Origin of the sequence: Jeotgalibacillus sp. R-1-5s-1, assembly GCF_004405105.1 — a bacterium.
Lineage (GTDB): Bacteria > Bacillota > Bacilli > Bacillales > Jeotgalibacillaceae > Jeotgalibacillus.
The window spans coordinates 113207-170877 of record NZ_SORW01000044.1 but is presented as its reverse complement, the minus strand read 5'-3'; the positions used below and the strand labels follow the sequence as shown (position 1 = coordinate 170877).

Below are 57671 nucleotides of genomic sequence, written 5' to 3'. Positions count from 1 at the left end.
TGTATCGGATGAAATTGCTTCTGGCGGAGATCCTTACTTAATGATCCTGTCTTTTTTCGTCATGTTATTCATTCCAGTGAACCTTGCATTGTTTATTACACTGAAGAAGCGCAGCCATACAGCTTCACGCATAGACGTTTAACGAGATTGGGCCGGGTCCTTATGGAGCCGGTTCGATCAGTAAGCTAAGTTGCGGATTCCTGAACCGCTCCCTCTAGATTTCCTGACAAAAGTGGCACTCATCCGGATTCAATCACTCGTGACACTTATTCAATCGTTTGAAAATTTTTATCCATCGTTTCAACAATTATTTCTCTCGTTCCAGAAATTTTTTCCATCACAACCTGTTCAACCTCGATTTTTCCCTTCATTAACTTTCCCGATTCAATCACTCCAGCTCCGGATTCAATCGTTTCAAAAATTAATTCCATCACTCCAAAAACTTCACATACCTTTCAAAACTTCAGCCAATCCCTCGGGATACAGCACCTTATCCCCCGAAACGCATTCATCAATCCGCACCCACACCGCTCTGCCACCAGGTTTATCTATAATGCCATACTCAGATTTCCCAGCCGCTTCATCATCCTGAAATGACACAAGGTAAACCTGAATAATCTCATGCCCCATCTCCTCCTCAACCCAAAATATATTCTCCAGACAAGTCACATATTCATCGATCAAAACCTCATATCCAAGCTCTTCCCGAAACTCCCTCACAAGCGCTTCATCAGACCTCTCACCGAACTCAATTGAACCGCCCAGAGGCCGATAAAAATAACCACTGCCTTTTGCAGGCTCTTCCCCGTATTCTTCAAGTAGCAGCTTCCCATCCTGAATGATCAGTCCAAACACCTTTGCTCTCGGATACAAATAAACCCCTCCTTCAAAAAGAAAAAATGACTCCTAAAAGAGCCATTTTCTCCATGTTATCATCTATCAAACAAACGTTTATTTGCCTCCTGTTAATGACAGTCCTTTAATAAAATACTTATTGAAGAACGCGTAAATCACAAGCACTGGAAGCGTAAAGACCATTGATGCTGCCATGATGTAGTTCCAGTAGCTGACGAACTGACCCTTGAACGTGTTAAGGCCAAGCGGCAGGGTGTACATGCTTGAATCAGTCATGATAATCAGCGGACGCATAAAGTCATTCCAGAATCCCATGAAAACGAAGATTGCCTGAGCAGCAAGCGCCGGCTTTGCGAGTGGGAGCACGACTTTGAAGAAGGTCCCGATCCGGCTCAGTCCGTCAATTGCAGCTGCCTCCTCAAGCTCCTTCGGGAAATTCACGAAGAACTGACGCATCATAAAGATGAAGGTTGCGTTGATCATAGACGGTACAATCATTCCCTGATAACTGTTCAGCCAGCCAAATTCACGGAGAATCAGATAGTTTGGAATCATCGTCACCTGTGCCGGAATCATCAGGACAGCAAGAATAATGATGAAGAGCCCTTTTTTCCCCGGGAAAGACAGTCTCGCCAGTGCATAACCCGCCATCGAATTAAAAATCAGATTTAATCCTGTTCCGACAGTAGCAATAAACACACTGTTAAACATCCAGCGCGGAAACAGCTCCTCCTCTATAAAAATCTGGCGATAATTATCGAGCGTGAAATTTTCGGGAATAAAGGTAATCGCACCACTGACAATTTCAGATAAAGGCTTAAAGGAAGATGACAGCGCCCATAGAAATGGAATCAGTGTAATAAGCGCATAAAGGCTAAGGATTCCGTACAAAATGATTCGTCCAATGCTCGTTTTTTTCTTCACATCAATCCCGCCCTTCTAATAAAGATTTTCCTCTTTTGAAAATTTGCGCTGAAGAAGTGTCGCTACTAAAATGACAATCGCCAGCATAAAGGCAATCGCTGTTGCGTATCCCATCGTATCCATCGTTTTAAAAGCATACTGATAAATTAATAGCACCACAGTAAGCGTCGAGTTATCCGGTCCACCTGAACCGCCTGAGAAAATATAAGACTGGTCAAATAGCTGGAACGTGCCAATGATCCCCATAATCACAACAAACGAGGTAATCGGCTTTAAGTGAGGAACGGTAATGGACCAGAATTTGCGAATCGGTCCAGCTCCGTCCAGTTCTGCTGCTTCATACAGAGAATCCGGTATATCCTGAAGGGCTGCCAGATAGATAACCATAAAGAATGGTGCTGTAGCCCAAATGTTCATAATCATAATAGCTGTTAAAGCGACATTCGGATCACCTATAAAATCATATGTAGGTAGACCGAGTGATTCTAATCCAAAGTTTACTAACCCTTCACGGTTATACATCCACATAAAAATCAGTGTTAAAACGGCTGAGGATGTTAACGTCGGCAGGAAGTAGACAATCCTGAAAAACTTTTCACCCTTCATTCCTGCATTTAACGTTGCCGCCAGGACAATCGCAAGGACGGTCTGACACGGTACAACGATAATCACATACTTAAACGTATTCCATAGCGCAATCAGTGCTCTGCGGTCATCAAATACCCGCTCGTAATTGGCAAATCCCACAAAATTAAAGGCTGTTTCTCCGAGTAAACGGACGTTGTGAAACGACAGGAAAACAGCGTAAAAGATCGGTCCAAGAATAAAACAGGCTAATACGAAAAGGGTTGGAGACATAAAGAAATATCCCTGTCCCGCTTCCTGCAATTTCTTTCGGCTGTATTTACGGCTCATCTTATGTCACTCCCATTTCAAGTAAGAAGCTGACGATTGCTTCGCCAGCTTCCTCCCTTTAAAGTTACGGCTGATTAATTATTGGCCTCAATTTCGCTGTTTGCCTGCTCCTCTGCTTCTTTTAACGCTTCATCCAGTGGACGCTCACCAAGGAACGCACTGACAAACTGGTTATTGAAGTTGTTTGTGATTGTTGGCAGGTTTGTTCCGTTTGCCCAGACAGTTGCATACTCTGCACCTGCTACAAGCGGACCGCGCAGCTCATCATTGGCATAACCAAGCTTTTCAGCAACTGATTTACGTGTCGGAAGAGCGAACCCTTTACTTGTCCATGTTTCCATTCCTTCTTTACCAGTCAGGTACTCAATCAGCTTCCATGATGCTTCTTTCTTTTCAGAGGCAGCATTCATAACGTAAGACACCGTAAACGCCATCGTTCCTTTTTCACCGTTAATCGTTGGCACCTCAGCTGTTCCGTATTCTAATTCAGGGAAAGTCTCTTCTAAGTAAGGAATGTTCCAGTTTCCTTCAAGTACCATTGCTGCACGCTGCTGTCCGAACATATCTCCACCTGATGAGGCACCTACTTCTGAAGGCTGTGCAGATGTTTTATCGACATTGTGCTGATCAATAATTGGCTGCAGTGCTTCGATCACCTCATCACTGCCGAAGTTCGCCATGTTATCCTCTACTACACTGCCTCCCAGTGATTCAGCTACAAAGTACTGACGTGCAAGCTCAGGTGCTACACCATATCCGTAAACGCCATCCTTCGTAAGTGCTTTAGACACTTCCATCATTTCTTCCCAAGTTGTCGGCACTTCTACGCCAGCCTCTTCAAACAGGGTTTTGTTATAGAAAAGAGCCAGTGTGGAATAATCCTTCGGGAATCCGTATGTGACGCCATCCTGCTGGAAGGCTTCAAGTAACGGTGCTTCAAAATCCTCTACATCGAATTCTTCTGTCACGTAATCATCAAGTGGTTCAAGAACGCCTGTCTCAATTAGAGCCGGTGCTTCAAAGGCATCCAGATAAAAAACATCAGGACCCTCCCCGCCGATCAGCCGCGTTTTCATTACGTCCATGTACTGATCTGCAATGACCTCAAGCTTGACATCGATATCCGGATTTTGCGCTTCAAAATCATCCAATGTCTGTTGCAGCAGATCCTGCTCAGTCGGATTTCCTCCCCATCCTGCAAGCGTGATTGTTGTTTTACCACCTTCATCAGAAGAGCCTTCCCCACCATTATCAGAACTGCATCCAGCTAAGACGCCACCTGCTAATAGTGCTGTTACACTCATTGAAACCATCCATTTCTTTTTCATGCTTATTCGCTCCTTTTCCCCTTTTAATGAGTTCGTGCCGTTAAACGATTTTCGATGTCAAAGCCCGTTGTATTTTTCACAATGTCAACATTTACTTTGTCTCCAATTCTTTTCACATTAAGCGAAAGAACCCCTTCACCCACCTTCAGTTCATCGATTTGTAATTCATCCATGGAATCAAGTAATACAGGGTTAATTAAAATCCTATTATTTAAGCTGTCAGGGAAAATCCCTAACAAGGATTGAATAAAGGTCAGAGGTGTTCCAGCAGCCCACGCCTGTGGCGAGCACGCAACCGGATATGGAACCACTTTATTCAGCGATGCATCATAGCCGCAGAAAAGCTCCGGCAGACGATCATACTCGAAATGTCCGGAGGCCTCGATCAGCCCATCAATCACCTGGTTCATTTGTCTTTGATGACCAAGCTTGCCCATGCCGAGCAGAATCATGCTGTTATCATGCGGCCACACACTGCCGTCGTGATAACTCATTGGATTATAACCGGCTTCTCCCACAGCCATTGTCCGGATGCCATATCCTGAAAACATATTGTCATTTGTCAGCTGTTCAGAGACTTTCTTCGCTCTTTCTTCCGTCAGAATGCCCGACTGTAAAAGGTGACCGGGATTCGATGTGATCGTTCCCACCTGTTTTTTATGTTCATCTAATGCGATGGCGTAAAATTGTACATCTTCCATCCAAAAATCCTGATTGAACTTTTCTTTCAACTGTTCAGACTGAACTCTCAATGCTTCCGCACGCCCGGATTCACCCAGCCTGTCAAGAAGTCTGGCAATACCCGTTTTCGCCTGATACACATATCCCTGAACTTCACTTAATGCAATTGGAGATTTCGCATAGTCACCATTTCGATGAACAACCGAGTCACCGGAATCCTTCCATCCCTGATTGGCAATCCCTTTTGATGCTTCCTGATGATATTCAACAAACAAATCACCATCACGGTCTCCATATTGATCAATCCATTCAAGGGCACGATCAATATTGGAACGCAGCTCCTCAGCCAGCTTCAAATCCCCTGTCCAGTTCACCGTTTCCACGAGAAGCATCAGAAACAGCGGTGTGGAATCAACACTTCCATAGTAAGGAGCAAAAGGAATTTGATTTGTGTTCGCAAGCTCTCCGTAACGAATTTCATGCATGATTTTCCCGGGTTGCTCATCTCTCCATGCATCCACCTTCGTTCCCTGATAATGCGCCATCGTGCGCAGCGTTCCTTTTGCCACCTCTGCATTGAAAGGCAAAAGCTGAAGGGCAGCGATCAGGCTGTCACGTCCAAATGGAACGCCAAACCATGGAAGACCTGCGACTGGAAATGAGCCATGTCCAACATCCGTCAGCAGCACTCTCAGATCGTCTGTACCACGTTGAATCAGCTTCTCCAGCTGATGGTGATCCGTTCTGATTCGCGGTAATGAATCATTCCACTGCTGATAGGAATGCTGCAGTGCCTTCAACGCGCTTTCCTGATCCGTCACTTTACTTGCCTCATCCTGTTGAAGCGCTTCCACAGTGAACGTCAGCTCCTTCGATTCCCCGTGATTTAGCGTCCAGGTGAAATCGACCGTTCCGCCGTGCGCATTGCGTTCCGGCTCGTCCCAGCTGATCACAGTTCTCCGGTTGATCTGATCAGCACCGTTGTAGGTAAAAGTAATACTTCCAGGCTCTGAAATTGTCGCGCCTTTTTTACCTACCTCTCCATTTTGAAAACCCCGGACAATGAACATATCCGCAAAATCGGCATCCGCCTGCAGGCCGAGATTAAAGGATACTTCTTTTGGGAAAAAGCTTGTTGCCTTTACCGTTTCGTATAGAACATCATCATGGATAAACCTGGTCCGCTCAATCTGAATCGACTCTCTCCACAGAATCAGCTCCCCGTCTTTTTCCTGATGCGGGTTCGTCAAAAGAATGCTGGAACGGAAGTTTTCACCACCATCTGAATGCAGCGGGATCGGTGACTCCCCGTTGATTAACAGCTTGAATTTACTTAGGAATCGCGTGTCCTTTGTGTAGAGCCCAAGCTCATATGTATGATTAGAAACAATATCTCCCTTTTCATCAGTCAGTAAAAACAAATCGTTTTCTTTGATCACTCTATAGTTCATAAAAGCCTCTCCTATCAGCATCCGAAACGTTTCGGATTTAGTCAAAAAAAGAACCCAAGCTTTATCTTGCGCCGATAAATTATAGACACTGTTGGCTTGAGTCCCGAATCATTAATTCATGTTTTACTATCGTCTTTCCAGGCTGCTTACCCTCCAGCATACCGATCAGCATTTTAGCTGCTTCATAACCGAGTCCGTGTGTATCCTGAGAAACCGTGGTCAGAGCAGGTGTTACATATTTAGCAAGTAAAATATCGTCATATCCGACAATCGACAAGTCTTCAGGTGCACTTTTGCCGAGTTCCTTTAATGCTGACAAAGCTCCGATGGCCATTAAATCACTCGCACAAAAGATCGCAGTTACATCAGGATGCTGGCTCATTATATTCAGCAAGCTTGCTCTCCCGCCTTCTTCAGAAAATCCTCCGTTCTCTACCTGAAGCAGAGATAATCCAGCTTCATTAAGCGCTTTTTGGAAACCATCAAGTCGCTCCTGACTGACGAAAGCCTGGTCATGACCGTTAATCATCGCTATTTTTGTATGTCCAAGTCCAAGTAAATGCTTACCCGCTTCATAGGCTCCGATTACATTGTCTGTTGAAACATAGCCAGTTTTCGGACCCATTTTAGGAATGTCGACAAGTACACAAGGTATATCTCCATCAATAATCTCCTCAAGATAAGGATCATCGGTTTTGATTCCCTGGATAACAACACCGTCCACCTGACGTTCGCGGCACAGCTGATGATACGTTTTTTCTCTCTGCTTAGATGAATTCGTATTGAACAATACAATATCGTAATCCGTGCCAGAGGCGAAGTCATTGACCCCTGCCAGTACATTCAGCATAAAATTATCCTTCAGGCTTTCTCTGATAAATCCTGATACAAGTAATCCGATTGTTTTTGACTTCTTCATCACGAGGCTGCGGGCAATCGTGTTAGGCGTGTAATTCAGCTGTCTTGCTGTTTCTACAATCTTTTTACGGGTCGCTTCGTTTACATCCGAATACCCATTTAGGGCACGCGAAACAGTTGTTACGGAAACGCCGGCTGTCTTTGCAATATCTTTTATAGTCGTCATTTCATCACGCTCCCGAAACGTTTCGGATTAATTGATTTGAATTATAGAATATCCTGAAAGCGATTGCAACAAGTTTTTTATAAGGAATATTTTATATCCTTCAAAAGGGATATTCTCTTCCCATGAAAAAGCGACCCCAGCTATGAGAAGGATCGCTCTCCGTTATGGATTTATTTCCACTATTCTCTTCTCGTCAGCAGTCACCATCACAGAAACATTTTTCCCATCTTCATTCACTCCTGAAAAATAATAGGCAGTATGAGGATGAAAAGGATTAATCCGATCTTCCCAACGTTCTATCATTAATGGCAGGTTCCCTCTATCTGTGATGTCAACCAATCCATATTCCTCCACAACTGTTGACTCCGCCTCGACATATGTAACCTGTGGAATGGAGAATGAGATGACTACGATCAACATCAGGAAAAATAATAGATGGGTTTTCCATTTTTTCTTCTCAATGAGATAAGGAAATAAGATACTGTAGCTGCTCAGCACCATCACAATCGCATTTAACGGCCCTGTATTGGCATAATACCAGTCATTAATGACAACAAGCACGAGAAATATGATAATCGAGATTAAAACACCTGGCCCGTATCTATGCATTTCACTCCCTCCTATCAATCAGAAATAGTTAAATATACCGACAAAAAAAGCTGAGAACACAAAACAGAATAAGAACATGGTCAGCCAGTCACGTCTTTTGGTCGTTTTGAACATAATATTCAAAAACGACCCAATCGCAAACATCATCACAAAGATGATCAGCACAGTGAGTGAAGCTTCATCCCAAAACAAATAGCATCCCCCTTTTGGAAATAATCCTTAAACCAAGGATACCATTTATTCTAAAATATGTATGGAAACTTTGATAGTGTTTCTAAAAGAGAAAACCCCCTGCTAATAGCAAGAGGTTCCAACTATCAACTAAGTCTCTACAAAACCGAAAACTCTTCATTCTTCAAATCAGTTATAAACATATGACCTGGAGAATGCGTAATCATCAGCTCGGGCTTAACATGCATGGCGATCGCCTGCGGTGTGACCCCACATGCCCAAAATACAGGAACTTCGCCTTCTTTGATCGTGACGGAATCTCCAAAATCCGGATTATGGATGTCCTGTATTCCGATTTTTTCAGGACTGCCGATATGCACCGGCGCCCCGTGCACAGAAGGGAATCGGCTCGTCACCTGAACAGCACGAATCACTTCCTGCTCGCTCATCGGGCGCATGCTGACCACCATCGGCCCTTCAAATCGCCCTGCTTTTGTACATGCAATATTCGTTTTATACATCGGTACATTACACTGCTCTTCATGATGACGAATCGGAATCCCGTTTTGCAGAAGAGCCTCCTCAAACGTAAAGCTGCATCCAATTAAAAAACCAACCATATTCTCATCCCAAATGTCAGAAACGTTCTCGCACTCTTCGGTCATCTCACCATTTCGATAAATGCGGTATTTCGGAATATCTGTTTTCATATTGGCATCGGGGGCTGCGAACCGTGCCGAGATTTCCCCGGCTTCTACTACATCAATAATCGGACACGGCTTCGGATTACGCTGACAAAACAATAGAAACTCAAACGCCAGATCCTTTGGCAGCACGGCAAGGTTCGTCTGTATATAGCCGTTTGCCAGTCCGGCAGTCGGCTTTGTCCATTCATTTGCGCGTATCATTTCTCTGATTTCTGACGGTGATAATTGATTCATGGTACTCCCTCCATTTAAATGACAGATAAAAAGGCCAGGAGCATAAAGAACCCCAAAACAAAGGCGCTGATCAATCTGCCTCTTTTACGCTTCTTCAACTTTTTCTCATGTAATTCATTCAATTCATCAATCGATAAATCATCATTGACCTTTCTAGTCCATTCTCTGTGAAGGATCTCACTCGCCTCAACGATATTATTGTATGCTGACGGCTTAAATGGCACTACGTTCTCATCATTCAGGAGATGCTGGTGCCTTTGTGTACGACTATACCATTGTTTATTTGCATAATAGTATAACAGTTTTGATGAATAAGAGATTGGAACTCCCTGCTCTTCGAAATACTTCACCCACTGGTCGATTGTCGTCATATCATTCTCAGCCATCAGCATTTCAACCAGATCATTGTCCGTTACCACAGCAATCATTGGAGCAGTCACTTTGATCGTTCTTGGAGCATTGCCATAGTCATAAAACTCCCTGCTCGGCCTCGTCACGATCCTGATAATGTAAGGCAACATCACAACTCTATTAATATCCGAGAGTGGAAAAGAATGTTCTCTTTTCCGCTGCTTTTCTTCAATTCGATAGGTGGTTCCGTAAAAGTGACCATCTCTTACTTCATAATGAGCGTGATGCTTCTCTTTCCAAAACACCTTTTCAGCATGTCGGATCGTCACCCAGTTCAGCCAGCCAAACAACGGTGTCATCCACGCGATAAACCAGATCCAGGAAGCCTGGTAGATAAAAAACAACACAATAGGTAATAGAGTGACCGCACCTAAAAATAAAATGGCAACGCCAAACATAATTACATATGCAACAGAATAGAATGTCTCCGTCTTCGGTTCCTGATAATACATAATAATTCACCTCGGTTATTGATTACGACCCTTATTTGGAAATGTTTCACTCATTCCACAAATGAGTGCTTTGGTCGCATCGCATTACATAATGAACTAATACCCAATTTCAGGATGAATAGTCCTGAGGTTGAACGGTATTGTATTAGTTTTCGGTCAAACTTGTACGATATAGACCTTAGGTTTTGCAAAGTTCTTGTCGCTAAATGCAGTTGGGTAACTGAGAGGGTGATTGTGGCTGGAGCTGGTTTTCGGAATTCCATCACTTGTGGGAGTTATTCAGGCTTTCCAGATTTTTATCTCTTCTTTTAAAAAATTAATTCGGTCGTTTGAAAAATGTATTCCTTCACTAAGGTCTCGGGCTCCCATTATTCCTTCATTACAGTGCCCGGATCCCCTCCCTAACGGTCTTAATACCTTCACTTCAGCACTTGATTCCATCACTCTTACAAACGCTGATTCAACTTCAATACGTCTATTCTCCCTGCTCACCCCAAAGCGACACTGACCACCTGCCATTTCCATTCATCTTTTAATTCCTGCTTGCATAAACTTTTCCTAGCGTTTATGATGTAAATCGTAACCGTTATTATTTACATAAAAGGAGTGCTAATACGAATGAATCGTTTTTTAATCATGCTGTGGTCTGTCCTGGGCACACTCGTTCTTGCTGCCTGTAACACGAGTGACACTGCGCAGGAAGAAAGTCCGGAGACAAGCGCCTCACAAGCAGAGGAAGCAACGGAGTCAAACAAAGAAGAACATGAGGAAGACGAGCACCACGATCATGAGCACGCCGCAAGTCATGCACGGCTTGCTGTCTCTCACGAAAATGGTGTGTGGATCATTGACAGCGAGGGATATGAAGCTACAGAATCCTTTGATACAAAAACATCTGCGATTCGTCTCGCAGCGGACGATCGCCACCTTTTTGTGAGTGATCGCGAAAGTGGAAGCGTAAAGCTTTTAGATTCTGGTGTCTGGTCTGAGGCACACGGTGATCATGCCCATGATTACGTGGAGGCTCCATCCCTTTCTACTTTTGAATTAATCGGAGATGAACCTACTCATTTCGTTAATCACGGAGGCAATTCTGCTATTTTTTATGATGGCAGTGGTGAGGTTCAAGTATTCGGTGAGACTGCCTTTACAACTGAAAACGAACTGACACCGGTCACGACAATTCAGGTTGCACCCCATCATGGTGTGGCAGTGCCGCTGTCGGATGGACATGTTTTAGCGTCTTACACACCTGAAGATAACCCTCAGCCACTTCCGGAAGGCGTAGCACTATTTAATGCAGCGGGCGAAGAATTGAATCGTTTTGCAGGATGTCCAGGCCTTCACGGTGAAGCATCGGGTGGTTCAGGAGACACAGAAACGATTGCCTTCGGCTGCGAGGGACAGCTGCTGATTTACAGCGTAACTGAACAGAAAGCAATTGAAATTCCTTTACCTGATCAAAACGCACGCGTTGGATCATTGAAAGGGTTAGATAACGCTGACTATATCATCGGTAATTACAGTAGCGAGGACAATCCTGAATTAAATACACATATCTCCATTCTTGATTTAAAAGAACGTTCCGTAAGTACGGTTGACTTAGGTACGGAATACGTTGGCAGCATGGCGATGGACGAAGAACATGCTTATGTCCTTGGAAAGGATGGTAAGGTTTATACCGTTCATTTATCAGCCGGAGAAATCGAAGGAAGCATTTCTGCCATTGAACCAATCGCACCATCTGAAGGGCATGGACACGGCGCACCAAGTCCATCTATGTCACTCATTGAAGGAAACCTTTATATTACAGACCCGGCTGAGATGAACCTGACACTGGTTGACCTTGCTCATCAGGAAGCTGAGGTAGTAAAAACATTTGAAACTCCGCCAACTGCAGTCATCGCACTGAAAAAAGGCGAAGCGCACGACCATTAATCCTGTCCCCCCTAAATTTAAATAAAAAACGGATCCTGAAAAAGGGTCCGTTTTTGTATGGAAAATTGCGCGATGGTGATGAGCTGATAAATAGTAGCTGGTTTGTTGAATTCCTTCACTCGTGGAAGTGATTCAGTCTTTCCAGATTTTTATCCCTTCTTCTGAAAATTTTATTCGATCGTTTGAAAAATTTATTCCTTCACTAAGGCCCCGAGACCCTATAATCCCTTCATTCCAATGTCCGGATCCCTTCATTACCGGACTTAATCCCTTCACTTCAATAATCAATTCCATCACCAGTCACCTTCACAGCCTATTTATTTCGCTAAACTAAATTTTCCTGTTCTTACATAAAAAAAGTGACCATCACACCAACTTACTCTTTCACTTTAAACGGTTAAAAAGAATCATTCTCAATTTAAGGTTGATTTCACAGCAAAACCATGATTATAATTTCAATTATTAGAATTTTCGTAACACTAAATAAATTTCAGATCAGGAGGAGTGCTACATGAAAAAAGCGTGGATTTTTACAGCAATGATCTTATTAACTCTTGTCTTATCAGCATGTGCAGGTGGAAGTGAATCGTCCTCTTCTGAAGGATCATCCTCAGATGGTAGTGGCGAGCTTGTGATTGCCACACTATCAGATGCAGTGTCTATGGATGTTCATTTAACAAACGATATCCCGTCTGCCAATATGCAGATTCAGGTGTATGAACGCCTCGTGACCCAGGATGAAAATGCTGAAATTCAGCCGGCTCTTGCAGAATCCTGGGAAACAATTGATGATGTAACGTGGGAATTTAAGCTTCGTGAAGGTGTAGAGTTTCATGACGAAACCCCTTTTAACGCGGAGGCTGTAAAAGCGAACTTTGATCGTATTTTAGATGAGGAAATCGGTTCTCCACGGGCGGTTCAGTTTGAAATGGTCGAAAGCGTCGAGGTTGTGGATGATTATACGGTTCGCTTTAACTTGAGCTACCCATTTGCTCCACTTTTAGCGAACCTGTCAAACGTTGGCGGCTCAATTGTGAGTCCGGCGTCTATCGAGGCAGACTATGAAGCGGTGGCAAACGGCGAACAGCCTGGCACGTATGTGAATAATAACCCTGCCGGAACCGGCTTCTTAAAATTTGATAGCTGGACGCCGGGTGAGGAAATGATTTTAGTAAAAAATGAAGACTACTGGGATGGTGCGGTTGACTACGATTCTGTGAAATTTCAGATTGTGCCTGAAGGTTCAACGCGTGTCGCCAATCTTGAAACAGGGTATGCCCATATCATTGATCCACTCGCGCCAAATGAAGCAGCACGTGTCGAACAGCTTGAAAATGCTTCTTTGACAACACAGGACAGCGTTGGATTGAACTATATCGGATTCAATTTAGAAAAAGAGCCGTTTAACGATGTCCGCGTAAGACAGGCGATCTCAATGGCGATCAATAAAGAGGAAATCATCAACGGCATTTATGACGGTTACGGAACGGTCGCGACAGGTCCACTTGCGCCGCCGGTACCAAACGCTGCTAATGACCTGCCGGGTCTCGAATATGATGTGGAGCAGGCAAAGGCATTGCTTGCAGAAGCCGGCTATGAAAATGGTTTTGACACAACAATCTGGACCAATGACAACCCGGAGCGCGAAAATATCGCGGTTGCCGTACAGGACGCCCTTTCACAAATCGGCGTAAATGTGGAGGTTGAAGTGTTGGAGTGGGGTGCTTACCTCGACCAGACAGCACAGGGTAATCACGACATGTTCATTCTCGGATGGTCCAACCAGAATGCGAACGCAGATAACGGACTGTATTCACTATTCCACTCATCTCAAATTGGTTCAGCAGGAAACCGTTTTATGCTGCGCGATGAAGAGATCGATGCCAACCTTGAAGAAGCCAGACAAACGAATGATGAAGCTGTGCAGGCTCAACTATACCGGGATGCACAAGAACGTTTGATTGAGCTCGCACCGATGATTTACCTGCAGCACCAGACTTATCTGGCTGGCCACGCTGACGATGTGGAAGGCTTCTGGATGAACCCAAGCGGCCTTTACCAGCTGAAGGATGTAGTGATTAACGAGTCATAAGGATGAGAGAGCAGGCTCCCTATTGAGGGGGTCTGTTTTTTGAGTGATTGGCCTGGAGGCGGTATGGTCGGGGAGGCGGTCGGGATTCCTTCACTTGCGCGACTTATTCACTCTTTCTGGATTTTTATCCCTTCTTTTCAAAATTTAATTCCCTCGTTTGAAAAATTAATTCCTTCATTAGGGTCCAGGGCCACCATAATCCCTTCATTCAGGTAGCCGAATCCCTTCACTAGATTACTTTATTCCTTCACTCCTAAGCCCGATTCCATCAAAACGTCTCTTCCAGGTTTACTTCACAAAATAGGACAGCCTCATGATCTACTCAAGATCCAGCACGCCCTCATCCATATCAATATACTCAATCAGGTCAACGCCAAATTTTTCGTATGTCACGGCAAGTTCTGTCACATCAAATTCCTCCCGCACATCCGCTCCCTTCACACGAAGGATAATTTGAAAAGGACCTTCCACCTGAAAGCCGTCGACTTCAAGTAACGACTGATCCATGCCAAGTTCGTAAAACAAATCCGCGTCAAGCAAACCCATTGTCATGCTTGGATTGATCAATACTTCAACATGGAAATCCGCTGCTTCCTTTTCCATCGTCAGACCTTTTTGCCGTACTTCAATCCCTTTCAATTCAGGTGACCCGATCCCTTCCCATATAACGTCGTACGCCAGATACATTTCCTTACCCTGATCAAAAACAGTCGGATCATGCATGGAGGAATGACTCGTTTTGGTGAAGCTCCCTGCCTGACTCACATAGTCAAACGTAAACCATCCACTGAAGGACAGCAAAACAATTAAGATCATCACTACTGAAAGCTTCTTCATCCACCGAACCCCCATACCCATTTTCTTGATTTTACCATCATCATCTATACATTCATACAAAAAAACACCCATCCTGTTAGCTTTCAGGATGGGTGTTAGGATGTTCAGTTATAAAGCTTTCACAGCATCGTCAACAGTGGTTTCCCCGCCGACTACCTGAAATTCTTTTCCGATCGTCGAGTCGTTTTGCAGCGTTGCGAGCAACACGCTTGCAACATCCTCACGCGGGATTTCACCGCGTCCAACATTTTCAGCCGCCTGTACTTTACCGGTTGCTGCGTCATTTGTCAGTCCGCCCGGGTGAACAATCGTGTAATCGAGATCTGTTGCACGTAACCAGACGTCCGCGTAATGCTTCGCAACAACATATGGTGCAAATGAGGACGGCACAGACTGAATTTCCTCACGCGTTGTGTCAAACGAGCTGACCATAATATAACGCTTTACGCCTGCTTTTTTAGCCGCTTCAATCGTTTTCACCGCAGCGTCCAAATCAATCAGCATCGTTTTATCATCACCTGTTTTAGGACCTGATCCTGCTGTAAAAACGATGGCATCCGTTCCTTCAGCTGCTTTTGCAATCTCATCAATGTCCGCTTTTTCAAGATCCGTTAATACCGTTTCAGCGCCAAGATCCTCAAAATAAGGAACCTGCTCCTCTTTTCGGATCATCGCCTTTGCCTTGATGTCACTTGTATCCTGAATTTTCGCCACCAGATGTTTCCCTACCTGACCGTTTGCTCCAATCACCAATACTTTCATGTTCGTCACCCTTTCTGTTTTTAAATCAGTGTTAGGTGTATGATAACGCCCAATAAAAGCTGTGTCTAAAGATTCGGGTTGAGGATGTGTTTTGGTGACTTTACTGGTAAAATAAGCATATTACTCCCCAGGCGGTGTTATATGAGAATATCCTTTGGTTTTTTCATCTTATTTATTGGTTGTTTTCTACTTGCTTTAACAATAGACCAGTTTGGCACAACCGGTAATTTATTGCTCAACGTTTTTGCTGTTCTGATCATATGCTTAGGTGGTTACATTTTTCAAAGTCGAGAAAAAAAGGGTTAGAAGGAAAATAAATTGATCCTATTTCGAAAATCAGGTACGTAAGGATCGCCACAACTCATTTTCCCATCACATACACCGATCCGTCCGCACCTTCTCCGTTGAACATAAAATCTCCCCCAACGGTTAACCTTGGCCTGATTAATCTTTCTTCTAAATCAGCCAGTTCTTCAGTCGCGATCGCATTTTTTTCTTCTATTTTAAATAATTGAGCTGAGTCAGTTTCTCGTTTAGCATCCCAAACGGTAAGGAGCAAATACTCGCCAGATATCGCATAGCTCTCAAAAGGAGGCGTATCTATTTCTACGAATGAGTTTGTATTCATATCAACATATCCAAACACCTGACGATTTTTATCATCCAACAACTTCGCGTATATTTTCCCGTCATTTAATTGTACTTCTTGAGCTGTATCAAGCGGTACCTCGTGAAGCAAAATCAAATCCAGCGTATTAATGTCATGGGCTGTAAAACGTGTTTCATTCACATGACCTTTTAATTCTTCGGCAATGACAATAACCTCATTTTCTATAGATACTTTGCTATGGCTGCTTCCTGTCATTTCATGAAATTCTTGCGCTTCGTGTGTATTCAAATCCATTCTGAAGTAAGCCATGTGTTTCCTTTCTGAATCAGGAGCCATATAAATTAAATAATCGTGGCTAATTGCTAATGAGTGATAAGTATCTCCTTCTTGCATCGAAAACACCTTGCCTGTGCTCCGATTTAATACATGAAGCTGTGATTCGAGATCAGTCCACGCAAGCCAGCGATCGTTAATAACCCAATCATAAGACTGATGATCCATATTTGTCAGTATTTTTTTCTCTTCATTCACCACATCGTAAGCAACAATGCCAGTACCATCCGAGAAAACCAATTCATTCATGTTATCTAAGTAAATGGAATTGATTAATTTCCCGTCCTGAACATCAGGAACGGTGATTTTTTGGATACTCAATTCACTTGCTTGCTGAATGGATTGGAAGGCAGGGATCAGAATGACAAGAAGCAACATGGTCATAGCACCAGCTAATAAAGGTTTTACGTTAAAGTTTCGCGAGGGCTGCTGATGAATACGGTGGAGGATTGTTCTCCTTTCATCTTCAGTAAGCCGCACAGAAGACGGAATCGATTGATCCAATTCATGTTTAATACTCATACTCACCCTCCTCTATTGATATTTTCGCGAGCTTCCTTCCCCTTACTAAACGGGTTTTCACTGTGTTAGGCGAGCAGTCCAACACCTCTGCAATATCCTGAATTGATAACTCAATATAATAGAAAAGCCAGAGCACTTCACGGTATTTCACAGGAAGCATATTAATTAGCGACGCGACTGATTCTGCTTGTTCTTTATTTATGTATGATTCCTCAACAGGATCTCCTTTTGTCCATTTTCTAATTTTCTCTACCACATCAATCTTGCGGTAAGACCAGCTTCTTAAATAGTTTTGAGCCTCATTCACAGCAATCCGGTATAAAAATGTTTTAACTGAGGAACGCTTTTCAAACGAATCAAAATGAATATAGAATTTAACAAAAACATCCTGAACAATGTCCTCTGTTTTTTGTAGATCTTTCACATAAGAATAAACGAGACGTTTTAAGTAATCGCCATGCATCTCCATGGCTGCTTTTAAACAGCGCTCTTTTTCACCCAGATCCAATTGATCTCCCCCTTCCTACCCTTTAGACAAAACAGAACGAATCCCGGTTTCAAAAAAAGATAAAATCATCGCGATTTTATCTTTTCATTTCATAAAGTCAAAACTCCTCCGTCACTACATCTTTCAATTCTTCTATAAAATCCTCCGGTGCTTCTGTCAAAATCAGCTGATGAAAGTCCTGTGGAGGCATAGCTTTTTGCAGATAGGGAAGACATTCTTCGAGATGGTTGTCTCTCGTTCCGAAACGTTTATCTGTCAGCAGCTGAAAACCAAAATCAGAATACAGTTTTATCGCACGGAAGCTTTCAGGCTGCGTGTGCAGATAAACAGGATAATCACTGTCACTTAAACTGTCCATGATGATTGTTAACAAAGCTCTGCCTATTCCTTGACCCTCAAGTTCTTTGACTACCTTAAACCAGTGGATGGCAGTGAATTTCCCGTACGCTTTCCAGGTCGCACAGGTTGCGACTGGCTGGTTTTGCTCATTAAAAACAAATAAAGTTTTGTTATAAAACTGTTCTTCATCCTGTAGATACACGCGGTTGAAATAATCCACCATAAATGACCGGTATTCTTTCACCGTAGCCTTATCATCAAAAGGCATTGCCAGCCATGCCTCCATATCCTTTTTTTCCATCGTCCTTACAGTAAAGTTTTCAGGCATTGAGCTGAACGCAGTCCGTTTAACCTCTCTGCAGATCATAAACAGATTTTTTTCCGGCATGCTTTCCATGACGTTTCCCCTCCGATTACACTTTTTCAATCAACTTTACCACATTCAATCCAGCTTGATTGATCTTCTAATTTCAAAGGTGCATAAGCAAATCATGTTTTTACAATCATAAATTGAAATGGAATATTTTCCTCTTTTTAGCATCTGTATCCTCGCGGAATGTTAAAATAGAATAGATATTTACATTTAACAAATTAAGGGGGGGATGATGTTGAAAAAGATGAGGTTCTTGCCGATGATGATTGCCGGGGTATTAACGATTGCAGGTTGTCAGCCTGTTGCCGGCGAACAAATCGATATCGTCTTTAAAACTCCGGAAGAACAACACCAAATGTTAGAGACCTTTACTTATGAAGACTATAAAAATGTATACGATCAAGCCATTGCTGAAGCGAAAACCTATGACACAAATGACTCTCTGAAGAAATTCATCATTTACACGCTCACAGAGGAAGCTCTGTATTATGAAACAGATCTCAATCAGGATCAGGTGATTCAACTGGCCGAACAGCAGAAGGATGAACTGGCAACCTGGATTCGCTTAGCCAGTGAGAAGTATGGTGTGACAGTATCCGATGAGGAGCTGGATGAATTTATTTCACAGGGACCCGATAAGAGCGATCTTCCGGAACACCAGGCATTTGCAGATGCATTGGGGCTGACGCTTGAGGAGCTGAATCATGACTATGAACGGGATTTATACGAAAAAAATCTGATGTGGCTTGAGCTTGAGCAGATTTTAAAGGAGGAATACAAGACGAGCGATCCCCAGCAAATCATTGAGCTGTTCGAAGAAGAGGTACAGAAGGAGTTAGGTAATTAGCACGACCTAAGACTATTAGCTTATTAATGTCGTCCATAGAGCAAATCTTTTTGTCGACCGCACAACCTTTTCTGTTGTAAGCCCACCGATTATTGTCGATATACCTTCAAACTAGATGCGAAACGTCGTTAGCCGGACTTTTTCTGTCACTTGCTGCCTTATTAACGTTGTAAGCAACCTCTTTTTTGTTCTTAGTGCCCACCAAATTGTCGGTACCCTATCATGCAGTGATCTTTTGCAGAACCTTTCTAATTGAAGGCGGCGTATGTTGCCGTGGGCGATCTCACCATTCTTTTTGTCCTAAGCAGCCCAATTTCTGTCGATAGCAAGCTGCTTAATTGTTAATAGCCACCCGATAACCGTCGATCACACATCTAATTTTGTTGACAGCACCCCAGAAACTGTTGATTGAACGAACTCCATCTGCGACAGAATTCAAAACAAGCCGGCAACCACTCACAAATGGTTGCCGGCTTGTTTTGTTTTACTTTATTTCATTCGCATCAAAGCTTCTCACTGTAACAGGGCCTGCCAAAAATTCTGCGGCTTTAGCTGAAAAAGCTTTAAAATGTTCGGCTTCATTGTGCTGTTGAATCGCCTCAACACTTTCCCACATTTCAACCATGGTAAAGTGCGCAGGGTTTTCAACGTCCTGCTTCAAAGAATAAGAGATATTGCCTTCCTCTTTTTGAGATGCTGCAACGAGCGGCTTGACTGCTTCGCGAAAAGCCTGTTCCTTTTCGGGGTTAATCGTTAAATCAGCTAATATGATGATCATGTTTCCGCCTGCTTTCTTTAAATTATTTCCACGTGGCAATTTCTTCGATTGGCAGACGGACAGATGGATAGCCCTTGTCAGCTGCTTTACCGATCGAAATAAGCATGACAGGATAGTAACGGTCTTTATCCATGCCGTATGCTTCTGCAATCTTGTCTTTCTCATAACCGCCAATCGGATTTGTATCATATCCGAATGCACGGGCAGAAAGCATGAGCTGCATTGATACAAGACCTGCGTCGATCAGGTTCATTTCACGCATCGTTTCTTCAGGTACTGCACCAAGCATTTCCTTGATCGCCGGAACCTGTCTGTCTCTCACCTCAGCAGGCATATATCCTTTTTCAACTGCTTCATTGTAAATGTCGTCTGTATAATCAAGGCTGTTCATATCAACAAACACAGCAATGACAGCAGAAGACGTTTCGACCTGTGACTGGTTAAATTTAGCCAGTGGCTTTAACGTTTCCTTCCCTTCCTCACTATCGATCACGACGAATCGCCATGGCTGCAGATTCACAGAAGATGGAGCCAGTGTTGCCTCCTTCAAGATCTCTGTCATCTCTTCTTTGCTGATTTTGACGTTCGGATCGTAATGACGGATCGAACGGCGTCCTGTGATAATTTCCTGGTAGTCGTTAATTTTTGTTTTATTCATGGTTTAAAACTCCTTTTTTTACAGTAATATTCTTTACGTTTTGCTGGATCTTTGTTAACTGGACAGACAGTTGCTGAATGTCCTGTTCAGTAAAGTCTTGAAATACTTTTTCAACAAATTGATGCTTTTCCTGTTTAAATGACTGAATCCTATCGCGCCCGTCTTTTGTTAGACGCACAAGCGTTACCCGATAGTCATCAGGGTTTTTTCTGCGTGAGACCATCCCCTTTAATTCGAGCTGTTTGAGATGTCTCGTAATCGCCGAGTGATCGATACCAGCTTCCCTTTGCAATGCACGCTGGTTAATCTCATCAACTTCGAACAGTACATGCAAAAGGTCAAGCCTTGCCTGACTGATACCGGTACATTGTTCAAACTTTGGGCTCATCCATTTATAAACGTCATTCAACTGATATATGATTTGCGCTTTTTCAGAACAGTCTCTTGCCATCGCATGCGCCTCCACCTAATTCATTGAGGGGTCAATGTTTTCTATACTAATACCCCTTCAATGATTAAAATTCTAATATCGAATAGTTTAAACACATTTAATTGATAGGTCAATGAATTTGCATATTAGACTTTCTTTTCTTTACATCCTTCCCTCAGGTAAACTAAATCAGAGAAAGGATGATCTTATGACACAGCAGTTTATTCACTTATCAGATTCAATCGCCTACCTGACGCCTGTCAGCGAAACAGACCGGCCGATTTTAATGGCTGTCAGAGGGGACCGTCATACACTTTTGATTGATGGGGGAAATTCCGAAGCACATGCGGAGCTGTTTTTACAACATTTAAAAGAAGCGGGGTTTCCTGAACCGACCTTGACCGTTGTGACACACTGGCACTGGGACCACATTTTTGGACTCGCTGCCCTTTCCACCCCGATCATTTCCTCCCGTGATACGAAAAAAGCGATGGAAGAGCTCGTTGACTTCACTTGGGATGATCAGGCGATCGACGAACGGGTCGCTTCAGGTGTTGAAATTGAATTTTGCGCTAAGGCGATCAAGGAGGAATTTCAAAAAGAGCGGGATATCCGTATTGTGCTGCCTGATGTTCTTTTTGCAGATGAACTGACACTCGATTTAGGTGGCATGACCTGTGTACTCAAACAGGTTGGCGGTGATCACGCAGAGGATAGTGTGGTCGTGTATGTAAAAGAAGAAAAGCTTCTCTTTCTGGCGGACTGCACGGCACAGAAAATGTACGCACCGAAATGGTACTATGATGCTGTAAATACAGTGAAGCTTCTGGATACGCTTGATCAATTCGATGCCGAAACGTACGTTTACTCTCATTGGAAGCCGGCTACAAAAGAGGAGTTTCAGAAAGAGGCAACACTTTTACGGACGCTGGCTGAACTCGTTACGAAGTACGAGGGAAATCGTGAGGAAATGGTCAGAGCTCTTGAGGTGCGTCTTGAGAGATCACCTGAGGAAGAAGAGCTTGAAGTACTCGATTATTTCGTCAATGGATGGCATAAATAAAGGCACAGATCCGCTCTGTGCTTTTATTCTCCCTGTAAAGTAAGCTTTAAATTTTTCTTTTGTAACAAGTATTGAAGTCCTGCTTTAAATGAAGAAAAAACCTGCGTTTCTTTGAAGGCCGTGGGGTTCAGCTGAATCAGATACTGAGCCAGTTTCGGAGAAAAACCGACAAAGATCGTCTCCGCTCCCATCATTTTCAGTACATTTACCAGATCATTCATCCGATTACTCAACAGCTGATACTCTCCGCTGCTGTCAAAATCCAGCTCGTCTATTCCTGTAAAATCGATCAATACAGCAGACGTATCCTCCTGATGAATCTTTTCAGCTACCTTCTGCTGAATCTGCAGAAAACGCTCCCCATTCAGTGTGCCATTCAACGGAACCAGAATCGTATTCGGCACAATGGATGGAATAATCGGCGCAGACAGCTCCTTCACCATCCTTTTGTAATCTTCAATTTCACTTTTTAATGCCTCATTTTCAATTCTTAATCTCTCAAACTCGTCCATGATCACCAACCGCCTTAGCATTTAAACTGAAAGTTACGTTTACTATACCCTATTTATTTCGGGGACAATCCTTGTGCTTTTTACGCTATTTATTTTTATAAAAATAGCATTAATGAGTTATTTAGTCTAATATAGAACATAATGATCATAATATTTGCTTTAAAGGAAGGTGATTATATGAAGAAGTCTTATGCGCTTCCTCTACTGCCAATCCATTTCGACCCTGCCACTGAGCTCGGCTTTTATAAACTGGTTGTAGAGGCCTCTTCAAAGCTGGAGAGATTGAAGCAAAAGCTGCGATATTCTCTTGTAAATGATTCGTTCATTCAGCTTCTGACCCTTCATGAATCCGTACAGTCCACCCGAATAGAAGGCACACAGGTCACATTCAGCGAAATGCTTGAGGATACAATTGACGAATCTACTGATTGGGAAAGAACAGAAGTAAGAAATTATCAACGCGCTCTCCATTTGGGCGTGACAACGATCCAGACAGGTTACCCGATTACAGAGCGTCTCATCAGAAATATGCACAAAAAGCTGATGGATAACGCCAGAGGATCTGCCGGTGCAACAGGTGAATACCGCAAAATACAAAATTTTATCGGACCGACTAAACATATAAAAGATGCATCCTATATTCCTCCTGAACCGCATTTAATGGGCGAATACATGGCGAATCTTGAACGCTTTATTAACGGGCATCCCTACACAGAGGAAAAAGATGATGATTTTCATCCTTTAATTAAAACGGCTATTTTGCACGCCCAATTCGAGTCTATTCATCCCTTCCTTGATGGCAACGGACGTCTTGGAAGAATCTTAATCGTTCTTTATATGCTTCAATCGAAATTAATTGATTCTCCATTCTTCTTTCTGAGCGAAGAACTTGAAAAAGAAAAATTCAAGTATTACGCCATGTTAAACGGGGTGAGAGGAATCGGATCAAAAGAGCCTGATTGGAAAAACTGGATTGAATTTTTCCTAAAAGCCGTGATTAAAATGGCTGAACATCAATATGAAAAGCTGGATCAGGCAGAGTTGCTATATGAAGAAGGCTTAAAAAAGATTGACCAGCCCTCTACACGAAAAGTATGGGGTGCACTGTTTACACAGCCGATCGCCACAACTGAGCAACTGCAAAAGCTTACTGGTCTTGCTCCATCGACCATCCGAAAATCAATCAGCCAGCTAGTGCAGCTTTCTATGGTTTTTGGAGACGACAGACAGCGCAACAGACGTTATTATCAATATGATTTAATTCGGATTATGTCTGAATAATTTAGCGGTTAAAGGAGGTCACTTATGTTCTATCGCAGAAAATACTATCTCGTAAAAAATGAATTTGTTGATGATTTCAACGAGCATTTTAATGAAACAAACCTGCCCAATCAGCTTAAAAATGGCTCACGCCTGGTTGGACGCTGGATGAGAAAACAGGATGAGAACCTGACCGAGATCTTTGCTATTTGGGAATACGATCATTATGACCAGTATGTTGAAATTGAAACGCGGATTAAGCAGGATGAGGCACATGTCCAGCGCATTCGCGATTGGTATCAAAAGCACGGCGGGAGAGAATATATTTACAAAGAACTTATTGTCGATGTGAAAAATGAGGCTTTAGAGAGCACGGTCTCACTGTAAAAAAGATCAGGCGCAAACCTGATCTTTTTTATTTATGACTCCGGGAAATATTCCATCGGCTCCGTGGCGCGGTTATAGTCATTCCGCTCGTAATAGTCGACACTGTCTTCACTCGGCCAGACAATCACAAACTCATATCGATGTTCCTTAACCCACTCATGAATGGCCTTAAGCAGCTGACTGCCAATCCCTTTACCTCTGTAGTCAGGCAGCGTATAAACGTTTGTCATAAATACAAACGGATACGTCACCCTGCCAGGACGCGGCACCTTCTCAACCAGCTCCGTGTAAATGTGTGAAAGCACCTTACCTTCCTCTTCTGCCACCCAGATCCACCACTTCTGACCTTCAATCGCGCTCTCTAAAAAAGCCCTGCATTCCTTTTCAAAAACCTGATAGGAAGTATCCTTCACCTTCCCTGTCTCATCATGCTCAATCGTAAAATCCCACCTCATTTTAATGAGTTGCGGGATGTCTTGAGGTTGTGCGGGTCTGATGTTCATGTAAACACTCCTTTTTATGTATCCAGTTATTTTACATAAATAAATGCGAAAAAGATTCATCTGCTCATCAATAAATATATTTATCCGTTATTACATCAAATCTTATTTGTCTTATACCACACCTGCATTTACACTGGATGTAACATTCTTTTGTAAAGGACGGGAACAATGATTGATTTTGAATGGTACAGGAGTTTTATACATGTTTATCAGCAGCGCTCGGTTTCCGCAGCAGCCCGCGTACGCTTTTTGACGCAGCCGGCCATCAGTCAGCATATTGCGGCACTAGAGGCGGAAGTTGGGGAATCTCTTTTCATTCGTGCGCCAAGGGAAATGATTCCCACTGACAAGGGAAAGGAGATTTATACGCAGGTGATTGGGCTGATTGACCGCTTGGAGGAAATTTCATTAGAGGCGAAGCATCAGGCTGGCGCCGATCTGAAACGACCTCTTTTAAAATTTGGCGGTCCGGTTGAATATGTATCAAAGCGCGTGATCCCCAATTTACCTTTGGAGGCTGCACAATTCATCGCGACATTCGGGCTGTCCGATTCTCTGACAGAACGACTCATCAAACGGGAACTGGACTTTATTATTTCTACAAAACGGAGTACGGAATCAGGCGTTCAATATATTCCGATTGAAACAGAACATTTTGTGATTGTGGCACCTGCATCCGTAGATGAACCAGTTGGTGATCTGAATGAATGGCTGGATCAGCAGAGCTGGCTGAGTTTCGGTCTTGAGCTGCCCATTATCCGCCGCTATTATCAGACTCATTTCGGTCAGCGGCCCACGTTCCGCCCAGATCTGATCCTGCCAAATATGGAAGCCATTTTGTCTGGTATTAAAGCAGGCCATGGGATTAGTGTACTGCCATCCTATTTTATAGAAGAGGCTGTATCACACGGACAGGTAAGGGTCATTGCGCCTGAGCGCAGTGCAACTAATGTCATTTATCTGGCCTATCGCACCGAGAGCCGGCATGATCCGATGATCCAGCAGCTGGTTCGTTCTTTGAAAAGTGAGTGATGGAATCCGTTTATGAAAAGAAGGAATCCGCGGGTTGTTGTGAAGGAATCCGACGGGATTTTGAAGGGAAAATGAGTGCTTCAACACGTTGTGAGGGAATTAATTTTTGAAACGAGCGAATCATTTTCCAGAAAGAAGGAATCGAAATTTCAAAAGCCTGAATAACCAGAGTTTATGAGGGAATTCCGTGAACGCGGCCGGGCCTGTATGTTCCAAGCGCACGACTCTCTTCCGCGTCAAACTCAAAACATTCACACAAAAAGAGCAGGAAACCCTGCTCTTTTCATAATTCCTTTAATCGGTGAACCACCCTCGACAATGTATGTGCCGCGCTCTTCTCACGATAGGCGAGATAATGCTCCGAATTCACATGCGCCTCAAAAGCCTCCTGATCCACCCACTTTTCATAAAATACAAAAGTACCTTCGTTTTCTGTTGACTCGTGAAGTGCATAGAGGATACAGCCTGACTCCTGGCGTGAAGGGGCTACCACATCTTGTACAACCTCACGCAGTGCTGCTTCATGGCCTTCTTTCACGGTTAAAACCGCCTGAATAATGATCATCTTAATTCCCCCTCTATTTAACATAAAGCCGGCTCCAATAAGAACCGGCTTTCATGTTGTTTACCCGTTTAACGAATCAATAACAGCTTTCGCTACGCCAACCGTTGATTGTGGATTCTGGCCCGTGATCAGCTTACCGTCCACCTGCACGTTTGCCGTGAAGTTATCGGCTAGCACAACGTTAGCGCCAAGCTCGCGAAGACGTGTTTCAAGCATAAATGGCATATAAATATCCAGCCCTGTCGCACGCTCTTCTTCGTCTGTAAATGTGGCAATCGTTTTGCCTTTTACAAGAGGTGTACCATCTGATAGCGTCGCGCCGACTAATCCAGCAGGACCGTGGCACACAGCGGCAACTGTTTTATCCGCTTCATACAACTCACGAAGGGCACGGCCTAAAGCTTCACTGTCCGGCAAATCAAACATCGTACCGTGTCCACCAGGAAGGAAGATCGCATCATAAGCGCTGAAATTTTCAATTGTTCTTAAATCTACCGTGTCCTCAAGATGTCGCTTTGTATCAAGAATTTCCTCCGGCACATCTCCATCAAGGCTGCGTGCATCAACCGGCGTCTGACCGCCTATCGGACTCGCCACTGTAATGTCATAGCCCTCTCGATTAAATTCCACATACGCTTCACCAAATTCAGAAAGCCAAAGACCTGTCTTATGTCCATCCTTCATTTCAGATGCGTTCGTTAACACCATTAATACTTTTTTCGTCATGATTAATTCCTCCCTGTGATTGAATACAGCTTTATCTTAAGGCGGAATAATCGATAATACAAATTAGAAAAAATGATCTTATCCATAAATATATTTATGGACTTGCAAGATGGAGGGCCGTTCATAGATTAGGTCAAATGACATGATTTTGCGAACAAACGGCAAAATCCTGCGAAACTGCCCCATCATTCTGCGAACCTCACTCATCATGTTACGAAACAAGACCAAAATCCCGTGAACCTCACCCAAAACCTCGCGAACCTCAACCAACTGGCATCACTTCAGCTCGCCAACATACTCGGCCTGAGGTCTGAAAATCACATTATCCTCTGCCTGCTCCAGCACATGTGCGGTCCAGCCAACGATGCGGCTGGCAGTGAAAGTCGGGGTGAATAGCTCTGCCGGAAGATCAATGGATTTCATAATGGCAGCGGCATAAAACTCCACGTTTGTATAAAGCGCGCGTCCAGGCTTCAGATCTGCCAGTACATCGATCGCCGTTTTTTCTGTGTGCAATGCTAAATCCAGCCACTCATCCGCGCCATTGGATTCAGTCAGCTTATCACGCAGTGCGATGGATCTCGGATCATGTGTTTTGTAAACGCGGTGTCCGAATCCCATAAGCTTTTCTCCAGCTGTTATCTTTTGACGGATGACGGTTTCCGCACGATCCGGAGTCCTGATTTCATTTAAAAGATCAATGACTCCTGACGGCGCTCCCCCATGAAGCGGCCCCTTCATTGTCCCGATAGCAGCCGTTACCGCCGACACAAGATCTGATTCCGTGGATGCCGTCACTCTCGCTGAAAAAGTGGAAGCATTCATGCTATGTTCCATCGTGAGAATCATATATGTTTCAAGCGCTGCTTTTACTGCTGCTGAAGGATGTTTGCCCGTGAGCATATATAAGTAATTTTCAACATGATCAAGTGTGCTGTCAGGTTCCATCAGAGACTTTCCATTTAAAAGCCGCATCCGGTTTGAAATAATGGTTGGCACGAGTGCTGTCAGTCTGATCGCCTGGCTGATTGTTGGTTTCCACTTGTAATCAGAAGTTCCTTCAGCAGAAAGCACCGTTCTGATTACGCTCATCAAATCCATTTGGTCAGGAAGCGCGGTTAAAACGCTCATTGATGACTCAGACAAAGTCCGTTGCTGAACAAGGGCTTTCTTTAAATCATTCAGCTCTTTCTCATCAGGTAACCTTCCATGCCAAATTAAATAAGCAATTTCCTCAAACGAATATTGACTGGCAACTTCCCGGATTTCATAACCTCTGTAAAACAATTGTCCTGCCTCGCCATCTATATGACTGATGGCTGTTCGGGCAGCCGTTACACCTTTTAAACCTGGAGAAAACATTAAACCCATCCCCTTTTTATGTTAATAACTTTATTGTAAAGGTACATAATATTTAATAAAATTAAATATAATTAATGATATCAATTAAATTTATTAATCAGAGGTGAGATCAATGGAATTAGCCTGGCTACGCACATTTGTAACAGCGGCTCACTATCACAATTTCAGACGGACGGCCGATCAGCTTTATATTTCGCAACCAACTGTGACCGTTCATATTAAACTGCTCGAAAAGGAACTCGGTGCGACGCTTTTTGACCGTTCCGCTAAAAAAGTGAAGTTAACAGAGGCTGGGCATAAATATCTCAGACATGCCAGGGAATTACTCGATCGTTATGAAGCAGGGGTGGCGGAGCTTCAGTCTTTTACACAAGGATATTCTTCGAAAATGAGCCTGGCGATTTCACCCCTCATCGCTGATCACCTGATGCCATATGTACTGAAACAATTTTTAAAGGTTCATCCTGAGCTTGAAATCTCAGTAAAAATCATTGAATCTGAAGAAATCGAAGCGTCTGTTTTAAACGGCGAAGTGGATCTCGGCTTGTCCTGCCTGCCAAGTCATCAGTCCGATTTGAAGAGCGAGCTGCTGTTTACAGATCAGGTCATCATGGTGGCACCACATGACGGACGCGATGCGGAATCGGCTTATCCTTTAGAGGAAGAGGAACTTTTGTCCTCTCATTATCTCCTCACGCATAACCATCCCGGATACTGGGATGAGCTGGCGCAAACGGTTAAAGTGTTTTATCCATCCACGAAAATGATGAAGGTCTCTCAAACCCACATCACGAAAAGGTTTATCGAGGAAGGGCTTGGTGTCTCATACCTCCCTTCTTCCTCTGTCCGGCGGGAGCTGCTGGAGGGAAGACTGCTTGAAGTACACACGACTGCATTCAAGCTTCCACAGGCTCACATTTATGCCATTACGAAGGATCAATTTACAATCCAAAAGGAATTCATCACATTTCTATCCCGGTTCAGACTGTAAACCAGGAAAAGAATTCATGGAAAGTTCAGGTTTTCCTCTTTACGAACAAGCCTGAAATGGAGTAAAGTAATAGACGGTTCAAACCCATCAGGTTATTCCTGCAAAATAAAATGATAGGTGGAAAAAAACGTGGATTATCGAGTTTTATTGTATTATCACTACACGCCGATTGAAGATCCGGCTGCTTTTTCGGAAGAGCACCTTGCTTTCTGTAAAGAGCTTGGACTTAAAGGCCGTATTTTAGTTGCAAATGAAGGTATCAATGGTACTTGCTCAGGAACAATTGAGCAGACAGATGCTTACATGGAAGCCATGAGAAACAACCCTATGTTCGAAGGGATCGTCTTTAAAATTGATGAGGCTGAAGGACACACGTTCAAAAAGATGCATGTCCGCCCTCGTCCGGAGCTTGTTAACTTAAGTCTTGAGGATGATGTCAATCCGAATGAATTAACAGGCCGCTATTTGTCACCAAAGGAATTTTACGAGGAAATGCAGCGCGAGGATACAATTGTTCTCGATGCGCGTAACACATATGAATATGATGTTGGTCACTTCCGCGGCGCGATTCGCCCGGATGTGGAAACATTCCGCGACCTGCCAAACTGGGTACGTGAAAACCGCCACATGCTTGAAGGCAAACGCGTGCTGACGTATTGCACAGGCGGAATCCGCTGTGAGAAATTCTCCGGCTGGCTTGTGCGCGAAGGCTTTGAAGACGCAGCACAGCTTCACGGCGGAATTGCGACTTACGGTAAGGATCCGGAAGTAAAAGGTCAGCTATGGGATGGCCAGATGTACGTGTTTGACGAGCGTCTGACGGTTCCGATTAACCAGGTGGAGCACGTTGTAGTCGGAAAAGACCACTTCGACGGCACACCTTGTGAACGCTACATTAATTGTGCGAACCCGGAGTGCAACAAGCAGATTCTCGCATCAGAAGAGAACGAAGCGAAGCACTTAGGCGGATGCACGATCGAGTGTACGAAGCACGAACGCAACCGCTACAGCGTCCGTCACGAATTAAGTGAAGAAGTTGTTGCAGAGCGCATCGAAGCCCTTGAAAAAGAGCTTGCGGTGAAATAATGTAATGTAAAAACCGTCACTGCTCACTTGAGCGGTGACGGTTTTTTGTGTGGAAGGCTGGTTGGACGCGGATGTGGTCGACATTTTAGACGGGTGGTTTCGCGGGCGCGGGTTGCGTAAGTTGGATCTGTTGAAGAATTCCTTCACTCCATCCAATAATTCCATCTTTCCGGAAATGGATTCAGGCTTTTGAAAAACGGATTCCCTCGTTCCGGAAATTAATTCCTTCACTACACCCGCCTGCCTTCTTTTTCCCTTCATATCACCATGCAGATTCCTTCACTAGCCACAGTAATAACATCACGCCAACGCTCGCCTATTTCCCCGCGAAACACACCCATTCAACCTACACTCAACTCCGCGGCAAACAATTACTCAACCCTGTCCTACAACATCCCGCCTTGCAAACATCAAAATCAGCACGGTCACCAGCATTTCAGCAATCGGCACGGATAGCCAGATGCCTGTTGCGCCGAAAAACATTGGCAGAACAAACAGGAGAATCGGCAGAAATACATAACTGCGCAACACAATAATCAGCGTGGATGTCCTGATTTTTCCGATCGACTGGAAATAAGTCATATAAACAAAATTGAATCCGAGGAACATATATCCGATAAAAAATAATCGCACACCCGTTTCAGCAAGGTCACGAACCTCCTCTGACTGAAGACCAAACAGCGAAACGAGTAACGGTGCCGCAATAAGGCCGATCGTCAGAAGCAGTGCTCCAAGAATAAACGCAGCCTTTTCACCAAGTTTCACACTGTCAATAATCCGGAGTTTTTGTTTCGCTCCGTGATAGAAGCTGATCATCGGCTGCAGAGCGGATTCAATACCAAAAAACGCAAGGAACATAAATCCATGTAAATAGTTTACGACTGAAAATGCAGCCACGCCCGCATTCCCAAGTAAATCCACGATGGCAAGATTATAACCTGTTACAAAAACAAGCACGCCTGCTTCTGCTAAAAAACTCGGAAACCCAATCGCAAAAATCAGACCGAGTGCACCCCAGGACCATTTAAACGAAAATTTTCTGAGATTGGAACCCTTACGAAAGAAATGGATGAGTAAGACAAGCAATCCAATAACACTTGCGAGCACTGTCGCAAGGGCAGCCCCAAACACGCCAAGCCCCAGAACGAAAATCATATAGTAATTCAATGCAATATTAACAAGTGCTGTTACACCAAGCGCTACCATTGATAAGGTGGGTCCCCCATCATTTCGCACGAAAATACTGATCAGCTGCTGGAGGGCAATTAACCAGCCCAAGCTGAATAACACGCTTAAATAATCTACCGTTGGTGCAAGTGTTTCTGCATTGGCACCAAGGAGGCCTGCAATGGTTTCAACATTGAAATAACCAATGAGGCCAATCGCAGTCAAAATCAAAATCGTACTGGCAAGCGCCTGAGAAAAGACCCCTCTTGCCTTTTCAACATTTCCTTCTCCCATATTGATGGAGTAGACGGTCCCACCGCCAATTCCGATCCAAAGAGAAATAGAAAAAATCAATGAGAAAACAGGCATCGCCAGATTCACCCCGGCAAGACCAATCTCCCCTACCCCATTACCAACAAAAATGCCGTCAATGAGAATATTGACAGACATGAGCATCATGCCGAGCAGTGACGGGAAAAAATATTGATAGAAAACTTTATGAACCGGCTGTTGTAACAAACGATTGTGTGTACTGCTCATTTGCCTGCCTCCTGCTATGTATCTTTCACAGAAAGTATATCGCGTAATAGCCGTGACGGGAAATGATTCCCTAATTCGATACGTCATCTGGATAACATCACCAGCAAATTCGGGTCGCTTAAAATTTGTTTTAAGTCCTCTATTCTATTATTCTTAAATTGTGTGTCACAGATTATTTTCCATCTTAAATAATAATCATTTTAAGTGATGCATTTTTCTTTCAATTCGAAAGCTAGTTTATTATAATTATAATCTGAGAACGATTATAATCCTTTCTCTTGCTGCAAAATGCAGTCAGATCAAGGATCCATTAATATTTTTACTTTAGAAGGGAGAATAAAACATGGATCACGAAAACAATGGCGGCACTTGCCCAATCACTGGACAGTCTTCTGAGGACAGTGCAATCACAACGCAAAAGGTTGGTACAACGAACAAAGACTGGTGGCCAAACCAGTTAGACCTGAGCATTCTTCGTCAGCATGATAAGAAATCTAACCCTATGGGAGAAGATTTCAATTATGCGGAGGAATTCAAAAAGCTTGATTATGATGCATTAAAGAAAGATCTTCATGATTTAATGACAGATAGCCAGGACTGGTGGCCAGCCGATTATGGTCATTACGGTCCATTATTTATACGTATGTCATGGCACGCAGCCGGTACTTACCGTACAGGTGACGGGCGCGGAGGAAGCAGCACTGGACAGCAGCGTTTCGCTCCACTGAATAGCTGGCCGGATAACGCAAACCTTGATAAAGCACGCCGTCTGCTATGGCCAATTAAACAAAAATACGGAAATAAAATTTCATGGGCTGACTTACTTGTATTAACGGGTAACGTGGCACTTGAATCGATGGGATTAAAAACATTCGGTTTTGGAGCAGGACGTGCAGACGTTTGGCATCCGGAAGAAGATGTATATTGGGGTAATGAAAAAGAGTGGCTTGATGATAACCGTTACTCAGGAGACCGCGAGCTTGAACATCCATTAGCGGCTGTTCAGATGGGTCTGATTTACGTTAACCCGGAAGGTCCTAACGGAAAGCCGGATCCACTAGCAAGTGCACGTGACATCCGCGAAACATTTGCCCGCATGGGAATGAATGATGAAGAAACCGTAGCACTGACTGCCGGTGGACACACATTTGGTAAATCACACGGTGCAGGCGATGCGGATGAGCACGTTGGTGCACTGCCTGAAGCAGCAGAAATTGAAGACCAGGGCTTTGGCTGGAAGAGCACGTATAAGAGCGGAAAAGGCCGCGATACGATCTCAAGTGGTATCGAAGGTGCATGGACTGCTAACCCGACGAAATGGGATAACGGCTACTATGACCTGTTATTCGGTTACGAGTGGGAGCTGACAAAGAGTCCTTCAGGCGCTTACCAATGGAAAGCTGTTGGTCAAACAGAAGAGCACATGGCACCTGACGCAGAAGATCCATCTGTAAAGGTACCAACGATGATGACAACTGCTGATATGGCACTTCGTATGGACCCTGAGTACGAAAAGATTTCACGCCGCTTCCACCAGAATCCGGATGAATTTGCTGATGCATTTGCACGCGCATGGTTCAAGCTTCTTCACCGTGATATGGGACCAAAAGACCGCTACCTCGGACCAGAAGTACCTGAGGAAGAATTAGTATGGATGGATCCGGTACCGAAAGTGGATTACACACTTTCTGATGCTGAGATTGCTGACTTAAAGGCGAAAATCCTTGATTCAGGTTTAACAGTAAGCGAGCTTGTGAAAACGGCATGGGCTTCTGCAAGCACATACCGCGGAACAGATATGCGTGGCGGTGCAAATGGTGCCCGCATCCGTCTTGCTCCACAAAAAGACTGGGAAGCAAACGAGCCTGAACAGCTTCAAAAAGTGCTTGCTGTTTACGAAAAGATCCAGGGTGAGCTTGAAAAGAAAGTCAGCCTTGCTGATCTGATCGTACTTGGCGGAACAGCTGCTGTTGAAAAAGCTGCGAAAGATGCAGGTGTGGACGTAACGGTTCCATTTACACCTGGCCGTGGCGATGCAACGCAGGAGCAAACAGACGTTGACAGCTTTGACGTTCTTGAGCCGGTATCTGACGGATTCCGCAACTATCAGAAGAAGGAATACAGCCTAAGCCCTGAAGAAATGCTTGTTGATAAAGCACACCTTCTAGGCCTGACTGCACCTGAACTGACAGTACTTGTCGGCGGACTTCGCGTTCTTGGAAACAACCATGGCGATACAAAGCACGGTGTCTTTACAGACCGCGTCGGTACACTGACAAATGACTTCTTCGTCAATCTGCTTGACATGGGTGTTGAGTGGAAGCCAAACGGCTTTAACCAGTATGAAGGCCGCGATCGCAAGACAGGAGAAGTTGTTCGCACGGCAACCCGCTTCGATCTTGTATTCGGTTCTAACTCAATTCTTCGCGCCCTTGCTGAAGTCTACGCACAAGACGACAACAAAGAAAAGTTCGTAAAAGACTTTGTTGCTGCATGGGTGAAGATCATGGATGCAGACCGCTTTGACGTAGAGAAGTAATATCGATGACTTCGAACCCCTTCCCTTTTGTGGAAGGGGTTTTTTGTATGGTGTTAGTGAGGATCCGGCTTGCCGCGGGACGTGACTAACTGCGAATTAACAGTCCTGTTCCGCGTCAAACAGTGGTTGCGGATGAAATGATGGAATTATTGACTGGAGTGAAGGAATGCGGTCTGGGTAATGAAGGAATCCAGAATTTAAATGAAGGAAAAAAGGCAGGCCACAGTGCTAACGAAGGAATCAAATCCCAGAAAGAAGGAATTAAAACCTGAAACGAGCGAATACATTTTTCAAAAAGACCGAATAACTTCAACGAATGAAGGAATCTTTCTAAGCGTCATCTCCGTAATCTCTCCGTCTAAAGTTACACCCACATCAATTCCACCCCCCTCGACATTTAATCACCCTTTAAATATCCATTGAGCCAAGACATCACGATAAATATTAAAAATTTTTTAAAACACATACTTTTATACTACAAAAAGAAGGGTATATATTGAAGGATGACGAATTTGTATAAAAATTTGAATTTCATGTCGAAATATTTACGGTCAACTACGCGAAACGGTAATGTCTCAACATATAAAGATTGAGAGAGGTGAAACAAATGCACCATGATCGTTACTCAAGGTTAGCCGAAATTACAAAGATGATTCATTTGAAGCTGGATAAGAAGTCAGTGCTTGAACAGGTCGTCATGGCTATTTCCGAAGAAATTGTCAGGTGTGATGCAGTGGGCATTTATTTGCCGATTGCAAAGGATCAGTTTCAGGGTTTTGTCGGGAAACCGGATAATTTTAATGGTATTACACTTGATAAAATGGTGATTGATTTGAAAAATGACCAGTTTGCAGCCGAGATTGTTCAGACGAAAAAGAGCATTTATATACCGGATACAAGTAAAGATTCCCGGCCGGACCCTATTCCGATTGAATTATTTAAAATTAAATCGGTTTTTGGGATGCCTATTTATTTCGAGAACTCTTTTTATGGCCTTGTTTTTCTGTTTGATTACAGCTCGCCGCTTCATTTAAACAAAGAGGAACTTGAGGCAATAGAATCCTACGTAATGATGGCAGCGGTGGCGATTCGAAACACTGAATTATTTACTGCCTCAAAAAAACTGCTGAAAGATAAGCAGATGCTGCTTGATGCAACGAATGACCTGTCGCGCTGTTTGACCGTACAGGAAGCACTTGAAACGAGCTTCCGATATGTCGGTCAGGCGCTGAACAATCCGAACGTCGGCGCGCACCTGAAGGATATTGAAACGCAGACCCCCTCCCCTCACCGGTTGTCAGCTGACAGCGAGTGGAAGGAAGAAGACTGGATTCAGGTTCATCGCGAGGTTAAAGTGAATTTCCAGGATGACCCTGTCTTCAAAGAAGTCATTGCAACAAAACGTCCCTTATTAATTGAGGATGCCATTAATGATCCAAGACCCAACAAAACAGCGATTGAGCGTTTTGGAATCAGGTCCATGTATACACTGCCACTTATTTCACGTGGCGAGGTGCTTGGAACACTTGGTGTCGTCAGCTTCGATGGCCCCCGCTGTTACACAGACGCCGAACAAAAGCTCGCCATCTCGATTGCCGGGGCAACCGCGGGGGTACTCGATAATCTGATTCACCTTGAGCAACTAGAGCAGATTATCAAACATCGCACACGTGAGCTTCAGGAAAAAAATGAGATTCTTGAGACTATGAACGACGATCTCCGACTACTCAGCAAAAAGAACGAATCCATTTTAAATTCTGCCGGAGAAGGCATTTACGGACTTAACAAAGATGGCGTTATTACATTTTGTAACCCGACCGCTGCTTCCATGCTCGCCTATGATCTTGAAGAGCTTGTCGGCAAGACACAGGATGACGTAATTGCTCATTATAAAAACGAGCAGGAGCTTTACGAAAATATGAGCTCTCCGATTCACCAGTCCTTACTAACAGGTCAAAAAGCGTACTCTGTAAATGAAAAGTTCGCCAAAAAAGACGGCGCGGTTTTTGATGTTGAATACGTCTCTACGCCGATTCAAAATGGGGATCAGCATAATGGTGTCGTTGTCACTTTTCGTGATGTGACAGAACGCAAACAAATGGAAAAACGCATTCATAATCAGGCCTACTATGACCTGATTACAAGGTTGCCAAATCGGACTTATCTGGTTCAGAAAATCAAAAATGCATTAAAATACATTGATCCTGTAAAGCATCGACTAGCCGTGATGTTTCTGGATCTTGACCGTTTCAAGCTGATCAATGATTCCTATGGTCATACGATTGGTGACCGGGTTCTTTGCGAAGTGGCAGAGCGTTTCCAAACGCTTGTCAGTGACCGGATTACGGTCGGAAGACTTGGTGGCGATGAATTTATTGTTTTAGTGGAGGAAGTAGAACATCCGGAAGAACTGGATGAAATCGCGGCACAGTTTCTTCATGTTCTGAAAGACCCTATACACATTGGTAAACATGAGTTATTTACCGGTGCAAGCCTTGGCATCAGTATGTATCCGGATGATGCTCAAAATGAAGATGATCTGATTCGCAATGCAGACACCGCCATGTATGTGGCTAAAGAACAAGGCGGCACCTATCACTACTTCACCAGAATGCTCATGGAGAAAAATATTGAACGGTCTAATTTACTGAATGCTCTCTATCAGGCCGTTGAGCGAAATGAGATGGAAGTTTATTATCAGCCGAAAGTCGACTATGAGAATAAGCAGATTACCGGCGTAGAAGCGCTTCTTCGCTGGACGCATCCCGAGCTTGGTAAAGTCCCACCTGATAAATTTATTCCACTAGCTGAGGAAACCGGCATGATTTTAAAAATTGGTGAATGGGTACTTCGCGAGGCACTGGGGCAGCTGAGAAAATGGCATGATCAGGGCAATGACATCACCATGGCAGTGAATTTCTCCATCCGCCAGATTCAGCACCCGCGCGTTGTTCAAATGGTGAAATCCATGTTGGAAGAGGAACACCTGGAGCCAAAGTATCTGGAGATTGAACTGACAGAGCATACTTTGATCCAGGCCCATGATATTGAGAAGTTGCACGAACTCAAAGCTTTAGGCATCAGCCTGTCACTTGATGACTTCGGGACCGGTTACTCATCACTGCGCTACATCAAGGATTTCCCGATTGACTGCATTAAAATCGACCGGTCGTTTGTTGAGAACATGACTCAGGTTCCGCACATCGCCGCCTTAAACTCAACCATAATTCACCTAGCCAAAAGGCTGGATTACAGGGTCATTGCTGAAGGCGTTGAAACGAAGGAGCAGATCGACCGCCTGATGCAGGAAGGCTGTCATTGTATGCAAGGCTTCTATTTCAGTCGCCCTATACCCGCTGGTGATATGCAGGAAATGTTTGCAAAAGAGCTGAGTTAACAAAGAGCAGGGCGTCGTCCCTGCTCTTTTTCATATAAAGATGATGCAGTTAACTGCAAGCGAAAAAGACCATTTCACCCTCCACCAGTTTTCAAGTAGACGTTAGTAAAATGACCTGTTCATTTCGTGTTGGACTGACAATTTAAATCAATTGCACAAATTGCTTCGATTTTGAATCCAGCTGTTGAGCCGACGAACCGATCATTTCAAAGTCTTCCACTGTCGTTTTGATCTGATCCTGGCTTTCTGTCACGCTGGTCATGACCGTGTGAGTACCTGTTGTGATCTTCTCCACTTCACTCGTAATGGAATTCACCGTTTCCCTTACCTCACCAATTGACTGCTCTACTCTCGCTGACAGCTTCCGGACTTCCTTTGCCACAATATCAAAACCGCGGCCATGCTCACCTGCTCGTGCCGCTTCAATTGCAGCGTTTAAGGCCAGCAGATTTGTCTGACTGGCGATTTCACTGATGGTTTTGACAATCCCGCTGATTTCATCGGTCTTTTCGTTTAACGAAGTGAGGGTCTTAGAATTGTCTGATGAAACCGTCGTGATATGATCAATTTTCTGCAAAAGCTCGCGACTTCGGATGACACCATGTGCTGATCGCTGATTCAATTGATCAGACATATCACGCAGATCGTCTGCCATCTCTTTAGCATTACGGTATCTCTCGGTAATATCGGTGGCAATCTTCGTCACGCCCACTACTTTACGTTTATTCTCATCGAACACCGGCATATACGTCGCATCCAGCCAAATAGACTCTCCTGCAGCGTTTTTTCGTTCAATTTTATCCTGAAATGTTTTACCCTTAAACAAATCACGCCAGAACTGCTCGTACTCACGACTGTCAGCAAATTCACTAAAACACAGATCACGATGATACATACCCTCCAGCTGGCTGATCTCATAGCCAACCGTTTTCGCGAAGATTTTATTCACATAGGCTACCCTGCGATCTTCATCAAACCTGATAATCGCTAAATTATCCTCTATGGCATTCACAACTAAATCGTCTGTTACCTTCTGCTGCACATCCATGATTAACCCTCCCAGGCATAAATTGGATAGTTACAACAGACTAATTAGACAAAAAAGGACTTTTATCCTTCTTTTTTGCGAAAAAATGTGATTTATCTGAAAAATATTTCTATTCATTCTCATTTGTATACGTTTAATTCCTCTTTCAATATCCCGAGGTTTTGTTCATAAAAGTCTCTATTCTGATCAATCCCGCGTCTTTGACACCAGCCAATACTGTTAAACGCATCTGTAAAGCGGTAAAAAATCAGCACCTGATCCAAATCAATCAACGGCCGAATACTCCGATAACCATCCTGATACGCCTGATAAAGAGATGGATCCAGACTTAAAAAATCGCGATGAATTTTGGAAAAGTCCATCTCAGTTGCCCCGAACCGGACACTTTCAAAATCAATGGCACCCATCACCCGTTCATCCTTCACTAAAATATTTGCAGGTCGAAAATCCATATGAATAAAGCTTGGCCCATCCGGAGCTGGAAGATCGTTTTTCATCTCAACGTACTTCTGAATAGCCGCTTCATATAAAAACGGATCAATCACTTTTTTCGTATCCTCTGCAAAACCGTAGAACATCCGATCCAAAAATGCAGTCCAGTTCGGAAACTCATTATCTATATTCGTCAGATCCATTCCCTGCGGCGGCTGAATCGCATGCATTGAAGCATGATAAACACCCGTTTCATATGCCAGTAAAGTTGACAGTTTCGGCTTAAGAGGCTGCCCTTCAAGCTCCGACAGCAGCAGCGCTCCGATTGTCTCATCGTCGCCCTCCCACACATCAAGCAGACGCGGAACCGCAATCCGCCCTTCAAGAATGCTGTAAGCCTTAATCTCACGGTGAAACTTCAATATATTGAACGGAATCTTTATGTATACCGTTTCTCCATTGGTAAGGAGCACTTTATAAACAGTTGAACTGTGCGAGTCGGCCACATCACTGATTGATTGCGTCTGCAGGCCGAAGTGTTTAATGATCTTGTTTAATATCATGTCTGGTGAGTCCTTTCTAGTTGAGATTTTGCGGGTGAAAAGCTTGTTTGACGCGGAATTCGATCGTTGGTTTCAGGTGATTGGTCCGCGTCACATGGGTAATGATAGGGGCGGTCAGGAAGCACCGGTGCTTTTGTATCGTTATCGGGAGTTATTTAATCGTTCCGGGTTTTTATTGTACTGTTTGAACTTTTTATTTCATCGTTTCAACATTTTATTGTATCGCTAGCCTTCCAACCGCTTTATTTTGTCCTGTTACGATCGATTATTGTAACGTTTCAGAATAGATATGTACTGATTCAGAAGTGGATTGTATCGCTGCGACTGCACTCTCGACGCGTTAAAATACAAGTTTATAGCTGTCCCATGAAGGCTCACCTTTAAAATGAGCGAAGCTAAATAACTCATAAGCCAGCAAATCTGTAGAATCGACCTCTGCTTCCACTGTCTGAATTCCTTTATCCCGCAGTCTGATCAACTGTTCCTTAAAAATGCCTCTGAGTACTTCCATCGGTATATCCTTTTCGAATGACCCAATCCAGCCAATTTCATAATGCCTGTCACTTACAGGGTGCAGCAATATGTAGCCTCTTATCACATCATTCTCTATGTAAACCAAACTATTATGTAAATCCGGTTCCCCATCCAGCAAGAGCGCTTCCCACTCTTCAAGCGATCTTTCAGCCACCGGACTAACTAAATGACTTTGCGTGTAGTCAGATTTCAGCATCTTAATAAAAGATAATTTGTGTTGCTCGTCCTTCAAAATTTTATTGAGAGAATACACACCGTGGGTGACCGTGTTTAATGCTTCGAGCTTCTCTAATAGAACGCTCACTTCCCAGTTGGGCATGTATGTTTTTCGCATCAACTGGAATTGATTTTCTTTCAATGTGTCTATGATCATGGATTCATCACTCAGCACTGAACAAACAAAGTGGTCTGCCGTTGTATCCGGAGTGTGATGAATCAGCTTTCCAATCAATTCTTTGATGGTTTCAGGCCCAATGGTTTCATCTGCAAACATACTTATTTTCTCTGCCTGTGGATGGAATTCGTTTTGCCAAGTGAAGGCAATGGCGTTGATTTCATTCTCTTTTATCACACCATAAATTTGATGAAATCTTTTTCGCTTTAATAACCATAAGAAGCCCTCTACTTTTTTCTTCAAGTTCGAACTAAAATGACTGATACAAATCGCTTCTATACGTTCAATTAACTTTGTCATCGTCACGTTTATACACCTTTCTTTTTGATATTGTTCAAAGATCGATAATAAGCATACGAATTAAAAGCATTTTTTGGTAAAGTCATCATAACACAATAACTTTCAGGAAAATGAACTTTCCCGGTAATTGTATCCTTAGATTTGAGATTTACTCAAGAGAGCAAAACAGCTTTCGAGCCTTTCAAACAGTCATGTCTTCCTTCCAACAAGTATGTTACCCTTTAATTATAAATTGTTAAGATATAGGGGCTAACATGTTTAGAAGATCAAAAAAGCTTTGTAATGTTTTATTTATTTTCGGGATATTTATGATCATTTTCGGATGGATGCAGGGCTGGTGGCAATCTGAGAATGTAGAGCCTGTCACTTATGAAATTAGAAAATACGTATTCATGACGGCTGGAGGACTTATTTTACTTTTTACGTACGTGATTAGTGAAGTATTAGGAGAATATGAGAAAAGAGAAGACATGTGAACATGATGACAGTAGGAATTGTGAAAGACTTATATAGAAGGTCCATTGCTGCTTTTTTTACTGCGATACTCATGACACTCGGATTGAATGCATTTTCCAATTACAGTTATGATAATTCAACGTTCCTGTTTTTTCTCACCCTGACACTTCTAATGGTGATTGGATTCCCTGTCTCACTTTTAATAGACAGGATTGTTAATACTCATTTTTCACTTTCAAGTATAATGAGATCTTTGTTTTTGTATTTTGTTGCAGGGATACTATCAGGAGTGTTCATTATCATTTTACTTGAAGCTCCGTATGCGTCACTTTTTCTTTTGATCACTTCGACAGCCTGCTCAGTTATTTTTTATCTCATTTTAAATGTGGTGAGGCAATTAAATAAATAAATAATCGTCAGCCCTTTCCCTACGATGAAGAAGATGCGTGAAGATAAAATTCAAGCCGGATCACTCCGGCTTCTCTACAACCACTTCTCCGTTTTCATCCAGCAGCGGCGTTAAGCCTCCGCTCTGGCCCATCCACGTATGTATGTAATGCACCCCAGTCTCTGTATCGACAAATACGGTTATTCTTCCGTAATCAGGTATTCTTTGAAATGATTTAACGACGAAACGATTTTCTTCCTCGTGATGATTGCCTTTAAAGAACATCATTTATCTTCTCCCTATAAAAATATTTGATATATTCTAATGTTACTGATCTAGTCACTTCAACACAAATAATACCAAGACTTTTGGATGAGTTCACATTCATCAATCAGGCTGAATACACATCTTCCCTCTTCCTCTATAGTTAATATTATAATAAAGAGAGGAAGTTTTTAACATGAAGAATTTATTTGGAGATAGTAGATTTCGGCTGATTTTACTGGCAAATCTCGCCTCATCGATCGGCTCCGGCATTACCATGATCGCCATCCCCTGGCTGCTTGTGACGAGCGAAAATGGCAGTGAGGTTTTTGGTTATATTACGCTCACGATGACGGCGATTAGTTTCATTATCACGCCACTCATCGGGCAACTTATTGACCGGATGTCACGTAAAAATCTACTTTTAATCAGTAAGATTGTGAGTTTGATTGTCATCGGCATTTTTTCATTCAGCGGCTTTTTGGGACTATCATTTGAAACGTGGCATTATATCATTATTTATTTCACCGGAAGTCTGTATTACACCATTTTCTATCCGACGATGTTTGCGCTGAACCAGGAGCTGTTTACGAGCAGTCAGTACAAGTCACTCAATGGCACCATGGAGGTTCAGGGTCAGCTGTCGAGCGTCATCGCTGGTGGAGTCGCCAGTTTGTTGCTGGTCAATTGGGGCATCCACCAGATTCTCCTGCTAAATGTGGCAGCTTATATGGCAGCCATCCTATTATTTATCAGAATCCCTTACATAAAGCGTTCTAAAAAGAATCAGAGTGAAGCAACTCGTTCAACTGAAAACGCCTATACGTATATCAAAAACCAGCCGGCTCTGTTTTACGTTCTGTTGCTGACAACCATGCCATTTATCGGCGTCATGGTCACCAATTACATGTTCCCGGTTTACCTGGCTGAGGTGCTCAAGGCCTCAGGTAGCATTTATGGTATTAAGGAGATGATGTATGCGATAGGTGCTGTCACAGCAGGGTTGATCATGCCTCTTGTAATGGTGAAGTTAGGACCGGGCCGAGCGATGATTTACGGTATGATCATTTACACCTTAGCGATTTCACTCGTCTTATTGGTCAATATCCCGGTATTTCTCGCACTCATGTTTTTTATCGCCATAGGAAACAGCGGCACCCGTGTCGCACGAAATTCGTTTATGATGGATCAGATTCCAAACCACATGATTGGACGGATCGACGGCCTATTTAGAACGATCGGGCTCATGCTTAGAATGGTTCTGCTCGGATTGTTTACAGGATTAGTTTCTGCGGAGTTGATTATGGTCTGCTTTAATGTGCTGAGTTTGGTGATGGTGATAAGTGTTGCTGGGATTGTGGTTGCTTGGCGGAGAGTTGGGGTCGAGAGTAGGCTTGAGAAAAGAGTAAACACACAAGCATTATAGCTTGAGTGTTTACTCTTGAAACTCTGTCACCACATCTATTTCAATTGTATTTCTGAACTTATCTGCTGTTCCTACAATGATGCGATTAGGAGTGCGTACTTGATAATTCCATGTCACTGCATTTTCAGGATATGTAATGAGCAGTTCAACCTCTTCATCATTGTACTCTTTAGACAATTGCTTCTCTAACTGCAGCTTGGAAACGGCAGACAACCCACTAAAAATAACTAGTAATAACAACCCCACAAAGAGTATTTGTCTGTTCAGGTTAAATTTTATCACTACTGTTGTGAGGATCAGCAGATAAACGATTAATGTGAGATCAAATTTATCAATGATACTGAAATTTAAATCCTCTTCACTGAAAGGATAAAACAAATGTGCACCATTGCCAAAGAAATCGAGCATAATATGGCCAATGATCAGTATAAAACTAAACATAACCATCACTGACTTGCTCTCCATCTGACCTATAGCTATCTGATAACATATTGAATATAAACCTACAATAACAGGGAAGAAAAATAAAGAATGGCCAGCTAATAAGCCGAAAAATTTCAATATATCAGGCGTCAAAACAACTGCACATGACAGAGCAAAAGTCATAATGATTTTTATTAATGTACCTTTTTTGTTTTTAATAAAAGGTATTGTAATTAAAATGGCCATTAATAAATGTGGTATTGTACCTAAAATGTGTTGCAAGAAAAATACCTCCTAATTTATTTTGATTAAGAATGGTTTTTTTGCCTATATGTCCGCACCTTCGCAATCGTCCCGCAAGCGCGTCCACTCTCACTTTGTTTCGTCATACTACACCACTTTTTCGTCCCGCTTTTCGACTCATCAAAAAAGACATATTGGCAGTCAGGGCACATTTTCAATCTGTGGAGCTGCTGTTCTTGTGCAAGCTGAACTATAATGATTAGCAGGTTTGCAGTCATGCTATTTTTAAGAGCAACGGGTTTTAGTGCATACTTGTTTTCTATGGCATGAACCTCGAACTTTATCTGCTCATCGATCAAAGTATTTAACACAGTAAAATCATGTTCTTTCAGCATTTCCCTTACTAGATTCCTAAAAGAGAGGGCATCATGTAAGGATTCCCCTGAATCAGATTGAAAATGCTCCATTGCAAAATTGACTAATGCTGACTCATCATGAAGCACTTCTTGCGCTTGCCTTGTAGAATTTGATACGGACCAGGTATTCAAAAAAGATACTAACTTCTCTGTTTCTGTACTCATCGTAACCACCTATTCCTTTTAGAGGTTGCCTTATGGAAGAGTATACCATACAATCAATGTAACCACTTAAAATAATAGATGGTTACAATTTGTACAGGAGGTATAAAACATGCAGGCAACTGGACAGAGGGTCGTTATCTTTTCAGCTTTCCTATTAAATCTGGCAGGTTTTGCGGTCTTCTCTTTTTTAGCGGTCTATTTGACTTTCAAAATAGGACTTAACGGCTTCGAAACTGGAATCATACTCTCAATTTTGACTTTATCATCACGTGCTTTCCCATTCTTCACAGGACTGTTAGGAGACCGTATAGGCTACAAAACAATGATGACGTCAGGCTTACTTCTTCGCTCTGCAGGTTTTTTAGGATTAGCTCTGTCCGGAAATTTTGAATTCATTGCCCTTTCTTCTTTTCTCATTGGCTTTGGTGCAGCGTGTTACGAACCCTCCGCTCTCGCTTTCTTTTCTGCTCAACAGCATGCAGAAAATAAAAGACGTTCTTTTTTCTATCTAAATATGGGATTGAATGCAGGCGCTGCGGTTGGGCCATTGTTAGGAGGAATGTTGTTTTCAATCAGCCCCACAATCCCATTTGTCATCAGCAGTATCATTTTTTTACTACTTGCCTTTGTTCAAATCAAATTAGTACCCCCGTCAAAACGAACGTTATATTCAGGTTCAATAGCGATTAATTTTAAAAAGATCTTACATAACAAACCATACCTCCTCTTTTGTTTTACGATGATCTTTTACTGGTTTTTATTTGTCCAGCTGACTGTTGTATTTCCTGTGCATATGTACAACATGACGCAAAGTGAGCAATGGGTCAGCTATGTCATTACAGTGAATGCAATAACAGGTATTTCACTAATGCTTTTCGCTAAGAAAGCGTTCGAGTACTTGTCTCCACTTATATTAATTAGGTTTGGCTTTCTCCTTACCTCACTCTCATTTTTTCTGATTATGGCAAACGGAACCCCTTATTGGCTGTTATTCTGCGTAATTATTTTCACAATCGGTGAAACGATGATACTTCCTTCATCAGATTTCGTGATTTCGTTGTTCTCAAAGGGTGAAAATGAGGCAGCCTATTATGGATTTAGCGATTTTTCTTTTGCGATCGGTGCGTCTTTAGGAAGTTTCATTGGAACGTTATTACTTCAGCAGCATGCGGATTCAATCATTCCCTGGCTTCTATTAATGAGTATTGGATTGATCGGATTTGTTTTTAGTTTAAAATACACGAATGAATCTGAGAATCTAAGTGAGAGCGAATTGAGGTATGATTAGAAGAAAAGGGGCATCTCATGAAATCCAAACTCATAGTGGGCTTGGGCAGTCTGATCTTCTCTATTCTTTTTGTTATATGGACAGGTATGACTGGACAAATGATTGAGACTGAGGAAGAGCTGGCAACAGCATTCCCAATGAAGACAGGCCTTCCATTTCATTTTGCAGAGCTCCGTAATCCGTTGATTGACCCCCCTTTACCTCATCGGTATGGAGGAGATTGTTGCTCCATTTTTATCACATCTTGGTCAAACTTTGTTGGATCTATTTTAGTTACATTTATTGTATTAATTGTACTGATCGTTGTTTTAAAACGTTTTCTAAAAGCGAGGTGAATATCAATGCAGACAATCGAATTACGTCCTATTAAACTTACAGATTTCGACGAAGTCCTGCGCTGGAGCAGGGATGAGGCGTTTTGCTCAGCGAATGAATGGCCGGCTTACCGTGACCGGGATGAGTTGTTAAAGTGGTGGGAAACCTGTGTAACGAATGAATCAGAGGATTTTATGCGGTTAGGCATTACCCTTGATGACAGGCTGATTGGCTACGCTGATCTGGCTTGTATTACAGAGCGATCCGCGGAAATAGGGATTGCGATTGGCGACAGCACGCTTTGGGGTCAGGGAATCGGATTTCGTGCTGCTAAGCGATTGATGGATCATGCTTCTGTGACACTTGGAGTGGAGATGTTAAATGCTGAAACCCATGAGCATAATGTGCGCTCGAGAAAGATGTTTGAGCGGCTGGGCTTTGAAGAAGTTGGCCGGCAAGGAGCTGAGGAGTGGGCTGGTAAACGCGGGTCGATGATTGAGTACAGGGTGAATTTGCAGTGAGGTGCTGGCTTGGTATAGTTTGCGTGGCGGAGGCGGTAAGACGAGATTCCTTCACTCACGAAGGTCATTCCATCTTTTGAGATTTTATTTCCTTCGTTTGAAAATTTTATTCCTTCTTTCTGGAAATTAATTCAATCACAAGGGCTACGCTGCCCTTTTTTCCCTTCATTTCACGAACGGATTCCATCTTTCCAGCTGCGTGATTCCTTCATTTCAAAACATGATTCCATCACTTCAGCACCTACCTAAAAAAGCACGAGAACAAGAAGTTCCCGTGCTTTCATCAAACCTTCAACACACCACGAAATCCTCTCGCTGCATAATACGAATCCGCGCCATTATGATAAACGAATACCGTATCGTAGCGGCGATCACAAAAGAGTGCACCGCCAAGATTACGAATCGAATCAGGTGTCTGAACCCAGCTTGATGTTTTCAGATCAAAGCTTCCTAGCTCCTGTAAATGACGGTATTGTTCCTCCGTCAGCATCTCAATCCCGATTTCAGCTGCGAGATCCATCGCATTCGTCTCAGGCTTATTCTTCTTGCGCGCATCCAGTGCTTTCCGATCAAAACACACGCTTCTGCGGCCAGCCGGACTTTCAGGAGAGCAATCAAAAAAGATGAACTCTCCAGTCGACTCATCAACGCCAACCACATCAGGCTCCCCACCCGTCCGTTCCATCTCACCTAGTGACCAGAGCTTGTCCTCATCAGCTTCAATTCTTTTCAGTACATCCGACCAATTCAGATCAGGGTGACGATTCATATGATCTTCAAATCGGACTTTAAGTATATCCAATAATTCCAGACGCTGTTCTGCGGAAACTGATTTATTCTTCATCATGATCCCCTCCTCATTTTAGAGAGTGTAGACTTGGGTTCTGTCCCTTACTCTACACGCCTGCGATACGTTCTTTTGTCCAGATGTTCCCACTCTTTGCACAATTGCTCTTCCTTACAAATCGTCCAAGGATTAAAATACGTTTGACCGTTTTTATTAAAGTAAAGAGAATTTCCGAGGTAAAATGCTGCATGCTGGATAACTTCATTTTCATTTACCCAGACTGATATATCTTCCAGGTCTGGCTTTTCATTAATTACCTGATAGCCTTCAGATTTAATTATCTCTACAAAGTCCTCCTGAGAAAGCCACTGTTGAATAATATCTTCATCAGACGTCATAGCAAAAATAGTTGCAGCCAAACAGTTTCCATGATGCGTGGCGTTAAAGGTATTTGCATATTTAGCTAAATGTAAAGGGCTCTGCTCAGGTAGTGGCTCCGCAGTCCAGCCATCCCAGAGTTGAGCATAATTTGATAGAATTTCAACTTGATTTTCAAAGGAAAAGGATTCCCACAAGCCTCGCTGAACAACCACATAACCAGCATGCAAATGGTGATCCGGTATTGCAGCGGATGACGGGAAAATGTTAGATGGAAAAATCATGCCTTGACGCATTTTTGTTTGAGACGTTAAAAGAATCACCTGCTTTTCCAGCGATAATTGACTCAGCCACTCTGCAGGAGCGATCACCACATAACTGACTTCTTTTGACAAAGCCCAGTACATCAAGCTGTTGTTTAAATCCAACGTGTCGTATTCTCTAGTTTCAAAAAACGCCGTCCGCGTGAAAATCTCTGCACCTGAAAGTTCCTCTTCCAAACCAGCAACCATGTTTTCATCTACAAAGAAAAAATCTTTCTCTGGGATATACCCTTCAACCCACATTTTTAATTGTTCACCAGTTGGTTTTATTTGAATCTCCATTATGCTCTCCTTGCATTGTGCTAACCTTACATTCAACAAACATACAAAAAAATCTTTTAATAACGACCCAATTCCTCTGATTGAAAAGGCAAAAAATGCTCATAAGACGCATCAAACGCTGTAAAGGAAACCGGCTCATCCAAGCCCGGCTGGTTATCGATCAGGTAGGCAATGGCTGTGCCGTAAGCAGCTGAGGCACCTGCTTTCAGATCGTAAGCAAATTCAACTCCGGATCCTCTATTTTCATGGGCAGGGTTGGTCAGTTCATTTTCTTTGCTGAAGTACCCGCTGAAATCCTGTATATCACTCATGCCCCATGATTGACCGTACCATCTGCTGTCCCATGATAACGAAAACCGATCCTCAAACCTAAAAAACGGCATGTCTGACCACTGATAATCGCCCAGCAGCTTAATATGCCGGCTTCCATCCTCCATGCCAAGGTCAATCGCTACGACATTAATGGCTATATCTCCCGTCTCACGATCAGGCATAGGATCATCAAGGTTTCCTTCATCATAAATGACCTGTCCGTTCCGTTTAAAAAACAACAATTTTTCAGCTGCATCCTCATTCGCAATAGATAATTTCGTTTCTTCGTTTAACACACTGATATACTCTTCTTTAAAACCAAGCTCTATTAATCTTTCGTTAATCTCATCATTACTCGACACATCATTTGCAGATGATGCAGTTGGTAAAACGATAAAACAAATCATCACCACAAAAAACAAATAGATTACCTTTCTCATTTTTTCTCCTTTCACTCCCTACACTGTGTAGACTTAGGGTCACTTCCTTCATCTACGGTAATCATATTCCTCACCTGGCACATCAAGCTCAATATTGTTGATCTTGACTGTATCTTCATCCTGCCATTCGATATTTCCCTCGGTTGTTTCATACTGCCAGTAGATGTTTTTCGATCCTTTAAAAGAATTCTCAAATTCAAGAACGCCCAGCACCGCGAAGTCGACGGTAGCTCCACCGTTATTCAGATAGGTTTTAACGGTATATTCGCCGTTTGGTGACGTTTCTTCAGCAATCAACTCACCCGGCTCTAACCGTGCAATACTGAAAAAAGCCCAGTAAATGAAGTATGCGATTAAAATCAGCAGTGTCACAAAAGCAACTAATGAACCAGTTATGTAGGGGTGTTTTTTAATAAATCTCACGCTGCACTATTTCCTATTCTTTTACATCATTGTATCATCCATAAAATGTTACATTCAATGTCCGATTCATTTTTTCAAATAGTACATTCCCTTTCCACAAAAACAGAACACACCTCTACCCCAGCTTCGCACTCTCCTCTTCAATTTGTTTCGTATCGATTCGCTTGTAAAGAGGTTGAACATCGTGAACGTAATCAGGCAGCGATTCTACAACTGACCAGCCTTTTAAAGGTTTCTGCAGCATTTTTTCAATTTTTTCTGATGCAAATGGCAGAAATGGATGTAACAGCTGCGCAAGATTTTGGATGATAAATACACAGTTTGTTAATGTAGACTGAGCGTGACTTCGATCACCTTTCACGTGTATCCACGGCTGCTGTTGATCAAAGTAGCGGTTTGCGTCTCGAATGAAAGCAAAGATCGTCTCCAACGCCTGTTTGATCTCACCTCTTTCAATCAGGACACCGGCTTGATGATAAAGAGCTGCTATTTGGTGATGTAGCGCTGAATCGATCAGATGCCGTTCCACTTTTCCATCAAAAGACTGATCAATAAACTTTAGCGTTCGATTGACGAAATTGGCAAAGGCTCCAAGAAGCTCGCTGTTATGGCTGTAAATAAATTCACGCCATGAAAAATCGGTATCACGCTGTTCCGGCGCATTGATTGTTAGGAAATAGCGAATAGAATCCGGATCATAGGCTTTTAGCAGATCCGGCAGCCAGACAGCCCAGTTACCACTCGTGGAAATTTTCCTTTTTTCAAGCGTCATGTATTCATTTGAAATGATGTGTGTCGGTAGGGCAGGATTGTCAATCCCCATCAAAATCGCAGGCCAGATGATGGAGTGAAATGGAATGTTATCTTTTCCATGAACATAATACGACGTCGTCTGCTCAGACCAAAATTTTGAGGCATCCTCGTTGTTAATCTTTGCCCACTCAAGACTCGCCGTATAGTAACCGGCTACCGCTTCAATCCAGACATAGATTTTTTTGCCCTCAAATCCCGGAATCGGCACATCAATTCCGTTTGGCAAATCACGGGTGACGGCTCTGTCAGGAACACCTTCAGCTAAATACCGTTTGGTCAGCCGAAGCGCATTATCACGCCATGTACTTTCAGCTTTAGATTTAGCTGCATACTGTTCAAGCTTCTGCTGAAACGAACTGAATGAAAAATAAAAATGAACCGTTTCTCTGATCTCAGGTTTTTTTCCACAAAGCTTGCAGCGCTTTTCATTTAAATCCAACGGGTCAAGAATTTGCGAGCAGTGATCACACTGATCGCCACGCGCTTTCGCTCCACAATTCGGACACATCCCTTCAACAAAGCGATCCGGCAAAAAGCGTTCATCGTTCGAACAATAAGCCTGGTCAACTGTCTTTTTGTACAAATGACCCTTCTCCAGCAACTTTAGAAACATTTGTTGTACAACTTCATGATGATGTTTACTATCCGTCCGCGTATATAGATCGTATGTAAAGCCCAGTTGACGGAAAGTTTCCTCAAACTCTTCATGAAACTGATCTGCAATCGCCTCAACCGTCGTTCCTTCATGACTCGCCCGGATAGAAATCGGCGTACCATTACAATCACTTCCTGAAACGTAGAGCACCGGCTTGCCCTTCTGTCTGTAATATCTCGCTAAAATATCCCCCGGTATTAAAGCTGCTATGTGTCCGACATGTAAAGAACCATTTGCATAAGGCCAGGCTCCCCCAACAAAAATACTCATCCCATCTCCTCCTTAAAAATAAAAAAACGCCCTAATCGAAGTATCGATTAGGACGAGTATGCTCGTGTTACCACCTAAATTTACACACAGCTCACACTATGTGCCTCTGTCAGTACGTATTCATACTGCCGCCGTTGTAACGAGTGCTCATCTCGTCGTAGCCTACTTTATTGTTCGGTACGAAGCTCAAAGGCCATTTTCAACAAGGATCATTTGCTTCATTTCCACCATCAGAAGCTCTCTATCAAACTACCTCTTGTCTACTTTCCTTATCAACGCTGTTATCTGGTTAGAAGGAGTTTACCACTTTGGAGAAATATGGGCAATCATTTTTTGAGAAGGTTGTAAGAGAATAAGCTTACAACAACCTTTTTATGGTAAAATCAATTCAACTACAAACTATTCAGATTGGGGTGCTCCAATGCAACTGCCTGTGGATTTTTTGTTCTACCTGTTTTTAGTAATCGCAGGAACCGGCAGCTTTATTTTCGGGAAAAGGACATTAAAAAAGTACGGTTCGCTTGCCGGAGCATTCCTAACTTTTTTAGCAACAGACATTGTGCTGGTCATCGTAATCTTCATCTGGTTTCAATCTGCTGCAGCTGAAGTATTCATGGGCACCATCCCATGGGTATTTAATATGGGTTTAGCGCTGATTCTGTCTCTGCTATTTTTTATTATCGTGTGGTTTTGGATGAGGTGGATGCGTAAGAGGATGGTTGTTCGCTAAGTTTTTAAAAGCAAAAAGCCGACTCTTTTCCTGTCTTTATCTTTTAGACAGACCTTAGAATGACCTGATGGATCAATATATCCTCATATAGATCTGTCAGCCATTCAAAAACATCTGCTGATCGAAAACCTGCTCCGTGAATAAGGACATTGGCATCAACGAACACCTTCCCTTCACGCTTCATCATCCGTTTTCCTATCCAAAACATACGCCTGGTAACGTTCAGCTACCTTTGGTGCAAAGCTAGTTAACTTATTGGCAGCCGTTAATTCGTCCAATTTTTGTTGTTCTACGTATTTTTTAATGATTTTTTCATATGACGAAAAACGCGTATCCCTGCTCGGAAGGTCTAACGCAGATGCAGGAAAGCCTGATTGATCTCGTATTTGCTTCCATTCTTCTTCTTTTCTTTTTAGAAAAGGAACGGAACCAGTTAACTCATTTACTCTGCGAACAACTGACACATATGGAACCTCTGCCATATCCGCAATGTGTAAAATGGCTTCTTCTGCGCTGTACTGTTTTTTGAACTTTTGCCATAAAGTTTTAGTTAACGTAGACGGCATCATGATCGCCGCAGCAAAACGATCTGCTGCTCTTTCATGATCAAATGAGTCGTCCTGTAATGAACTCCCCTCAGTTAAATGCCATAATTCGTGCGCTGCTGTGAAGTATCTTGTTCTCAGCGAATGGAAAGTGTTAAGAGCAACAAACTGCTCACCACTTTTATGCGTGATCGATGCTCCAAAATAAGCTGGATCGTCTACATCCTGATAAATGACATGGACATAATCAGCTAGTAAGCGCTCAATGTGAGATCCTATAAACAAATCATGACTCATTGCCTCATCAAGAAAGCTTGATGCAAATGCCTCCGCTACTTTTTCAGCTTTCATTCGCTCATTCATTTTCTCACCTGCTCTGCCAGTCCGATATAATCTTCAATGGCAAATAGTAAATGCTCAAGATCCCTTTTTGAACGCCGATTTGATGTGCTACCTCTCAGATTGACACTCAAATTTTCATCTTGAACCCCTTCTGAGACCAGCTCCATCACTGAGACATCCATTAAGTCAGCCAGCTGCCTGATGCGTTCAGGCTGAAGCGTACGCTCACCCGACAACATATGACCAACCAATGACTTACTAATCAAAAGCTGATCTGCCAGCCATTGATATGACTTGTTATGATCACTTAACCAGCTTTTCACCTTATCAATCACAACATCATTCGTTCGCATCATATCATCTCCTTAATTGTCTACATTTATAATAACATAAAAGTAGACGTCTACATTATTATATACGAATGTAGAATTTGGGATTTGCACCTAATCTCTACCTCTCTTTATCCTTCAAACGACTAATCATTTCACTGTTTTGCTCTTTAATTTTTTTCAACTTTCCATCCATCGATAGACACGAAATAGCGATCACAACAGCACAAATCGTGATTGTAAAAAGCATATTATCTCCTCATTCCCTTTATTGTATCCACCTGTCTATTGCGCTTTGGTTAAAGCAATCCCCGCAGTTCATCCAACATTTCTTCTTTAAACGTTTCCTTCACCCAAAGCGTCAAAAGTTCTTCAATGGAATACTTTTCAGCAAGTTTCTCCACCACTTTATAGCCAAGGTAATAAGCAAGCCGCGTGAAGCCGAAGTGTGCGCCTCCGTTGATCGAAAACCACTCCTTAAAGATGTCTTCCCCACTTTGCAGATCGTCTAAGAATCTCTCAGCAATCAGAGATTCATTTCCCACCGCAAAGTCCATCCATTCCTGGTCTTTTTCATAAGCGAAATACTCATCAAAGTCCGCCTGTACGACCTGCTTGGACAAATACGTAGCGATTCCCTCCTGCAAAAGCCAGGTGAGCGGGCTCATCCAGTCCACCTTTTCCCAGTCAGTTCCGAACGTGTCATTGTAAATGTGGTGTGCTGCATGACCGAATTCATGTGCAACAATCACCTGTATATGCGTCCGTTCACCAGACAGCTTCTCAAGGCAGAAGCCAACTTCAGGATTGTACTGACGGTATGTAAAAGCATTGCTGCCATATAGACCAACAAACAAATGAACATCCTGCGTGAACCTCACTGGCAACATCGCCTCGTAAGCCTTCGTGATCGAATCAATCTCTTCAAAAAAGATATCCCTCATCGGAAGTATTTCATCTAATTTCTCAGGATGTAGAAGAAGCGCTTTGTGCTTCTTCTCTACAACATTCCGGCAATGCCGTTCAAAATAAAATGCGTACTCCTCTTCATGCTTCTTATAAAAGCGATTCAAATAATCAAGTGTCGATTCATAGTTCTCCACAAAATCAGTTGCTGTATCAATGATTCTCATGGAATTCTCCTTTCAACGTAGACTAAGGGTCTGTCCCTGAACGCTACACCCATTCCACCCCGTGCTCGCGAAGGAACTGGATGTCTGCCTGATAGTGTTTGTCATGGCCTTCGTCGATCATTTTTTGAAAGGCTGGATCACCTTCTGCTGCTTTTCGGTGCATGGTCCTGCATAAGCCTTCTAGTCTGAGGATGACTGTGTTGATGATGTCCTGCTCAGGCTTGTCATTGCCGTATGCCTCATAAAACAATTTGACTCGTTTTTTGATCCGATCTGCGTCTTCTGGCAAGTAGTGAACGGCCTCTCCTGCTTCTGTATGATAAAGACGGCTCAATGGTACACATGTGTAAAGCGCATAGGCCACATCCCATTGCCGCGGACCCGGTCCAGCGTTGTCAAAATCGATCACCCCAACCGGCTTTTCCTGATCAAAAATCAGATTATAGATCGCAAAATCATTGTGGCAAATGATTTCATATGGTTCAGGGGTACAATCAATCGGCTGCCAGGAATCGTCAATTGGAAAATCGCTGACCGCATCATGATATCCCCGCAGCATTCGTGCAATCCCAACAAGTGTCTCGTCTGACCACATATAAGATTTCAAAGGGTAATTTCCCGCTTCACCCTCTATAAAAGTCAATACTTCTCTTCCTTTTTCATCCATACCAAGAAACCTCGGAGCCTGCGTAAATTCCTTTTTCTCAAGATGCCTCAATAATTGATGGACCTTTGAACTCTCCGGCTTCAGTGAACGTCTGACTGTATTGCCAGCACGGTATACGCTTGATACATTGCCGCCTGATAACTTTTCTTCGTGATTCATGTTCATTCTCCTTTCAGTGCAGACTTTGGGTCTGACCCCAAGTCTACATCAGCTCTGTCACCATCCGTTTTCTTGCGTACAGATAAAATACGAGCTGAATGCTTTGGTAAAGCAGGGCGATGATGAGGAAGTAGGTGATGACTTCCGGATTTTGCAAAATGCCACCTATGTCTGTGCTTATCGCGATGATGAAGAGCAGAGCCACGGTGATGCCTGTAATGGATGGGATGAAAAAGATCGGTATGAGTTCTGTTGTGATCGCTTTTTTCATCTCAGGTGTTGTTAATCCGATACGATGTAGATGCTCAAATTTCCGTTTCTCTTTTTCGATGCCTGAAAATAGGTTCAGGTAGAGAATGACGAATGAACCGATGAGAAACAGGACGCTTAGAAAGGCTGTGACGAAAAAGGAGATGCCGTTTGTTTGTTCGTTGATCACGGATGCCTCCATTTTAGAAGAAAGATGAAACAGTTGTTCATGCCGCACGCCATCAATAGGTGACGGATTTCCTTTGTTGGTCAAGTCGAATGATCGCTCCAGGTTCGTGATAGGATCATATGAAGATTCCCAGTCGTTAAGATTCACATAATGTAAAGTGCCCTCTATACCTTTCCGTTTCCCTTTCAACTCATCGTATTCCTGCTGATTGACCAATATAAATTCGCTTCCAAGCTGGTTAAAATCCTGTTCAGTAATCGTTTCAGCCAATTGATAAGGTTCGATGCCTTCTATATCCGGAAATGTTATTGTAAAATCATAGTTCTCTAATGGATCAGATAGCTGTTGATTAATATGATGGACGTATTCATCGTCTTCAAGCTGAACCGAGTCACCAGTCAGCCGACTATATTCTTCAACAGATACTAAATGGTATGTATTCATCCAGCCGGCGATTGGGTCTTGCTGGGCAAAGGTAAAAACGGGCAATCGATCATGGGTCTGTACTTCGTTTCCAAGGACCTCCTGCAAAAGTTCCTGAGGATTATTGCCGTCTGCCTCCAGAAAAGCAAGATCATACGGATGATCATCCTCTACTTTTTGAGCAGCATCCTGATACGTATAGAGGATCATCGTTCCGTATAAGACGGTGATCATGATCATGACTGTAATCAGCATCAGTGTTGATGTCAGTTGCCTGAATTTATAATCAAGGCTGCTTACTGATAAAATATGTTTGTAAAATAATTTCTCATCTCTTTTTATAGCTTGAAGGACAACGTCAGAAAATTGGCTGAGGCAGAAATACAAGCCGCAAAAGGCAAAAATCGTCCAGAGGATCAGGTAATCACCGCCGTTCGGTCCGGTATAGGTTACGTATAAACCTATAATCGACCCTGCAAGAACGGTGACACCGATCCAGCCGAGGAGTGGACTTTGTAAGGCAATGTGTTCAGCTGTCCGGTCACTTTTTAATGAATCGACGAGATTTTTCTTCAGAATCTGGTACAGCGAAGTGCACACTGCCACGGTAAAAACGGCAGCATAAGCATAGATCGTCGCGCTGAACATCTGGCTGTTAAGACCAAAACTTACAGCCTCAATCCCTAAAATTTTCGACATCAAATAGAAAAACATCCGCGAAAACAACACACCTGCCAATAGGCCAGCTACGATTGATAGAATACCTACAAAAAGATTTTCCAGTACGAGAAGCCTGCTCACATCACGATTCGTCATACCAAGTGTGCGGAACAATCCGAATTCAGCTTTTCTGCGTTTAATAAACAACTGGTGAGCCTGGCTGACGAAAAATACGATAAAGACAATCAGTGCAATACCGGGTACTGCCAGCGTATAATTAATGGATTCAAATTGCTTTTCCCTATCAACATCCGCGTTATAAAAGATGCTGGCATACAGAAAAAACAATGCGACTGCAAGGGTGTTGCAAGAAAAATAAAACAGGTATTTTCGAAAATCCGCCTTT

The 57671-nt window shown here is 43.1% G+C and carries 63 protein-coding genes and 1 other annotated feature (2 of these 64 running past the window's edge); of the genes, 20 read left to right on the top strand and 43 right to left on the bottom strand.

Annotated features, from left to right (window positions below):
- Positions 1-142: the 3' portion of a hypothetical protein gene (locus E2491_RS13610; RefSeq protein ID WP_134376164.1), read on the top strand. Its footprint begins 176 nt before the window's first position; only the last 142 of its 318 coding nucleotides appear in the window; its start codon lies off the left edge, out of view; it ends in the stop codon at positions 140-142.
- Positions 143-266: 124 nt separating this feature from the next.
- Here E2491_RS13610 and E2491_RS17550 read toward each other — a convergent pair whose 3' ends face one another.
- The 11 genes from E2491_RS17550 to E2491_RS13565 form a co-directional block, all read right to left on the bottom strand.
- Positions 267-434, bottom strand: coding sequence for a hypothetical protein (locus E2491_RS17550; protein WP_166805890.1), 168 nt, complete (start codon positions 432-434; stop codon positions 267-269).
- Between the two features lie 10 nt (positions 435-444).
- Positions 445-873: an NUDIX hydrolase gene (locus E2491_RS13605; RefSeq protein ID WP_134376163.1), complete on the bottom strand. Its 429-nt coding sequence runs from the start codon at positions 871-873 to the stop codon at positions 445-447.
- A gap of 78 nt (positions 874-951) precedes the next feature.
- Complete coding sequence (locus E2491_RS13600) at positions 952-1779, bottom strand: carbohydrate ABC transporter permease (RefSeq protein ID WP_134376162.1); 828 nt, start codon at positions 1777-1779, stop codon at positions 952-954.
- Between the two features lie 15 nt (positions 1780-1794).
- Positions 1795-2694: a carbohydrate ABC transporter permease gene (locus E2491_RS13595; RefSeq protein WP_134376161.1), complete on the bottom strand. Its 900-nt coding sequence runs from the start codon at positions 2692-2694 to the stop codon at positions 1795-1797.
- A gap of 74 nt (positions 2695-2768) precedes the next feature.
- Positions 2769-4022: an ABC transporter substrate-binding protein gene (locus E2491_RS13590; protein ID WP_134376160.1), complete on the bottom strand. Its 1254-nt coding sequence runs from the start codon at positions 4020-4022 to the stop codon at positions 2769-2771.
- 23 nt (positions 4023-4045) lie between these two features.
- A complete protein-coding gene (locus E2491_RS13585) occupies positions 4046-6154 on the bottom strand; it encodes an amylo-alpha-1,6-glucosidase (protein ID WP_134376159.1) in 2109 nt (702 codons plus the stop codon).
- A gap of 79 nt (positions 6155-6233) precedes the next feature.
- Complete coding sequence (locus E2491_RS13580) at positions 6234-7238, bottom strand: LacI family DNA-binding transcriptional regulator (protein WP_134376158.1); 1005 nt, start codon at positions 7236-7238, stop codon at positions 6234-6236.
- Positions 7239-7400: 162 nt separating this feature from the next.
- A complete protein-coding gene (locus E2491_RS13575) occupies positions 7401-7847 on the bottom strand; it encodes a hypothetical protein (RefSeq protein ID WP_134376157.1) in 447 nt (148 codons plus the stop codon).
- 18 nt (positions 7848-7865) lie between these two features.
- A complete protein-coding gene (locus E2491_RS17545; protein WP_166805877.1) occupies positions 7866-8039 on the bottom strand; it encodes a hypothetical protein in 174 nt (57 codons plus the stop codon).
- A 137-nt stretch (positions 8040-8176) separates the two neighbouring features.
- Positions 8177-8959, bottom strand: a complete 783-nt coding sequence (locus E2491_RS13570) for a putative hydro-lyase (protein WP_134376156.1) — start codon at positions 8957-8959, stop codon at positions 8177-8179.
- A gap of 14 nt (positions 8960-8973) precedes the next feature.
- Positions 8974-9822 (bottom strand): hypothetical protein, encoded by an 849-nt coding sequence (locus E2491_RS13565; protein WP_134376155.1) that lies wholly within the window; start codon positions 9820-9822, stop codon positions 8974-8976.
- A gap of 618 nt (positions 9823-10440) precedes the next feature.
- Here E2491_RS13565 and E2491_RS13560 point away from each other — a divergent pair.
- Entirely contained in the window at positions 10441-11760 is a 1320-nt protein-coding gene (locus E2491_RS13560) for a hypothetical protein (RefSeq protein WP_134376154.1), read from the top strand.
- A 511-nt stretch (positions 11761-12271) separates the two neighbouring features.
- Positions 12272-13852, top strand: a complete 1581-nt coding sequence (locus E2491_RS13555; protein ID WP_134376153.1) for a glutathione ABC transporter substrate-binding protein — start codon at positions 12272-12274, stop codon at positions 13850-13852.
- Positions 13853-14170: 318 nt separating this feature from the next.
- Here the strand turns inward: E2491_RS13555 and E2491_RS13550 are convergent, their stop codons facing one another.
- From E2491_RS13550 to E2491_RS13530, 5 genes are all read right to left on the bottom strand, one after another.
- Positions 14171-14689, bottom strand: a complete 519-nt coding sequence (locus E2491_RS13550; RefSeq protein WP_134376152.1) for a hypothetical protein — start codon at positions 14687-14689, stop codon at positions 14171-14173.
- 108 nt (positions 14690-14797) lie between these two features.
- The gene (locus tag E2491_RS13545) at positions 14798-15451 is read right to left on the bottom strand and encodes an SDR family oxidoreductase (RefSeq protein WP_134376151.1); all 654 of its coding nucleotides are present in this window, start codon (positions 15449-15451) and stop codon (positions 14798-14800) included.
- Between the two features lie 361 nt (positions 15452-15812).
- On the bottom strand, positions 15813-16916 hold the full coding sequence (locus E2491_RS13540) for a hypothetical protein (RefSeq protein WP_134376150.1): 1104 nt from the start codon (positions 16914-16916) through the stop codon (positions 15813-15815).
- Complete coding sequence (locus tag E2491_RS13535) at positions 16906-17424, bottom strand: sigma-70 family RNA polymerase sigma factor (RefSeq protein WP_134376149.1); 519 nt, start codon at positions 17422-17424, stop codon at positions 16906-16908. Before E2491_RS13535 ends, E2491_RS13540 begins: the two co-directional genes overlap by 11 nt.
- A gap of 97 nt (positions 17425-17521) precedes the next feature.
- Positions 17522-18160, bottom strand: coding sequence for a GNAT family N-acetyltransferase (locus E2491_RS13530; protein ID WP_134376148.1), 639 nt, complete (start codon positions 18158-18160; stop codon positions 17522-17524).
- Between the two features lie 235 nt (positions 18161-18395).
- Here E2491_RS13530 and E2491_RS13525 point away from each other — a divergent pair, with 235 nt between their 5' ends.
- Positions 18396-18983: a hypothetical protein gene (locus E2491_RS13525; RefSeq protein WP_166805889.1), complete on the top strand. Its 588-nt coding sequence runs from the start codon at positions 18396-18398 to the stop codon at positions 18981-18983.
- A 484-nt stretch (positions 18984-19467) separates the two neighbouring features.
- On the opposite strand, the gene E2491_RS13520 is transcribed toward E2491_RS13525, so the two are convergent.
- The 3 genes from E2491_RS13520 to E2491_RS13510 are packed head-to-tail and all read right to left on the bottom strand — an operon-like array spanning position 19468 to position 20870.
- Entirely contained in the window at positions 19468-19761 is a 294-nt protein-coding gene (locus E2491_RS13520) for a putative quinol monooxygenase (RefSeq protein WP_134376146.1), read from the bottom strand.
- A 22-nt stretch (positions 19762-19783) separates the two neighbouring features.
- A complete protein-coding gene (locus E2491_RS13515; protein ID WP_134376145.1) occupies positions 19784-20419 on the bottom strand; it encodes a nitroreductase family protein in 636 nt (211 codons plus the stop codon).
- A complete protein-coding gene (locus tag E2491_RS13510) occupies positions 20412-20870 on the bottom strand; it encodes a MarR family winged helix-turn-helix transcriptional regulator (RefSeq protein WP_134376144.1) in 459 nt (152 codons plus the stop codon). Before E2491_RS13510 ends, E2491_RS13515 begins: the two co-directional genes overlap by 8 nt.
- 187 nt (positions 20871-21057) lie before the next feature.
- On the opposite strand from E2491_RS13510, the gene E2491_RS13505 reads away from it, so the two are divergent.
- Positions 21058-21912 (top strand): MBL fold metallo-hydrolase, encoded by an 855-nt coding sequence (locus E2491_RS13505; RefSeq protein WP_134376143.1) that lies wholly within the window; start codon positions 21058-21060, stop codon positions 21910-21912.
- Between the two features lie 23 nt (positions 21913-21935).
- On the opposite strand, the gene E2491_RS13500 is transcribed toward E2491_RS13505, so the two are convergent.
- Complete coding sequence (locus E2491_RS13500) at positions 21936-22424, bottom strand: STAS domain-containing protein (RefSeq protein WP_134376142.1); 489 nt, start codon at positions 22422-22424, stop codon at positions 21936-21938.
- A 177-nt stretch (positions 22425-22601) separates the two neighbouring features.
- On the opposite strand from E2491_RS13500, the gene E2491_RS13495 reads away from it, so the two are divergent.
- Positions 22602-23705 (top strand): Fic family protein, encoded by a 1104-nt coding sequence (locus E2491_RS13495; RefSeq protein ID WP_166805888.1) that lies wholly within the window; start codon positions 22602-22604, stop codon positions 23703-23705.
- Between the two features lie 24 nt (positions 23706-23729).
- Positions 23730-24071, top strand: coding sequence for an NIPSNAP family protein (locus E2491_RS13490; RefSeq protein ID WP_134376140.1), 342 nt, complete (start codon positions 23730-23732; stop codon positions 24069-24071).
- Positions 24072-24103: 32 nt separating this feature from the next.
- Here the strand turns inward: E2491_RS13490 and E2491_RS13485 are convergent, their stop codons facing one another.
- On the bottom strand, positions 24104-24574 hold the full coding sequence (locus E2491_RS13485) for a GNAT family N-acetyltransferase (protein ID WP_134376139.1): 471 nt from the start codon (positions 24572-24574) through the stop codon (positions 24104-24106).
- Positions 24575-24742: 168 nt separating this feature from the next.
- Here E2491_RS13485 and E2491_RS13480 point away from each other — a divergent pair, with 168 nt between their 5' ends.
- Entirely contained in the window at positions 24743-25606 is an 864-nt protein-coding gene (locus tag E2491_RS13480; protein WP_134376138.1) for a LysR family transcriptional regulator, read from the top strand.
- Between the two features lie 283 nt (positions 25607-25889).
- Here the strand turns inward: E2491_RS13480 and E2491_RS13475 are convergent, their stop codons facing one another.
- The 3 genes from E2491_RS13475 to E2491_RS13465 form a co-directional block, all read right to left on the bottom strand.
- Positions 25890-26171: a putative quinol monooxygenase gene (locus tag E2491_RS13475; RefSeq protein ID WP_244093959.1), complete on the bottom strand. Its 282-nt coding sequence runs from the start codon at positions 26169-26171 to the stop codon at positions 25890-25892.
- 60 nt (positions 26172-26231) lie between these two features.
- Positions 26232-26897 carry a type 1 glutamine amidotransferase domain-containing protein gene (locus E2491_RS13470; RefSeq protein ID WP_134376137.1) on the bottom strand — a complete coding sequence of 222 codons (666 nt, stop codon included), beginning with the start codon at positions 26895-26897 and terminating at the stop codon, positions 26232-26234.
- 276 nt (positions 26898-27173) lie between these two features.
- Positions 27174-28259 carry a citrate synthase/methylcitrate synthase gene (locus E2491_RS13465; protein WP_134376136.1) on the bottom strand — a complete coding sequence of 362 codons (1086 nt, stop codon included), beginning with the start codon at positions 28257-28259 and terminating at the stop codon, positions 27174-27176.
- A gap of 112 nt (positions 28260-28371) precedes the next feature.
- Here E2491_RS13465 and E2491_RS13460 point away from each other — a divergent pair, with 112 nt between their 5' ends.
- The gene (locus tag E2491_RS13460) at positions 28372-29250 is read left to right on the top strand and encodes a LysR family transcriptional regulator (protein ID WP_134376135.1); all 879 of its coding nucleotides are present in this window, start codon (positions 28372-28374) and stop codon (positions 29248-29250) included.
- A 129-nt stretch (positions 29251-29379) separates the two neighbouring features.
- Positions 29380-30336 carry an oxygen-dependent tRNA uridine(34) hydroxylase TrhO gene (gene trhO / locus E2491_RS13455; RefSeq protein ID WP_134376134.1) on the top strand — a complete coding sequence of 319 codons (957 nt, stop codon included), beginning with the start codon at positions 29380-29382 and terminating at the stop codon, positions 30334-30336.
- Between the two features lie 375 nt (positions 30337-30711).
- Here trhO and E2491_RS13450 read toward each other — a convergent pair whose 3' ends face one another.
- Entirely contained in the window at positions 30712-32043 is a 1332-nt protein-coding gene (locus E2491_RS13450) for an MATE family efflux transporter (protein WP_134376133.1), read from the bottom strand.
- Positions 32044-32386: 343 nt separating this feature from the next.
- Between E2491_RS13450 and katG the strand changes: the two genes are divergently transcribed.
- From katG to E2491_RS13440, 3 genes are all read left to right on the top strand, one after another.
- Entirely contained in the window at positions 32387-34582 is a 2196-nt protein-coding gene (katG, locus tag E2491_RS13445) for a catalase/peroxidase HPI (RefSeq protein ID WP_134376132.1), read from the top strand.
- 137 nt (positions 34583-34719) lie between these two features.
- Complete coding sequence (locus tag E2491_RS17765) at positions 34720-34854, top strand: hypothetical protein (protein WP_256369357.1); 135 nt, start codon at positions 34720-34722, stop codon at positions 34852-34854.
- A 335-nt stretch (positions 34855-35189) separates the two neighbouring features.
- Positions 35190-37979: a bifunctional diguanylate cyclase/phosphodiesterase gene (locus tag E2491_RS13440; protein ID WP_134376131.1), complete on the top strand. Its 2790-nt coding sequence runs from the start codon at positions 35190-35192 to the stop codon at positions 37977-37979.
- A 142-nt stretch (positions 37980-38121) separates the two neighbouring features.
- Here the strand turns inward: E2491_RS13440 and E2491_RS17800 are convergent, their stop codons facing one another.
- The 3 genes from E2491_RS17800 to E2491_RS13425 all read right to left on the bottom strand — a co-directional run bounded on the left by E2491_RS17800 (position 38122) and on the right by E2491_RS13425 (position 41256).
- The gene (locus E2491_RS17800; RefSeq protein ID WP_166805887.1) at positions 38122-39027 is read right to left on the bottom strand and encodes a methyl-accepting chemotaxis protein; all 906 of its coding nucleotides are present in this window, start codon (positions 39025-39027) and stop codon (positions 38122-38124) included.
- Between the two features lie 119 nt (positions 39028-39146).
- On the bottom strand, positions 39147-40022 hold the full coding sequence (locus tag E2491_RS13430) for a phosphotransferase family protein (RefSeq protein WP_134376129.1): 876 nt from the start codon (positions 40020-40022) through the stop codon (positions 39147-39149).
- A 340-nt stretch (positions 40023-40362) separates the two neighbouring features.
- A complete protein-coding gene (locus E2491_RS13425) occupies positions 40363-41256 on the bottom strand; it encodes a hypothetical protein (RefSeq protein WP_134376128.1) in 894 nt (297 codons plus the stop codon).
- A 248-nt stretch (positions 41257-41504) separates the two neighbouring features.
- Between E2491_RS13425 and E2491_RS13420 the strand changes: the two genes are divergently transcribed.
- Together E2491_RS13420 and E2491_RS13415 are read left to right on the top strand one after the other, a co-directional pair.
- A complete protein-coding gene (locus E2491_RS13420) occupies positions 41505-41726 on the top strand; it encodes a hypothetical protein (RefSeq protein ID WP_134376127.1) in 222 nt (73 codons plus the stop codon).
- A 2-nt stretch (positions 41727-41728) separates the two neighbouring features.
- Complete coding sequence (locus E2491_RS13415; RefSeq protein ID WP_134376126.1) at positions 41729-42115, top strand: hypothetical protein; 387 nt, start codon at positions 41729-41731, stop codon at positions 42113-42115.
- 60 nt (positions 42116-42175) lie between these two features.
- Here the strand turns inward: E2491_RS13415 and E2491_RS13410 are convergent, their stop codons facing one another.
- The gene (locus tag E2491_RS13410; protein ID WP_208528075.1) at positions 42176-42382 is read right to left on the bottom strand and encodes a DUF6440 family protein; all 207 of its coding nucleotides are present in this window, start codon (positions 42380-42382) and stop codon (positions 42176-42178) included.
- Between the two features lie 172 nt (positions 42383-42554).
- Here E2491_RS13410 and E2491_RS13405 point away from each other — a divergent pair, with 172 nt between their 5' ends.
- Complete coding sequence (locus tag E2491_RS13405; protein ID WP_134376125.1) at positions 42555-43784, top strand: MFS transporter; 1230 nt, start codon at positions 42555-42557, stop codon at positions 43782-43784.
- Positions 43785-43793: 9 nt separating this feature from the next.
- Here the strand turns inward: E2491_RS13405 and E2491_RS13400 are convergent, their stop codons facing one another.
- Positions 43794-44489, bottom strand: a complete 696-nt coding sequence (locus E2491_RS13400; RefSeq protein ID WP_134376124.1) for a hypothetical protein — start codon at positions 44487-44489, stop codon at positions 43794-43796.
- Positions 44490-44515: 26 nt separating this feature from the next.
- Complete coding sequence (locus E2491_RS13395) at positions 44516-45031, bottom strand: CGNR zinc finger domain-containing protein (protein ID WP_134376123.1); 516 nt, start codon at positions 45029-45031, stop codon at positions 44516-44518.
- Between the two features lie 109 nt (positions 45032-45140).
- Between E2491_RS13395 and E2491_RS13390 the strand changes: the two genes are divergently transcribed.
- Genes E2491_RS13390 through E2491_RS13380 form a run of 3 tightly spaced genes read left to right on the top strand, consistent with a single transcriptional unit; the run spans position 45141 to position 47155 of the window.
- On the top strand, positions 45141-46319 hold the full coding sequence (locus tag E2491_RS13390) for an MDR family MFS transporter (RefSeq protein ID WP_134376122.1): 1179 nt from the start codon (positions 45141-45143) through the stop codon (positions 46317-46319).
- Positions 46320-46336: 17 nt separating this feature from the next.
- Entirely contained in the window at positions 46337-46654 is a 318-nt protein-coding gene (locus E2491_RS13385) for a hypothetical protein (RefSeq protein ID WP_134376121.1), read from the top strand.
- Between the two features lie 6 nt (positions 46655-46660).
- On the top strand, positions 46661-47155 hold the full coding sequence (locus tag E2491_RS13380; RefSeq protein WP_134376120.1) for a GNAT family N-acetyltransferase: 495 nt from the start codon (positions 46661-46663) through the stop codon (positions 47153-47155).
- A 283-nt stretch (positions 47156-47438) separates the two neighbouring features.
- Here the strand turns inward: E2491_RS13380 and E2491_RS13375 are convergent, their stop codons facing one another.
- The 5 genes from E2491_RS13375 to metG all read right to left on the bottom strand — a co-directional run bounded on the left by E2491_RS13375 (position 47439) and on the right by metG (position 51838).
- Complete coding sequence (locus E2491_RS13375) at positions 47439-47999, bottom strand: DUF4256 domain-containing protein (protein WP_134376250.1); 561 nt, start codon at positions 47997-47999, stop codon at positions 47439-47441.
- 47 nt (positions 48000-48046) lie between these two features.
- Positions 48047-48925: a hypothetical protein gene (locus E2491_RS13370; protein WP_134376119.1), complete on the bottom strand. Its 879-nt coding sequence runs from the start codon at positions 48923-48925 to the stop codon at positions 48047-48049.
- Between the two features lie 56 nt (positions 48926-48981).
- On the bottom strand, positions 48982-49677 hold the full coding sequence (locus E2491_RS13365) for a hypothetical protein (RefSeq protein ID WP_134376118.1): 696 nt from the start codon (positions 49675-49677) through the stop codon (positions 48982-48984).
- 48 nt (positions 49678-49725) lie between these two features.
- On the bottom strand, positions 49726-50100 hold the full coding sequence (locus E2491_RS13360; protein ID WP_134376117.1) for a DUF5412 domain-containing protein: 375 nt from the start codon (positions 50098-50100) through the stop codon (positions 49726-49728).
- 115 nt (positions 50101-50215) lie between these two features.
- Positions 50216-51838: a methionine--tRNA ligase gene (gene metG, locus E2491_RS13355; RefSeq protein WP_134376116.1), complete on the bottom strand. Its 1623-nt coding sequence runs from the start codon at positions 51836-51838 to the stop codon at positions 50216-50218.
- A 45-nt stretch (positions 51839-51883) separates the two neighbouring features.
- Positions 51884-52123, bottom strand: a binding site (T-box leader).
- A 136-nt stretch (positions 52124-52259) separates the two neighbouring features.
- On the opposite strand from metG, the gene E2491_RS13350 reads away from it, so the two are divergent.
- Positions 52260-52568, top strand: coding sequence for a hypothetical protein (locus tag E2491_RS13350; protein ID WP_134376115.1), 309 nt, complete (start codon positions 52260-52262; stop codon positions 52566-52568).
- A gap of 43 nt (positions 52569-52611) precedes the next feature.
- Here the strand turns inward: E2491_RS13350 and E2491_RS17540 are convergent, their stop codons facing one another.
- The 7 genes from E2491_RS17540 to E2491_RS13325 all read right to left on the bottom strand — a co-directional run.
- Positions 52612-52755, bottom strand: coding sequence for a hypothetical protein (locus E2491_RS17540; RefSeq protein WP_166805886.1), 144 nt, complete (start codon positions 52753-52755; stop codon positions 52612-52614).
- Positions 52742-53476, bottom strand: coding sequence for an ImmA/IrrE family metallo-endopeptidase (locus E2491_RS13345; RefSeq protein WP_134376114.1), 735 nt, complete (start codon positions 53474-53476; stop codon positions 52742-52744). Before E2491_RS13345 ends, E2491_RS17540 begins: the two co-directional genes overlap by 14 nt.
- Positions 53473-53811, bottom strand: coding sequence for a helix-turn-helix domain-containing protein (locus E2491_RS13340; protein WP_244093958.1), 339 nt, complete (start codon positions 53809-53811; stop codon positions 53473-53475). Before E2491_RS13340 ends, E2491_RS13345 begins: the two co-directional genes overlap by 4 nt.
- Positions 53812-53905: 94 nt before the next feature.
- The gene (locus E2491_RS17750) at positions 53906-54034 is read right to left on the bottom strand and encodes a hypothetical protein (RefSeq protein ID WP_256369356.1); all 129 of its coding nucleotides are present in this window, start codon (positions 54032-54034) and stop codon (positions 53906-53908) included.
- A 49-nt stretch (positions 54035-54083) separates the two neighbouring features.
- Positions 54084-54917 carry a DUF5700 domain-containing putative Zn-dependent protease gene (locus E2491_RS13335; RefSeq protein WP_134376113.1) on the bottom strand — a complete coding sequence of 278 codons (834 nt, stop codon included), beginning with the start codon at positions 54915-54917 and terminating at the stop codon, positions 54084-54086.
- A gap of 43 nt (positions 54918-54960) precedes the next feature.
- Complete coding sequence (locus E2491_RS13330) at positions 54961-55743, bottom strand: phosphotransferase (protein ID WP_371414479.1); 783 nt, start codon at positions 55741-55743, stop codon at positions 54961-54963.
- A gap of 43 nt (positions 55744-55786) precedes the next feature.
- Positions 55787-57671, bottom strand: the 3' portion of a protein-coding gene (locus E2491_RS13325) for an FtsX-like permease family protein (protein ID WP_134376111.1). Its footprint extends 32 nt past the window's final position; only the last 1885 of its 1917 coding nucleotides appear in the window; its start codon lies beyond the right edge, outside the window; it ends in the stop codon at positions 55787-55789.

Excerpts from the sequence above, each read along its gene's own strand:
- E2491_RS13595 (WP_134376161.1), bottom strand. The coding sequence starts at position 2,694 with ATGAGCCGTAAATACAGCCGAAAGAAATTGCAGGAAGCGGGACAGGGA.
- E2491_RS13590 (WP_134376160.1), bottom strand. The coding sequence starts at position 4,022 with ATGAAAAAGAAATGGATGGTTTCAATGAGTGTAACAGCACTATTAGCA.
- E2491_RS13585 (WP_134376159.1), bottom strand. The coding sequence starts at position 6,154 with ATGAACTATAGAGTGATCAAAGAAAACGATTTGTTTTTACTGACTGAT.
- E2491_RS13580 (WP_134376158.1), bottom strand. The coding sequence starts at position 7,238 with ATGACGACTATAAAAGATATTGCAAAGACAGCCGGCGTTTCCGTAACA.
- E2491_RS13575 (WP_134376157.1), bottom strand. The coding sequence starts at position 7,847 with ATGCATAGATACGGGCCAGGTGTTTTAATCTCGATTATCATATTTCTC.
- E2491_RS13570 (WP_134376156.1), bottom strand. The coding sequence starts at position 8,959 with ATGAATCAATTATCACCGTCAGAAATCAGAGAAATGATACGCGCAAAT.
- E2491_RS13565 (WP_134376155.1), bottom strand. The coding sequence starts at position 9,822 with ATGTATTATCAGGAACCGAAGACGGAGACATTCTATTCTGTTGCATAT.
- E2491_RS13560 (WP_134376154.1), top strand. The coding sequence starts at position 10,441 with ATGAATCGTTTTTTAATCATGCTGTGGTCTGTCCTGGGCACACTCGTT.
- E2491_RS13555 (WP_134376153.1), top strand. The coding sequence starts at position 12,272 with ATGAAAAAAGCGTGGATTTTTACAGCAATGATCTTATTAACTCTTGTC.
- E2491_RS13550 (WP_134376152.1), bottom strand. The coding sequence starts at position 14,689 with ATGAAGAAGCTTTCAGTAGTGATGATCTTAATTGTTTTGCTGTCCTTC.
- E2491_RS13545 (WP_134376151.1), bottom strand. The coding sequence starts at position 15,451 with ATGAAAGTATTGGTGATTGGAGCAAACGGTCAGGTAGGGAAACATCTG.
- E2491_RS13540 (WP_134376150.1), bottom strand. The coding sequence starts at position 16,916 with ATGAGTATTAAACATGAATTGGATCAATCGATTCCGTCTTCTGTGCGG.
- E2491_RS13530 (WP_134376148.1), bottom strand. The coding sequence starts at position 18,160 with ATGGAAAGCATGCCGGAAAAAAATCTGTTTATGATCTGCAGAGAGGTT.
- E2491_RS13525 (WP_166805889.1), top strand. The coding sequence starts at position 18,396 with ATGATGATTGCCGGGGTATTAACGATTGCAGGTTGTCAGCCTGTTGCC.
- E2491_RS13520 (WP_134376146.1), bottom strand. The coding sequence starts at position 19,761 with ATGATCATCATATTAGCTGATTTAACGATTAACCCCGAAAAGGAACAG.
- E2491_RS13515 (WP_134376145.1), bottom strand. The coding sequence starts at position 20,419 with ATGAATAAAACAAAAATTAACGACTACCAGGAAATTATCACAGGACGC.
- E2491_RS13510 (WP_134376144.1), bottom strand. The coding sequence starts at position 20,870 with ATGGCAAGAGACTGTTCTGAAAAAGCGCAAATCATATATCAGTTGAAT.
- E2491_RS13505 (WP_134376143.1), top strand. The coding sequence starts at position 21,058 with ATGACACAGCAGTTTATTCACTTATCAGATTCAATCGCCTACCTGACG.
- E2491_RS13500 (WP_134376142.1), bottom strand. The coding sequence starts at position 22,424 with ATGGACGAGTTTGAGAGATTAAGAATTGAAAATGAGGCATTAAAAAGT.
- E2491_RS13495 (WP_166805888.1), top strand. The coding sequence starts at position 22,602 with ATGAAGAAGTCTTATGCGCTTCCTCTACTGCCAATCCATTTCGACCCT.
- E2491_RS13490 (WP_134376140.1), top strand. The coding sequence starts at position 23,730 with ATGTTCTATCGCAGAAAATACTATCTCGTAAAAAATGAATTTGTTGAT.
- E2491_RS13485 (WP_134376139.1), bottom strand. The coding sequence starts at position 24,574 with ATGAACATCAGACCCGCACAACCTCAAGACATCCCGCAACTCATTAAA.
- E2491_RS13480 (WP_134376138.1), top strand. The coding sequence starts at position 24,743 with ATGATTGATTTTGAATGGTACAGGAGTTTTATACATGTTTATCAGCAG.
- E2491_RS13475 (WP_244093959.1), bottom strand. The coding sequence starts at position 26,171 with ATGATCATTATTCAGGCGGTTTTAACCGTGAAAGAAGGCCATGAAGCA.
- E2491_RS13470 (WP_134376137.1), bottom strand. The coding sequence starts at position 26,897 with ATGACGAAAAAAGTATTAATGGTGTTAACGAACGCATCTGAAATGAAG.
- E2491_RS13465 (WP_134376136.1), bottom strand. The coding sequence starts at position 28,259 with ATGTTTTCTCCAGGTTTAAAAGGTGTAACGGCTGCCCGAACAGCCATC.
- E2491_RS13460 (WP_134376135.1), top strand. The coding sequence starts at position 28,372 with ATGGAATTAGCCTGGCTACGCACATTTGTAACAGCGGCTCACTATCAC.
- E2491_RS13450 (WP_134376133.1), bottom strand. The coding sequence starts at position 32,043 with ATGAGCAGTACACACAATCGTTTGTTACAACAGCCGGTTCATAAAGTT.
- katG (WP_134376132.1), top strand. The coding sequence starts at position 32,387 with ATGGATCACGAAAACAATGGCGGCACTTGCCCAATCACTGGACAGTCT.
- E2491_RS17765 (WP_256369357.1), top strand. The coding sequence starts at position 34,720 with ATGATGGAATTATTGACTGGAGTGAAGGAATGCGGTCTGGGTAATGAA.
- E2491_RS13440 (WP_134376131.1), top strand. The coding sequence starts at position 35,190 with ATGCACCATGATCGTTACTCAAGGTTAGCCGAAATTACAAAGATGATT.
- E2491_RS17800 (WP_166805887.1), bottom strand. The coding sequence starts at position 39,027 with ATGGATGTGCAGCAGAAGGTAACAGACGATTTAGTTGTGAATGCCATA.
- E2491_RS13430 (WP_134376129.1), bottom strand. The coding sequence starts at position 40,022 with ATGATATTAAACAAGATCATTAAACACTTCGGCCTGCAGACGCAATCA.
- E2491_RS13420 (WP_134376127.1), top strand. The coding sequence starts at position 41,505 with ATGTTTAGAAGATCAAAAAAGCTTTGTAATGTTTTATTTATTTTCGGG.
- E2491_RS13415 (WP_134376126.1), top strand. The coding sequence starts at position 41,729 with ATGATGACAGTAGGAATTGTGAAAGACTTATATAGAAGGTCCATTGCT.
- E2491_RS13410 (WP_208528075.1), bottom strand. The coding sequence starts at position 42,382 with ATGATGTTCTTTAAAGGCAATCATCACGAGGAAGAAAATCGTTTCGTC.
- E2491_RS13405 (WP_134376125.1), top strand. The coding sequence starts at position 42,555 with ATGAAGAATTTATTTGGAGATAGTAGATTTCGGCTGATTTTACTGGCA.
- E2491_RS13395 (WP_134376123.1), bottom strand. The coding sequence starts at position 45,031 with ATGAGTACAGAAACAGAGAAGTTAGTATCTTTTTTGAATACCTGGTCC.
- E2491_RS13390 (WP_134376122.1), top strand. The coding sequence starts at position 45,141 with ATGCAGGCAACTGGACAGAGGGTCGTTATCTTTTCAGCTTTCCTATTA.
- E2491_RS13385 (WP_134376121.1), top strand. The coding sequence starts at position 46,337 with ATGAAATCCAAACTCATAGTGGGCTTGGGCAGTCTGATCTTCTCTATT.
- E2491_RS13380 (WP_134376120.1), top strand. The coding sequence starts at position 46,661 with ATGCAGACAATCGAATTACGTCCTATTAAACTTACAGATTTCGACGAA.
- E2491_RS13375 (WP_134376250.1), bottom strand. The coding sequence starts at position 47,999 with ATGAAGAATAAATCAGTTTCCGCAGAACAGCGTCTGGAATTATTGGAT.
- E2491_RS13370 (WP_134376119.1), bottom strand. The coding sequence starts at position 48,925 with ATGGAGATTCAAATAAAACCAACTGGTGAACAATTAAAAATGTGGGTT.
- E2491_RS13365 (WP_134376118.1), bottom strand. The coding sequence starts at position 49,677 with ATGAGAAAGGTAATCTATTTGTTTTTTGTGGTGATGATTTGTTTTATC.
- metG (WP_134376116.1), bottom strand. The coding sequence starts at position 51,838 with ATGAGTATTTTTGTTGGGGGAGCCTGGCCTTATGCAAATGGTTCTTTA.
- E2491_RS13350 (WP_134376115.1), top strand. The coding sequence starts at position 52,260 with ATGCAACTGCCTGTGGATTTTTTGTTCTACCTGTTTTTAGTAATCGCA.
- E2491_RS17540 (WP_166805886.1), bottom strand. The coding sequence starts at position 52,755 with ATGATGAAGCGTGAAGGGAAGGTGTTCGTTGATGCCAATGTCCTTATT.
- E2491_RS13345 (WP_134376114.1), bottom strand. The coding sequence starts at position 53,476 with ATGAATGAGCGAATGAAAGCTGAAAAAGTAGCGGAGGCATTTGCATCA.
- E2491_RS13340 (WP_244093958.1), bottom strand. The coding sequence starts at position 53,811 with ATGATGCGAACGAATGATGTTGTGATTGATAAGGTGAAAAGCTGGTTA.
- E2491_RS17750 (WP_256369356.1), bottom strand. The coding sequence starts at position 54,034 with ATGCTTTTTACAATCACGATTTGTGCTGTTGTGATCGCTATTTCGTGT.
- E2491_RS13335 (WP_134376113.1), bottom strand. The coding sequence starts at position 54,917 with ATGAGAATCATTGATACAGCAACTGATTTTGTGGAGAACTATGAATCG.
- E2491_RS13330 (WP_371414479.1), bottom strand. The coding sequence starts at position 55,743 with ATGAATCACGAAGAAAAGTTATCAGGCGGCAATGTATCAAGCGTATAC.